General features: G+C 66.8%; 56 protein-coding genes and 1 pseudogene (1 of these 57 running past the window's edge). 30 read left to right on the top strand and 27 right to left on the bottom strand.

Going from position 1 to position 56555, the window contains the following annotated elements:
- Positions 1-292, bottom strand: the start of a protein-coding gene (locus tag KO490_RS15605) for an alpha/beta fold hydrolase (RefSeq protein WP_216020346.1). 446 nt of this gene lie to the left of the window's left edge; 292 of the gene's 738 nt are visible here — the first part of the coding sequence; the start codon lies at positions 290-292; its stop codon lies beyond the left edge, outside the window.
- Between the two features lie 169 nt (positions 293-461).
- Here KO490_RS15605 and thrS point away from each other — a divergent pair, with 169 nt between their 5' ends.
- The 4 genes from thrS to KO490_RS15585 all read left to right on the top strand — a co-directional run bounded on the left by thrS (position 462) and on the right by KO490_RS15585 (position 4865).
- On the top strand, positions 462-2408 hold the full coding sequence (gene thrS / locus KO490_RS15600) for a threonine--tRNA ligase (protein WP_216020345.1): 1947 nt from the start codon (positions 462-464) through the stop codon (positions 2406-2408).
- A gap of 203 nt (positions 2409-2611) precedes the next feature.
- Positions 2612-2818: a cold-shock protein gene (locus KO490_RS15595; RefSeq protein ID WP_216020344.1), complete on the top strand. Its 207-nt coding sequence runs from the start codon at positions 2612-2614 to the stop codon at positions 2816-2818.
- A gap of 145 nt (positions 2819-2963) precedes the next feature.
- Complete coding sequence (locus tag KO490_RS15590) at positions 2964-3584, top strand: DsbA family protein (protein ID WP_216020343.1); 621 nt, start codon at positions 2964-2966, stop codon at positions 3582-3584.
- A gap of 60 nt (positions 3585-3644) precedes the next feature.
- The gene (locus KO490_RS15585) at positions 3645-4865 is read left to right on the top strand and encodes a multidrug effflux MFS transporter (RefSeq protein ID WP_252727232.1); all 1221 of its coding nucleotides are present in this window, start codon (positions 3645-3647) and stop codon (positions 4863-4865) included.
- A gap of 38 nt (positions 4866-4903) precedes the next feature.
- On the opposite strand, the gene KO490_RS15580 is transcribed toward KO490_RS15585, so the two are convergent.
- From KO490_RS15580 to KO490_RS15570, 3 genes are all read right to left on the bottom strand, one after another.
- Complete coding sequence (locus KO490_RS15580; RefSeq protein ID WP_216020342.1) at positions 4904-5677, bottom strand: ATP-binding cassette domain-containing protein; 774 nt, start codon at positions 5675-5677, stop codon at positions 4904-4906.
- Positions 5674-6729, bottom strand: coding sequence for an ABC transporter permease (locus tag KO490_RS15575; RefSeq protein WP_216020341.1), 1056 nt, complete (start codon positions 6727-6729; stop codon positions 5674-5676). The genes KO490_RS15580 and KO490_RS15575 overlap by 4 nt, the downstream gene beginning before the upstream one ends.
- Before the next feature lie 74 nt (positions 6730-6803).
- Positions 6804-7832, bottom strand: coding sequence for a sugar ABC transporter substrate-binding protein (locus KO490_RS15570; RefSeq protein WP_216020340.1), 1029 nt, complete (start codon positions 7830-7832; stop codon positions 6804-6806).
- A 116-nt stretch (positions 7833-7948) separates the two neighbouring features.
- On the opposite strand from KO490_RS15570, the gene KO490_RS15565 reads away from it, so the two are divergent.
- From KO490_RS15565 to KO490_RS15530, 8 genes are all read left to right on the top strand, one after another.
- A complete protein-coding gene (locus tag KO490_RS15565; RefSeq protein ID WP_216020339.1) occupies positions 7949-9076 on the top strand; it encodes an ROK family transcriptional regulator in 1128 nt (375 codons plus the stop codon).
- A gap of 133 nt (positions 9077-9209) precedes the next feature.
- A complete protein-coding gene (gene rpsD / locus KO490_RS15560; RefSeq protein ID WP_216020338.1) occupies positions 9210-9830 on the top strand; it encodes a 30S ribosomal protein S4 in 621 nt (206 codons plus the stop codon).
- A 146-nt stretch (positions 9831-9976) separates the two neighbouring features.
- The gene (locus KO490_RS15555) at positions 9977-10843 is read left to right on the top strand and encodes a calcium-binding protein (RefSeq protein ID WP_252727231.1); all 867 of its coding nucleotides are present in this window, start codon (positions 9977-9979) and stop codon (positions 10841-10843) included.
- A 95-nt stretch (positions 10844-10938) separates the two neighbouring features.
- Positions 10939-12027: a histidinol-phosphate transaminase gene (gene hisC / locus KO490_RS15550; RefSeq protein WP_216020337.1), complete on the top strand. Its 1089-nt coding sequence runs from the start codon at positions 10939-10941 to the stop codon at positions 12025-12027.
- A complete protein-coding gene (locus KO490_RS15545; RefSeq protein WP_216020336.1) occupies positions 12024-12947 on the top strand; it encodes a prephenate/arogenate dehydrogenase family protein in 924 nt (307 codons plus the stop codon). The genes hisC and KO490_RS15545 overlap by 4 nt, the downstream gene beginning before the upstream one ends.
- A gap of 410 nt (positions 12948-13357) precedes the next feature.
- Positions 13358-13909 (top strand): gamma-glutamylcyclotransferase, encoded by a 552-nt coding sequence (locus KO490_RS15540; protein WP_371822368.1) that lies wholly within the window; start codon positions 13358-13360, stop codon positions 13907-13909.
- Positions 13910-13993: 84 nt separating this feature from the next.
- Positions 13994-15295 (top strand): biopolymer transporter ExbB, encoded by a 1302-nt coding sequence (locus tag KO490_RS15535; RefSeq protein WP_368500165.1) that lies wholly within the window; start codon positions 13994-13996, stop codon positions 15293-15295.
- A 3-nt stretch (positions 15296-15298) separates the two neighbouring features.
- The gene (locus KO490_RS15530) at positions 15299-16945 is read left to right on the top strand and encodes a peptidoglycan -binding protein (RefSeq protein ID WP_216020334.1); all 1647 of its coding nucleotides are present in this window, start codon (positions 15299-15301) and stop codon (positions 16943-16945) included.
- Here the strand turns inward: KO490_RS15530 and KO490_RS15525 are convergent.
- The 3 genes from KO490_RS15525 to KO490_RS15515 are packed head-to-tail and all read right to left on the bottom strand — an operon-like array spanning position 16942 to position 18923.
- The gene (locus tag KO490_RS15525; protein ID WP_371822370.1) at positions 16942-17271 is read right to left on the bottom strand and encodes an SMR family transporter; all 330 of its coding nucleotides are present in this window, start codon (positions 17269-17271) and stop codon (positions 16942-16944) included. The genes KO490_RS15530 and KO490_RS15525 overlap by 4 nt on opposite strands.
- A gap of 2 nt (positions 17272-17273) precedes the next feature.
- Positions 17274-18299, bottom strand: a complete 1026-nt coding sequence (locus KO490_RS15520; protein WP_216020332.1) for a YihY/virulence factor BrkB family protein — start codon at positions 18297-18299, stop codon at positions 17274-17276.
- 9 nt (positions 18300-18308) lie between these two features.
- Positions 18309-18923, bottom strand: coding sequence for a hypothetical protein (locus tag KO490_RS15515; RefSeq protein ID WP_216020331.1), 615 nt, complete (start codon positions 18921-18923; stop codon positions 18309-18311).
- Between the two features lie 146 nt (positions 18924-19069).
- Between KO490_RS15515 and purB the strand changes: the two genes are divergently transcribed.
- The 4 genes from purB to gap all read left to right on the top strand — a co-directional run bounded on the left by purB (position 19070) and on the right by gap (position 22749).
- The gene (purB, locus tag KO490_RS15510; RefSeq protein ID WP_216020330.1) at positions 19070-20383 is read left to right on the top strand and encodes an adenylosuccinate lyase; all 1314 of its coding nucleotides are present in this window, start codon (positions 19070-19072) and stop codon (positions 20381-20383) included.
- 75 nt (positions 20384-20458) lie between these two features.
- Complete coding sequence (locus KO490_RS15505) at positions 20459-21463, top strand: FliG C-terminal domain-containing protein (protein ID WP_216020329.1); 1005 nt, start codon at positions 20459-20461, stop codon at positions 21461-21463.
- A 64-nt stretch (positions 21464-21527) separates the two neighbouring features.
- On the top strand, positions 21528-21671 hold the full coding sequence (locus tag KO490_RS15500) for a hypothetical protein (RefSeq protein WP_216020328.1): 144 nt from the start codon (positions 21528-21530) through the stop codon (positions 21669-21671).
- 76 nt (positions 21672-21747) lie between these two features.
- Positions 21748-22749: a type I glyceraldehyde-3-phosphate dehydrogenase gene (gene gap, locus KO490_RS15495; protein ID WP_216020327.1), complete on the top strand. Its 1002-nt coding sequence runs from the start codon at positions 21748-21750 to the stop codon at positions 22747-22749.
- A 42-nt stretch (positions 22750-22791) separates the two neighbouring features.
- Here the strand turns inward: gap and KO490_RS15490 are convergent, their stop codons facing one another.
- Together KO490_RS15490 and KO490_RS15485 are read right to left on the bottom strand one after the other, a co-directional pair.
- Positions 22792-23541: an SDR family oxidoreductase gene (locus tag KO490_RS15490; protein WP_216020326.1), complete on the bottom strand. Its 750-nt coding sequence runs from the start codon at positions 23539-23541 to the stop codon at positions 22792-22794.
- A gap of 58 nt (positions 23542-23599) precedes the next feature.
- On the bottom strand, positions 23600-24052 hold the full coding sequence (locus KO490_RS15485; RefSeq protein WP_252727230.1) for a hypothetical protein: 453 nt from the start codon (positions 24050-24052) through the stop codon (positions 23600-23602).
- A 15-nt stretch (positions 24053-24067) separates the two neighbouring features.
- Here KO490_RS15485 and pyrC point away from each other — a divergent pair, with 15 nt between their 5' ends.
- The 7 genes from pyrC to KO490_RS15450 all read left to right on the top strand — a co-directional run bounded on the left by pyrC (position 24068) and on the right by KO490_RS15450 (position 32099).
- Positions 24068-25111, top strand: coding sequence for a dihydroorotase (gene pyrC, locus KO490_RS15480; RefSeq protein ID WP_216020325.1), 1044 nt, complete (start codon positions 24068-24070; stop codon positions 25109-25111).
- Positions 25108-25779 (top strand): orotate phosphoribosyltransferase, encoded by a 672-nt coding sequence (locus KO490_RS15475; RefSeq protein WP_216020324.1) that lies wholly within the window; start codon positions 25108-25110, stop codon positions 25777-25779. Before pyrC ends, KO490_RS15475 begins: the two co-directional genes overlap by 4 nt.
- A gap of 139 nt (positions 25780-25918) precedes the next feature.
- Entirely contained in the window at positions 25919-27403 is a 1485-nt protein-coding gene (locus KO490_RS15470; RefSeq protein ID WP_216020323.1) for a replicative DNA helicase, read from the top strand.
- 68 nt (positions 27404-27471) lie between these two features.
- Positions 27472-28671, top strand: a complete 1200-nt coding sequence (locus KO490_RS15465) for a multidrug effflux MFS transporter (protein ID WP_216020322.1) — start codon at positions 27472-27474, stop codon at positions 28669-28671.
- 57 nt (positions 28672-28728) lie between these two features.
- A complete protein-coding gene (locus KO490_RS15460; RefSeq protein WP_216020321.1) occupies positions 28729-30126 on the top strand; it encodes a short-chain fatty acyl-CoA regulator family protein in 1398 nt (465 codons plus the stop codon).
- A 196-nt stretch (positions 30127-30322) separates the two neighbouring features.
- Positions 30323-31606, top strand: coding sequence for a M23 family metallopeptidase (locus KO490_RS15455; protein ID WP_252727229.1), 1284 nt, complete (start codon positions 30323-30325; stop codon positions 31604-31606).
- Positions 31596-32099, top strand: a complete 504-nt coding sequence (locus KO490_RS15450) for a polymer-forming cytoskeletal protein (protein WP_216020319.1) — start codon at positions 31596-31598, stop codon at positions 32097-32099. Before KO490_RS15455 ends, KO490_RS15450 begins: the two co-directional genes overlap by 11 nt.
- A gap of 57 nt (positions 32100-32156) precedes the next feature.
- Here the strand turns inward: KO490_RS15450 and coaD are convergent, their stop codons facing one another.
- From coaD to KO490_RS15435, 3 genes are all read right to left on the bottom strand, one after another.
- On the bottom strand, positions 32157-32648 hold the full coding sequence (coaD, locus tag KO490_RS15445) for a pantetheine-phosphate adenylyltransferase (RefSeq protein WP_216020318.1): 492 nt from the start codon (positions 32646-32648) through the stop codon (positions 32157-32159).
- Positions 32649-32735: 87 nt separating this feature from the next.
- Complete coding sequence (locus tag KO490_RS15440) at positions 32736-33197, bottom strand: CBS domain-containing protein (protein WP_216020317.1); 462 nt, start codon at positions 33195-33197, stop codon at positions 32736-32738.
- 55 nt (positions 33198-33252) lie between these two features.
- Entirely contained in the window at positions 33253-34164 is a 912-nt protein-coding gene (locus KO490_RS15435; protein ID WP_216020316.1) for a LysR family transcriptional regulator, read from the bottom strand.
- A gap of 100 nt (positions 34165-34264) precedes the next feature.
- Here KO490_RS15435 and KO490_RS15430 point away from each other — a divergent pair, with 100 nt between their 5' ends.
- The 7 genes from KO490_RS15430 to KO490_RS15400 all read left to right on the top strand — a co-directional run bounded on the left by KO490_RS15430 (position 34265) and on the right by KO490_RS15400 (position 40874).
- Entirely contained in the window at positions 34265-35764 is a 1500-nt protein-coding gene (locus KO490_RS15430; protein WP_216020315.1) for a CoA-acylating methylmalonate-semialdehyde dehydrogenase, read from the top strand.
- An 80-nt stretch (positions 35765-35844) separates the two neighbouring features.
- A complete protein-coding gene (locus KO490_RS15425) occupies positions 35845-36978 on the top strand; it encodes a carboxylate-amine ligase (RefSeq protein ID WP_216020314.1) in 1134 nt (377 codons plus the stop codon).
- A gap of 72 nt (positions 36979-37050) precedes the next feature.
- Positions 37051-38196 carry an acyl-CoA dehydrogenase family protein gene (locus tag KO490_RS15420; RefSeq protein WP_216020313.1) on the top strand — a complete coding sequence of 382 codons (1146 nt, stop codon included), beginning with the start codon at positions 37051-37053 and terminating at the stop codon, positions 38194-38196.
- Between the two features lie 4 nt (positions 38197-38200).
- Positions 38201-39205: an enoyl-CoA hydratase/isomerase family protein gene (locus KO490_RS15415; RefSeq protein WP_216020312.1), complete on the top strand. Its 1005-nt coding sequence runs from the start codon at positions 38201-38203 to the stop codon at positions 39203-39205.
- Positions 39202-40071, top strand: coding sequence for a 3-hydroxyisobutyrate dehydrogenase (mmsB, locus tag KO490_RS15410; RefSeq protein WP_216020311.1), 870 nt, complete (start codon positions 39202-39204; stop codon positions 40069-40071). Before KO490_RS15415 ends, mmsB begins: the two co-directional genes overlap by 4 nt.
- Positions 40072-40173: 102 nt before the next feature.
- Complete coding sequence (locus KO490_RS15405) at positions 40174-40479, top strand: hypothetical protein (protein WP_216020310.1); 306 nt, start codon at positions 40174-40176, stop codon at positions 40477-40479.
- Between the two features lie 86 nt (positions 40480-40565).
- Complete coding sequence (locus KO490_RS15400) at positions 40566-40874, top strand: hypothetical protein (protein ID WP_216020309.1); 309 nt, start codon at positions 40566-40568, stop codon at positions 40872-40874.
- On the opposite strand, the gene recN is transcribed toward KO490_RS15400, so the two are convergent.
- From recN to KO490_RS16505, 15 genes and pseudogenes are all read right to left on the bottom strand, one after another.
- A complete protein-coding gene (gene recN, locus KO490_RS15395) occupies positions 40871-42517 on the bottom strand; it encodes a DNA repair protein RecN (RefSeq protein WP_216020308.1) in 1647 nt (548 codons plus the stop codon). The two genes, KO490_RS15400 and recN, sit on opposite strands and share 4 nt — an antisense overlap.
- A gap of 34 nt (positions 42518-42551) precedes the next feature.
- Positions 42552-43400 (bottom strand): outer membrane protein assembly factor BamD, encoded by an 849-nt coding sequence (locus KO490_RS15390; protein WP_216020307.1) that lies wholly within the window; start codon positions 43398-43400, stop codon positions 42552-42554.
- A 172-nt stretch (positions 43401-43572) separates the two neighbouring features.
- Positions 43573-44517, bottom strand: coding sequence for a UDP-3-O-acyl-N-acetylglucosamine deacetylase (lpxC, locus tag KO490_RS15385; protein ID WP_216020306.1), 945 nt, complete (start codon positions 44515-44517; stop codon positions 43573-43575).
- 250 nt (positions 44518-44767) lie between these two features.
- Positions 44768-46363: a cell division protein FtsZ gene (gene ftsZ, locus KO490_RS15380; RefSeq protein ID WP_216020305.1), complete on the bottom strand. Its 1596-nt coding sequence runs from the start codon at positions 46361-46363 to the stop codon at positions 44768-44770.
- A 223-nt stretch (positions 46364-46586) separates the two neighbouring features.
- Positions 46587-47921: a cell division protein FtsA gene (ftsA, locus tag KO490_RS15375; protein WP_216020304.1), complete on the bottom strand. Its 1335-nt coding sequence runs from the start codon at positions 47919-47921 to the stop codon at positions 46587-46589.
- 21 nt (positions 47922-47942) lie between these two features.
- Complete coding sequence (locus KO490_RS15370; RefSeq protein WP_303463004.1) at positions 47943-48884, bottom strand: cell division protein FtsQ/DivIB; 942 nt, start codon at positions 48882-48884, stop codon at positions 47943-47945.
- Positions 48872-49762 carry a D-alanine--D-alanine ligase gene (locus KO490_RS15365; protein WP_252727240.1) on the bottom strand — a complete coding sequence of 297 codons (891 nt, stop codon included), beginning with the start codon at positions 49760-49762 and terminating at the stop codon, positions 48872-48874. Before KO490_RS15365 ends, KO490_RS15370 begins: the two co-directional genes overlap by 13 nt.
- A gap of 205 nt (positions 49763-49967) precedes the next feature.
- Positions 49968-50903 carry a UDP-N-acetylmuramate dehydrogenase gene (murB, locus tag KO490_RS15360; protein WP_216020302.1) on the bottom strand — a complete coding sequence of 312 codons (936 nt, stop codon included), beginning with the start codon at positions 50901-50903 and terminating at the stop codon, positions 49968-49970.
- Positions 50904-50952: 49 nt separating this feature from the next.
- Complete coding sequence (locus KO490_RS15355; protein ID WP_216020301.1) at positions 50953-51297, bottom strand: hypothetical protein; 345 nt, start codon at positions 51295-51297, stop codon at positions 50953-50955.
- Positions 51298-51305: 8 nt separating this feature from the next.
- Entirely contained in the window at positions 51306-51584 is a 279-nt protein-coding gene (locus KO490_RS15350) for a DUF2484 family protein (protein WP_216020300.1), read from the bottom strand.
- Complete coding sequence (gene murC / locus KO490_RS15345; RefSeq protein WP_216020299.1) at positions 51581-53002, bottom strand: UDP-N-acetylmuramate--L-alanine ligase; 1422 nt, start codon at positions 53000-53002, stop codon at positions 51581-51583. The genes KO490_RS15350 and murC overlap by 4 nt, the downstream gene beginning before the upstream one ends.
- Positions 52999-54084, bottom strand: coding sequence for a UDP-N-acetylglucosamine--N-acetylmuramyl-(pentapeptide) pyrophosphoryl-undecaprenol N-acetylglucosamine transferase (locus tag KO490_RS15340; protein WP_216020298.1), 1086 nt, complete (start codon positions 54082-54084; stop codon positions 52999-53001). Before KO490_RS15340 ends, murC begins: the two co-directional genes overlap by 4 nt.
- A 1-nt stretch (position 54085) precedes the next feature.
- On the bottom strand, positions 54086-55249 hold the full coding sequence (gene ftsW / locus KO490_RS15335; protein ID WP_216020297.1) for a putative lipid II flippase FtsW: 1164 nt from the start codon (positions 55247-55249) through the stop codon (positions 54086-54088).
- A gap of 134 nt (positions 55250-55383) precedes the next feature.
- A complete protein-coding gene (locus KO490_RS15330; RefSeq protein ID WP_216020296.1) occupies positions 55384-56127 on the bottom strand; it encodes a cytochrome c biogenesis CcdA family protein in 744 nt (247 codons plus the stop codon).
- Positions 56128-56270: 143 nt separating this feature from the next.
- Positions 56271-56555, bottom strand: a pseudogene (locus KO490_RS16505) (hypothetical protein); the annotation flags it as partial.

Below are 56555 nucleotides of genomic sequence, written 5' to 3'. Positions count from 1 at the left end.
ATCCGACCAGCACCTGCGGCCCGTCGGTCAGCGTCTCGATCACGGCGCGGGCATCCTCGGCCCAGTCGCCGATGCAGCCATCCTCGAACATCCCGCCGCTGTCGCCGTGACCGCTGTAATCGAAGCGCAGGAAGGCGCGCCCCGTGCGTTCGGCCCATTGCTGCAGATGCAGCGCCTTGGTCCCGCCCATGTCGGACATGAACCCGCCCAGGAACACGACGCCCGGCCCCGTCCCCCCGGTCTGGTGATAGGCGATGCGGCGTCCGGTGGCGGTCTCGATGCTGCGGCTCATGGCGGGCCCTTCCTGTCGGATCGGTTGCGTTTACATGGTGATAGGGCATCGTCGATGGGCTGGGAACCGCCCTTCGACTTGACAGCCCGGCGGTCGCGCGCCATGGCTTGCGCCCGACATAACCCGCAACCGGGCGTTCCGTGGGCGCCAAACCGACGAGGAGGACGCAATGTCCCAGATCTCCCTCACCTTTCCCGATGGCAATTCGCGCGACTACGACGCAGGCGTGACCGCCGCGCAGGTGGCCGAAAGCATCGCCCCCAGCCTGGCCAAGCGCGCGATCAGCGCCAGCCTCGATGGCAAGCATATCGACCTGGCCTGGCCGATCACCGCAAGCGGCGCGATCGCGATCCACACCCTCAAGGACGAAGAACAGGCGCTGGAACTGATCCGCCACGATTTCGCCCATGTCATGGCCCGCGCCGTGCAGGAGATCTGGCCGGACGTGAAGGTCACCATCGGGCCGGTCCGCGACCATGGCTGGTTCTACGATTTCGACCGGGCCGAACCCTTCACCCCCGAGGATCTGGGCCAGATCGAGGCGAAGATGAAGCAGATCATCGCCGCCCGCGAACCCGTCCGCACCGAGGTCTGGGACCGTGCCCGCGCCGTCGCCCATTACAAGGCCGCGAACGAGCCCTTCAAGATCGAGCTGATCGACCGCATTCCCGAGGATCAGGACCTGCGGATGTATTGGCATGGCGACTGGCAGGACCTGTGCCGCGGCCCGCATCTGCAGAACACCGGCCAACTGCCCGCCGACGCCTTCAAGCTGACCCATATCGCCGGCGCCTACTGGCTGGGCGATGCGACGCGCCCGATGCTGCAGCGCATCTATGGCGTGGCCTTCCGCAACAAGGACGACCTCAAGGCGCATCTTCACATGCTGGAGGAGGCCGCCAAGCGCGACCACCGCAAGCTGGGCCGCGAGATGGACCTGTTCCACATGCAGGAAGAGGCCCCGGGCCAGATCTTCTGGCACCCGAACGGCTGGAACATCTATACCACGCTGCAGGATTACATGCGCCGCAAGCAGCGCGCCGACGGCTATGTCGAGGTGAACACCCCCCAGGTCGTCAGCCGCAAGCTGTGGGAGGAATCCGGCCACTGGGAGAATTACCAGGAGAACATGTTCATCGTCGAGGTCGACGAGGATCACGCGCGGACCAAGACGGTCAACGCGCTCAAGCCGATGAACTGCCCCTGCCACGTGCAGATCTTCAACCACGGCCTGAAATCCTATCGCGACCTGCCGCTGCGCATGGCCGAATTCGGGTCCTGCAACCGCTACGAACCCTCGGGCGCGCTGCACGGGATCATGCGGGTGCGCGGCTTCACGCAGGACGACGCGCATATCTTCTGCACCGAGGATCAGATCGAGGCCGAGACCAAGAAGTTCATCGAATTCCTGGCCGGGATCTATGCCGATCTGGGCTTCACGGGCTGGCGGATCAAGCTGTCCACGCGCCCCGAGAAGCGCATCGGTACGGATGAAAGCTGGGACCGGGTCGAGGCCGCATTGGGCAATGCCTGCCAGGCCGCGGGCTACGACTTCACGATCTTCCCCGGCGAAGGCGCCTTCTACGGGCCCAAGCTGGAATTCGTACTGACCGACGCCATCGGCCGCGACTGGCAATGCGGGACGCTGCAGGTCGATCCGAACCTGCCCGAACGTCTGGACGCGGAATATGTAGGCCAGGACGGGCACAAGCATCGCCCGATCATGCTGCACCGCGCGGTTCTGGGCAGCTTCGAGCGTTTCATCGGCATCCTGATCGAGAACAGCGCCGGCAAGCTGCCCTTCTGGCTGGCCCCGCGCCAGGTCGTCGTCGCCTCGATCGTGTCGGATGCCGACGATTACGTCCACGAGGTGGTGGCCGCCCTGCAGGCCCGCGGCATCCGCGCCGAGGCCGATACCCGGAACGAGAAGATCAACTACAAGGTCCGTGAACATTCCGTCGCCAAGGTGCCCGCAATTCTGGCAATCGGCATGAAGGAGGTCGAGACGCGCAGCGTGTCGATCCGCCGCCTGGACCAGCAGGGCAGCCGCACGCTGAGCCTGGACGAGGTGCTGGAACAGCTGGAATCCGAGGCCACCGCACCCGATCTGCGGTGATCCCGGAGACGGGGCGACAGCTATGTGACACCCCTGCGCAAGCGTGCCAAAACCCGCTTGCGTTTTCATCTGATTCGGTCATTCTCGCAGTTGCGTGAGCGAAGACTTTCTACCGCCTCCCTTCTTGGGCAGCCGGAAGACCGAAAGCGGGCTGCACGGCCTGGGGCAATCCTGCGCCGGGATGACTTGAAGGAGATACGGTTATGGCGACCGGAACGGTTAAGTGGTTCAACGCCACCAAAGGTTATGGTTTCATTGCACCCGACGAGGGTGGCAAGGACGTGTTCGTCCACATCTCGGCCGTGGAACGCGCCGGGCTGACGGGCCTGCAGGACAACCAGAAGATCGGCTACGAGCTGCAGTCGGGCCGCGACGGCCGTGACTCGGCTTCGGATCTGCGCCTCCTCTAAGGGGTTCGGATCGACACCTGAACGGCCCGTTTGCGCGGGCCGTTTTTCTTTGGCAGAAGGGGTGCTTCGAAATCGCCACCGCTTCCGCCGCGCGGCCCCGGCAGGGGCGGCATGTCGGCAGAGCCGCCCATCGCAAGGACCCGCCATGACCCGTCTCGACATCTTCGCGGACCCGGTCTGCCCCTGGAGCCTGATCGCCAAGCTGGAACTGGATCGCGCGCTGGAAAGCCGCCCCGACCATCCCTTCGCGGTCACCTGGCACCCCTTTCGCCTCAACCCCCAGATCGCGCCCGAGGGCGTCGACCGCATCGCGCATCTGAAGGCCACGATGGGCGCCGACGGGGCCGAGGCCATGCGCCTGCTGGTCGAACAATCCGCCGCCATGGGGCTGACCCTGAACCCGGCGCCGCGCGAACCCAATACGATGGATGCGCATCGCCTGATGCATTGGGCGGGACTGGAACAGGCGCAGTCGCGCGTGATGTCGGGCCTGATGCGCGCCCATTGGCAAGAAGCCCGCGACATCGCCGATCACGACCAGCTTGCCGATATCGCGGCGGCGGCAGGCATGGACCGCGACGTGACCCTGCGTCTTCTGGCAAGCGATGCCGATCGCGACGAGATCACCACCCGCGAACTGCATGCACGGGAACGCGGCATCACCGTCTGCCCGACCTTCATCGTGGCCGATGCCCATGCCGTGACCGGCGCCCAGCCCGCGAAGCTGTGGCAGGACGTCATCGACGAGATCGCGGCCAAGGGCTGAATCTCTTGCAGACTGTGCAATAACGGCCTATCTGGACGGGGTAACCGACAGGTGGATCCCATGACAGACATCGCCGCTCCGGGCGTGGTGCCGCAACGGCGGCTGCCCTTGCCCGAATTCATCGCGATGCTGGCCTTTCTCTTTGCCAGCATCGCCTTTTCAATCGATGCGATGCTGCCCGCCCTGCCGGACATCGCGGCCCAGCTGACCCCCGACAACGTCAACCGCGCCCAGCTGATCCTGACATCCTTCATGGCGGGGATGGGGTCGGGCACGCTGTTCGCGGGGCCGATCTCGGATGCGCTCGGGCGCAAGCGGACCATCACGATCGGCTTCGCGATCTATTCCGTGGGGGCCATCGCGGCGCTTTATGCCAATTCGCTGGAACTGCTGCTGGCTGCACGTTTCGTGCAGGGGGTCGGGGCCTCGGGGCCGCGCATCGTGGGGCTGGCGCTGGTGCGCGATCTCTATGACGGTCGAGAGATGGCGCGGATCACCAGCTTCGTGATGATGATCTTCATCATGATCCCGGCCATCGCACCGACGCTTGGCGCGGCGATCATCGCGGTCGCGGGCTGGAAGGGCGTGTTCCTTGCCTTCCTGGGCTTCGCAGGCATTGGTGCGACCTGGCTGAACCTGCGCCAGGCCGAGACGCTGCCCCCCGAACGCCGCCGTCCCCTGCGCATGACCACGCTTGCCGCCGCCGCCCGAGAGGTCCTGTCGAACCGCCAGGTGATGCTGGCGACCGTGGTGCTGACGCTTGGCTTCGCGCAGATGTTCGGGCTTCTGTCATCCGCGCAGCAGCTGTTCGGGCAGACCTATGGCAAGGGCGAACATTTCCACCTGTGGTTCGCCGCCATGGCGCTGCTGTCCGGGTCGGGGACGGTGCTGAACGCGACCTTCGTGATCCGCTTCGGCATGCGGCGCATCGCGAAATGGGCCTATATCATGCAGACGGTCGTGTCCTCGGTCACGCTGATCCTGATGCTGACGGGCGTGCTGCCGCAGGCGCTGGCCTTTCCGGTGTTCTTCTTTTGGGCGGTCAGCGTGTTCTTCATGGCGGGCGTGACGTTCGGGAACCTGAACGCGTTGGCATTGCAGCATATGGGGCATATCGCGGGGATGGCCGCGTCGATCATCGCGGCGATCTCGACCCTGGCGGCGGTCGTGATCGCGATCCCGGTCGGGCTGCTCTATGACGGGACGGCGGTGCCGGCGATCACCTCGACGCTGATCTGTTCCGGCCTTGCCTGGTTCCTGATGCGCAAGCTGCAGGACTGACGGGACAAAGGGGGGCCGCGAACGGCCCCCTTCGCGTTTCAGGCGGCCACGCCGTCCGGCACCCGCGCGCCGGTCATGTAGGCCACGGCATCCGACATCGAATGTTCCTTGGGGTCGATGGTGCACAGCCTGCGGCCCAGCCGGTGGATATGGATGCGATCCGCCACCTCGAAGACATGGGGCATGTTGTGGCTGATCAGCACGATCGGGATCCCGCGCGACCGCACGTCCTGGATCATGTCCAGCACGCGCCGGCTCTCTTTCACGCCAAGCGCGGCGGTGGGTTCGTCAAGGATGATCACCCGGCTGCCGAAGGCCGCGGCGCGGGCCACGGCCACGCCCTGACGCTGGCCGCCCGACAGCGTTTCCACCGGCTGGCCGATGTTCTGGATGGTCATCAACCCCAGCTCGGACAGTTTCCTGCGGGCGAAATCGTCCATCGCCTGCTTGTCCAGCATCCTGAACCATTTGCCCATGACGCCCGGCTTGCGGATTTCGCGGCCCATGAACATGTTGTCGGAAATCGACAGCGCGGGCGACAGCGCCAGCGTCTGATAGACGGTCTCGATCCCGGCATTGCGCGCGTCCAGGGGGCTCGAGAAGTTGATCTTCTTGCCGCCCAGCCGGATCTCGCCTTCATCGGGGCGGACCGCGCCCGACAGCGCCTTGATCAGGCTGGACTTGCCCGCCCCGTTGTCGCCGATCACGGCCAGGATCTCTCCGGGGAAAAGGTCGAAATCGGCGCCGTCCATGGCGGTGACCCGGCCATAGCGTTTCACGAGGCCCCGTGCGGACAGGATGGGATCGGTCATGACGACACCTTTCTGATCCATTGGTCGATGGCGACGGCAAGGATGATCAGCCAGCCGGTCGCAAACAGCTGCCACAGGACATCCACGCCCGCCAGCCGCAGCCCGGAATTGAAGACGCCCACGATCAGCGCCCCGATCAGCGGCCCCAGGATCGACCCCCGCCCGCCGAACAGAGAGATCCCGCCGATCACCACGGCGGTGATGGATTCGAGGTTCGCCTCGAAGAACGAGGTCGGACTGATCGAGCCCACGCGCCCGATGGACGACCAGGCCGCCAGCGCGCAGATCACGCCCGCCACGACATAGATCGACATCAGCACCTGCCGCGTCTGGATGCCCGCAAGCGCCGCGGATTCGGGATCGTCGCCCACCGCGTAGACCCGCCTGCCCCATGCCGTGCGATAGAGCGCGTAGTAGAGGACGGCGAAGACGACCAGCATCAGGATCACGCCATAGGTCAGCACCGCGCCGCCCACGGTGAAGCGTTCGCCGAAGAACTTCAGCAGCGGGGCATCGGCGTCCAGCGTCTGGCTTCGGATCGTCTCGCGCCCCGAGATGTAGTAGTTCAGGGCCAGGAAGATGTTCCAGGTCCCCAGCGTGGTGATGAAGGGCGGCAGCTTCAGCCGGGTGACCAGCAGGCCGTTCAGCCCGCCCGTGGCCGCGCCGCAGATCAGGCCCGCCAGGATCGCCAGCGGCACCGGAACGCCGAAATTGACGGCCAGCTGCCCCATCACGACCGAGATCAGCACCATGACGGCACCCACCGACAGGTCGATCCCGGCGGTCAGGATGACCAGCGATTGCGCGGCGGCAAGCGTGCCCACGACGGCCACCTGCTGCAGGATCAGCGACAGGTTGAAGGCCGAGAAGAAATTGGGAGAGATCAGCCCGAAGGCGATCAGCGACAGCACCAGCACGATGATCGGGACCATCGTCGGATATTGATGCAGGAAATGCTGCATCCGGTCCAGCGGGCTGCGGTGGCGGCGGTCGAAGGTCGCGACGCTGTCGTTGGCGTTGCTCTCGACCACGGGATCGGGGGTGTCGGACATCGACGTCTCCGTGGAACTTGCGGGGGATGGCGGGGTCGTCGCCGCCATCCCGGTTCAGGACATGGGCCGCGGGATCAGCCCCAGCAGCGGTCGAGACCTTCCTCGACGCCGATCGATTCCACGCCCTCGACGGGTTGGTCCGTCACGAGGTTCACGCCGGTATTGGTGAAGTTCAGCCCCTCCGAGGTCTCGGGCATGGTGCCGTCCTCGGCGAAGGCCGCGATGGCCTCGACGCCCATCGACGCCATCAGCAGCGGGTATTGCTGCGCCGTGGCCCCGATCACGCCTTCCTGCACGTTCTGGACGCCCGGACAGCCGCCATCGATCGACACGATCATCACGTCGCCTTCCTTGCCGAAGGATTTCAGCGCCTCGTAGGCACCGGCAGCGGCGGGTTCGTTGATGGTATAGACGAGGTTGATGCCCGGATCGCGCTGCATCAGCGCCTCCATCGCCTGACGGCCGCCTTCCTCGTTGCCCGAAGTGATCTCATTGCCCACGATGCGCTCGTCGGTTTCATCGCCGATGACGTTCTCGTCCGCGACATCGATGCCGAAGCCCTCGAGGAAACCCTGATCGCGCAGCACATCGACCGATGCGCCGCGTTCCGACAGGTCCAGCATCGCGATCCGGGCATCGGCGGCGGCATCGCCCATCTGGCCCGCGGCCCATGCGCCGATCAGGCGTCCGGCTTCGCGGTTGTCGGTGGCGAAGGTTGCGTCGGCGGCCTCGATCGGGTCCAGCGGGGTATCCAGCGCGATGACCAGCATCCCCGCCTCGCGCGCCTGGCCCAGGCTGTCGGTGATGGCCTTGGTATCGGATGCGGTGATCAGGATGCCCTTGGCGCCGGCCGCCATGCAGCTTTCCACGGCCTGCTGCTGGGTTTCGTGATCGCCGTCGATCTTGCCCGCGAAGGTCATCAGCTCGATGCCCAGCTCCTGGGCCTTGGCGGTCGCGCCCTCCTTCATCTTGACGAAGAACGGATTGATGTCGGTCTTGGTGATCAGGCAGGCTTTGGTCGTATCCTGGGCCTGGGCAAGGCCCGCCGACAGGACAAGCGCGGACAGCGCGGCGGATGCGCGCAGAATGGTTTTCTGGGTCACGTTATCTCTCCTCCAAAGGCGGTTCCTCGGCCGCCTTCCCTGAAGGAAGCACCATCGAAAAGTGCTTGTCAATAAATCAAGCCTATTGATTAATAGCCGGGGGAAGAGGAGCCCGCATGCCAGTCAAGTCCGAGGAAACCGGCGGGCTCAGCCGGAACGAGAGGCATATCCTGCTGCTGATCCGCCGCCACGGGCCGCTGCCCCGCGCGCGCCTGGCGCAGATGATGGGCGTCTCGGCGCAGGCGGTGGGGAACCTGTCGCGCAAACTGGTCCATGCGGGCTACCTGACCGAGAACGAGGTCGTGCGCGGCAAGGTGGGCCAACCATCTACGCCCCTGTCGCTGGCGGACAATGCGGCGTTTTTCCTGGGGTTCAAGATCGGGCGCAGGCTGGCCGAACTGGCATTGGTCGATTTCGCGGGCAATGTGCGGATGCACCGCCAGATGGTCCATACCCATCCCGAACCGCGCCGGCTGATCGGCTTTGCCCGCGACGGGCTGGCGACGCTGTGCAATTCGCTGAATGCCGCGCAGCGGGCGCGGATCAGCGGCGTGGGCATCGCCACCCCCTATCGCCTGTGGGACTGGGGCGAGGAGATGCGCGGTTGGCTGCAATTCGATCTGGCCGGCGAATTGCAGGTCGATCTGCCCTTTCCGGTGATGCTGGAGAACGACGCCACGACCGCCTGCGGGGCCGAGCTGATCTTCGGCGCGCATGATCTGCCGCGCGACTTCCTGCACCTCTATGTCGCGCATTTCGCGGGCGGTGGACTGGTGCTGGACGGCGCACTGCGTCACGGACCCACGCGGAACGCGGGCGCCATCGGATCCATGCCCATGCCCGGCGGCGGGCAGGTGCTGGACCATGCCTCGGTCTCGACCCTGGAACGGATGATCGGCGGCCCCCTGCCCCCGGACGATACCGGCTGGAACATCCCCCCCGAGATCGAGCGTGAATGGGCGGCGGATGCCGGTCGGGCGCTGGCCCATGCGGCCATGTCCACCGTAGCCGTCGCCGATCTGGGGCTGGTCGTGCTGGACGGGGCCGTGCCACCCGCCACGCGCAGCCTGCTGGCACGGTCCATGCGCGAGGCGCTGGCGCGCATTCCCGGCGCGGGCATCGACCGCCCCAGGGTGATCGAAGGCAGCCTCGGGCGCTCGGCGCGCATCCTGGGCGCGGCGGGCCTGCCCCTGGCGCGGAACTTTCTGCCGGGCGGGGTGCCCGGCCCCGGGGAATGCGCTTGACGCACGCCCCCCGTGGCTGTAAGCGGCCCGTTCATTGGTGTTGGTGGACCCCGCGAGGGGAACCCTGTCAGGCCCCGGTTCCGATCGTGGCCAGAGGACAACGCCCTTCGAAACCTGAAGAAGGAGATCAGCCGTGACCAAACGCACGTCTGCCAAGTACAAGATCGACCGCCGCATGGGCGAAAACATCTGGGGCCGCGCCAAGTCGCCGGTCAACCGTCGCGAATACGGCCCGGGCCAGCACGGTCAGCGCCGCAAGAACAAGCTGTCGGACTTCGGTACCCAGCTGCGCGCCAAGCAGAAGCTGAAGGGTCACTACGGCGACCTGACCGAGAAGCAGTTCCGCCGCATCTATGCGGAAGCCGAACGCATCAAGGGCGACACCAGCGAAAACCTGATCGGCCTGCTCGAGCGTCGCCTGGACGCCGTCGTCTACCGCGCCAAGTTCGTCGCGACCATCTTCGCCGCACGCCAGTTCGTGAACCACGGCCATGTCGAGGTGAACGGCCAGCGCGTCAACATCCCGTCCTACCGCGTGAAGGAAGGCGACGTCATCACCGTTCGCGAGCGCTCGCGCCAGCTGGCCTTCGTGCTGGAAGCCGTCGCCCTGCCCGAGCGTGACGTCCCGGACTATATCGAAGTGGACCACAACAAGATGACCGCGACCTTCGTTCGCACCCCGGCCCTGGGCGACGTGCCCTACGCGGTGCAGATGGAACCGAACCTGGTCGTCGAATTCTACGCGAAGAACTGATCTTCGCCGGATATCCCGACAATGAAGGGCCGTCCCGTTGGGGGCGGCCCTTTCCATTTGCATCTATTTGTCCGCATTACGGACATGGTGCGATCCGGCCATCTGTCTAACCTGCACGGCATGCAACAGCGGGGATGCGCAGGATCATGGCCAGAATCAACTTGTTCCAGTCGTTCGACATGACGGCTGCCACGGATTTCGACGACATTCGGTGGGGCCCGGGCGAGGAATACCTGTCGCTCGGGGACGGATACCGCATCGAGTTCGACAGTCCGGGCTATGACCGGCTGTCGGGCTTCTCGATGGGACGCGACGGCGACCCGATCTTCGATATCGACGATTTCAACATCTGGACCGGGGCCTTCCCGGCGGAACTGCGCGACGACGCCTTCATCGAGACCGGCAATTTCGAGCCCTTCTGGCGTTTCATCATGTCGGGTGCCGATCGCATCACCGGCGCGCGCGGGGCGGACCGCGTGAACGGATATGGCGGCAACGACGTGATGGACGGCTTCGGCGGAAACGACCGCCTGTCGGGCGGCCGTGGCGCGGATGTGGTCCGCGGCGGCACGGGGGCCGACATCCTCTGGGGCAATCAGGGCAATGACAGGCTGTTCGGCGGAATGGGCCGGGACACGCTTGCGGGTGGCAACGGCGCCGATCGTCTGCATGGCGGGATCGGGAACGACCGTCTGGCGGGTGGCGGGGGCAATGACATCCTGAACGGCAACCAGGGTGCGGACGTTCTGATCGGCGGAACCGGGCGCGACATCCTGGCGGGCGGAATGGGCCCGGACGTCTTCGTCTTCGGGCGCGGCTCGGGGCATGACCGGATCACGGATTTCACCGATGGTTCGGACCGTATCCGGCTGACCGGACCCTTCGACGACATGGACGACATCCGCATGACCATGCAGGGCGACGACACGGTGATCCGCTTCGGCGCGAACAGCGTGACGCTGACGGGCATCGGGATCGACGCGCTGGACGGGTCCGACTTCCAGTTCGTCTGACCAGGCTTGCGACGTCTCGGGGGCTGCGGCCCCCGAACTGCCCCCTTTCCATGCCGCGCCGCGATGACTAAACGGGCGGACAAAGGAAGGTAGCAATGACCCAGATCGCACCCAAGCCCGGCATCATGGATATCGCTCTCTATGTCAGCGGCGAAAGCAGGCTGGCGGGGCATGAGGATGTCCTGAAGCTGTCCTCGAACGAGAACCCGCTCGGCTGCAGCCCCGCGGCGCAAGAGGCGTTCCGCGCCGCATCGGGCGATCTGCACCGCTATCCGGCGACCGACCACGCCCCCCTGCGCCGGGCCATCGCCGAGGTTCACGGCCTTGATCCCGACCGCATCATCTGCGGCGTGGGCTCTGACGAGGTGCTGCAATTCGTCACCCATGCCTTCGCGGGCCATGGCGACCAGATCATCACGACCGAGCACGGCTTTTCGATGTATCCGATCCTGGCGCGCATGGTCGGCGCGACGCCCGTGACCGTGCCGGAAAATGACCGCCGCATCGACGTGGACGCGATCCTGGCCGCCGTCACCGAACGCACCCGGATCGTCTTCGTGGCGAATCCCGCCAATCCCACCGGCACGATGCTGAGTGCGGACGAACTGGATCGCCTGGCATCCGGCCTGCCCCCGCATGTCGTCTTCGTCCATGACGGGGCCTATACCGAATTCGCGGGCGGCTTCGACGGAGGCGCATCTCTTGTGGACCGTTTCCCGAACGTGGTCATGACGCGCACCTTCTCGAAGATCCACGGGCTGGGCGGGCTGCGCATCGGCTGGGGCTATGCCGCGCGCGAGATCATCGACGTGCTGAACCGCCTGCGTCAGCCGTTCAACCTGTCCCAGCCCCAGATGGCCGCAGCCGAGGCTGCGATCCGCGACACGGCCTTCACCGCGCATTGCGCCGATCTGAACGACCGGATGCGCGACCGGATGCGCCAGTCGCTGGTCCAGATGGGCATCGCCTGCGACGAAAGCTTCGCGAATTTCGTGCTGGCACGCTTTGCGGACCCGGCCGAAGCCGAGGCCGCCGATGCCGCCCTGCGCGATGCGGGCATCCTGGTCCGCCGCGTCGGCGGCTATGGCCTGCCCGACGCGCTGCGCATCACCGTGGGCGACGAGGACGGCGTGACCCGCGTGCTGGACGTGCTGGGCAGCTTCATCCAAGGTCGCCGGACATGAGCGTGATCTACGACCGCGTGGCCCTGATCGGGCTGGGGCTGATCGCAGGCTCCATGTCGCTGGCCCTGCGCGAGGCGGGCCTTGCCGCCGAGGTGACGGGCTATGCCCGCAGCGCCGAAACCCGCGACACCGCCCGAGAGATCGGCCTGTGCGACCGCATCTGCGACAGCGCAGTCGAGGCGGTTGCGGGCGCCGACCTCGTGGTGCTCTGCGTGCCGGTCGGTGCGATGGGCCCCGTCATGGCCGAGATCGGGCCCCATCTGGCGCCGGGGGCGACCGTCACCGATGTGGGTTCGGTCAAGCAATCCGTGATCGACGCCGTGCAGCCGCACTTGCCCGAGGGGACGCATTTCATCCCCGGCCACCCCCTGGCCGGGACCGAGCATTCGGGCCCCCGCGCGGGCTTTGCGACGCTGTTCCAGAACCGCTGGTGGCTGCTGACCCCCCTGCCCGACACGGATGCGGATGCGCTGGATCGGCTGAACCGCTGCCTGGCCGGGATCGGTGCCAAGACCGACGTGATGGAACCGGGTCACCACGACCTCGTGTTGGCCGTGACCAGCCATGCACCGCACTTGATCGCCTATACGATGGTGGGCGTCGCCGATCACCTGCAGCGCGTTTCGGGCGAGGAGGTGATCCAGTATTCCGCCGCCGGCTTCCGCGACTTCACCCGGATCGCCGCCAGCGACCCGACGATGTGGCGCGACGTGTTCCTGCACAACAAGGAAGCCACGCTCGACATCCTGGGCCGCTTCACCGAGGAGCTGTTCGTCCTGCAACGCGCGATCCGCATGGGCGACGGGCAGCAGCTGTTCGATTATTTTAGCCGCACCCGCGCGATCCGTCGCGGCATCATCGAGGCCGGACAGGACACCGCCGCCCCCGATTTCGGGCGCGGAACCGGCCCCCGGACCTAACGCAGCACCGGGGCCGAGGGGCACGCCGCCGAGGGTGGCGCGCCCCTCGGCAAAGCCCAGCGGCACGCGGATCTGGTCGCCCCGTGCATCGGGAAAATCGCCGCCCGCGATACTGCGCAACCCCGCCGACAGAAGCATCCGCACCGTGCCGCCGGTCAGACCCAGCGCCGCAGCCTGATCCAGTAACGCATCCGCATCGGCGGTGTGGATCGCGGCCAGCCCACCATCTGCATCGACGGCCATCAGTCGCGCCTGCGCATCGCCCATCCGCAACTCAGGCCCCGCGCTGCGCAGGCCGGTCGGGCGTGCCGCCCAGCAGGACGATCGCGGCCAGACCCGTCCACATGTTCGCCATCCCTTTCATCCGGTCGCGACCTGACCTAGTTTCATACGCCATGGACGAGAGAATTTTGCAAAGGATCGAGTGGGTCTTCGGATACGGCTCGCTCATCTGGAATCCGGGCTTCACGCCCGCGGAAACCGTGCGCGCCCGCCTGACGGGGTTCGCGCGGCGCTTCTGCCTGCGATCGGTCGAACATCGCGGGACCGAGGATCGCCCCGGGCTGGTGCTGGGCCTCGACCCGGACGACCGGGCGACCGTGTCCGGCGTGGCGCTGCGGGTCGCGCCTGCGGATCACGACGCCGTGCTGGCCGATCTGCGCGCGCGCGAGCTGGTCACCGACGCCTATCACGAGACGCTGCTGCCGCTGACGCTGGAAGACGGTCGCCGGGTCGAGGCGCTGGCCTATGTGATGAAGCGCGATCACTGGCAATACGCGGGTGGCCTGACTTCCGAGGAACAGGCCCGGATCATCGCCGCCGCCCATGGCGGCCGCGGCCCGAATGCCGATTACCTGTTCAACACCGCGGCGCATCTGACCCAGATCGGCCTGCCGGACCCGCATCTGGACGAATTGTCCGATGCCGTGCGCCTGATCCGCGAACGCGCAGGGGGCGGCTGAACGGGTCGCCCGACCACGGCGCTTGGCAAGGAACCCCCCGCGCCCTAGACTTGGTGCAAACAAGCGCAGGGACAGGGATTTCCAGTGAGCGATCCGACCAACGATCCGCGCGCCGAGGCGCAATCCGCACCGACGCGACAGACGCTGTCGGCCCGCAGGCTGTCGGCCACGCGCGATCAGGCCGTGATGGCCGGCGCCGTGCAGCCGCGCTTTTCCCAGCCGGTCCGCCAGATCCTGCTGATGCTGTCGGTTCTGGCGCTGGTGCTGGCGGGCGCATGGCTGGCCTATGGCCGCATCCTGCCCATCTTCATGGCGAATCGCTGGCTGAACGGCGTGATCGTCGTGGTCTTCGCGACCGGCGTGCTGGCCTGCTTCTGGCAGTTGGCGCAGCTGACCCGTTCCGTCAGCTGGATCGAGGGTTTCGCCGCCAAGCGCAGCGGCGGTCAGGTCGAACCCGTGGGCCAGGCCCCGCGCCTTCTGGCACCGCTTGCGGCGCTTCTGGGCACGCGCGGTCCGGTCGGCGACGCGATCTCGACCGGGTCGGCACGTTCGATCCTGGATTCCGTGGCAACTCGCATCGACGAGCTGCGCGACATCACGCGATACCTGTCGAACCTGCTGATCTTCCTCGGGCTTCTGGGGACGTTCTACGGGCTTGCTACGACCGTGCCCGCAGTGGTCGATACGATCCGCGCGCTGGCCCCGCAGGATGGCGAATCCGGGATCGAGGTCTTCGACAAGCTGATGACCGGCCTCGAGGCGCAGCTGGGCGGGATGGCGACGGCATTCTCGTCCTCGCTTCTGGGCCTTGCGGGATCGCTGGTCGTGGGGCTGCTGGAACTGTTCGTCACGCATGGGCAGAACCGCTTCTACCGAGAGCTGGAAGAGTGGATGTCCAGCTTCACGCGCATCGGTCAGGGCGATGCCGCGGACGAGGCCGCGATCGGCGGGCTGCTGGACCAGATGTCGCGCCAGATGGACCGGCTGCAGGGCTGGCAATCCGAACGCGACCAGATCCGCGACGAGACCGCGCTGATGGCCGACGAACGCGTTGTCGTCATGGCGCAGGCGATCGAGCAGCTGATCGAGCGCAAGGACGGCATGGATGGCGACCGGCTGGCACAGGCGCTGGAACGCATCGCCACCGGACAGGACGCCCTGCTGGCCGAGGCACGCGCCCCGAAGCCCGCGACCGACTGGGACCGGATCGAGACCGGCATCCAGCGCCTGGTGGACGAGATGAACGAGGGCCGCGACGAGGTCGTGGCGGAACTGCGATCGGACATCCTGGTGCTGACCCGCGCGGTCAGGGCCGCCCGCTTCGGCGATCCGTTCCGCGACGACCTGCTGCCCGCCGATCCGCTGACCGCGCAGGATCGGGGCTGAGCCATGCGCCCGACACGCGGTTCCTCGGCGCAGCGCTTCTCGGCCTCGATCTGGCCGGGCTTCGTGGATGCGATGACGGCGCTTCTGATGGTGCTGATGTTCGTGCTGACGATCTTCATGGTCGTGCAGTCGGTCCTGCGCGAACAGATCGACACGCAGGGCAGCCAGTTGGCCGACCAGGAACAGCAGCTGGCCGAACTGGGCGACCGGGTCAGCGCGCTCGGGGCCGCGCTCGGGGCGTCCGAGGAACGAGAGGCCGAGTTGGACGACCAGCTGCGGACCGCCCGGTCCCGCGCCGAAGAGGCCGAGGCCGAGGCCCGCGCCCGCGCCGCCCGCATCACGCGGCTGAACAACCAGCTGAGTGCCGACCGCGAGAAGTTGGCCGAGGCTGAGAGCCGCCTGACCGATTTCGAGGCCGAGGTCGCGACGCTGCTGGCATCGCGCCTGCAGGATCAGGGCCGGATCGACCGATTGTCGGGCCAGCTGGAACAGGCGCAGGACCGCGCCTCTGCCGCCGAGCTGGCCATCGCCGCCGCCCGCGCCGAAACAGATGCCGAGACCGAGGCCGCGCGACTGGCCGCGGCCCGCACCGACGCCCTGCGCGCCCTGGTCGAGGATCTGCGCAGCCAGGTCGGCGCCCGCGAGGCCGCGCTTGCGCAGACCGAGGAACAGCTGTCCGATGCCGAGGCGCAGCGGCTGGCCGAAGCCGAGGCCGCCCGCCTTCTGCGCGAGCGGTTGGAGCAGTCCGATGCCGAGCTGACCGCCATGACCCTGGCACTGGAGGAACGCCGCGCCGAGGCCGAGGAGACGCTGACCCTGCTGGCCGCCGCCCGCGCCGCCCGGGACGAGGCGCAGCAGGCTGCCGCCGAAAACCTGTCCGAGGCCGAACGCCAGGCGGCACTTCTGGCCACCGCCCGCAGCGCCCTGTCCGAACAGGAGGGGCTGGCCGAGGACAGCCAGCGCCGCGTCGCGCTGCTGAACGAACAGGTCTCTCAGTTGACGGCGCAACTGGGATCGCTTCAGGCGCTTCTGGAAACCGCCGCCCAGGATCAGGACGAGGCCGAGCTGCGGGTCGAGGATCTGGGCCAGCAACTGAACGCCGCGCTGGTTCGCGCCGCCGAGGAAACGCGCCGTCGCCTTGCGCTGGAGGAAGAGGCCCGCGCCGCCGCCGAGGAAGAGGCCGCCGATCTGGCCCGCTATCGGTCCGAATTCTTCGGTCGGCTGTCCCAGATCCTGTCGGGCCGCGACGAGGTCAAGGTCGTGGGCGACCGCTTCGTCTTCCAGTCCGAGGTGCTGTTCGGCACGGGCGAGGCCACTCTGTCCGCCGCAGGACGCGACCAGATCGCGGGCGTGGCCGACCTGCTGAACGAGATTTCGGACGACATCCCCCCCGAGATCGACTGGATCATCCGGGTCGACGGTCATACCGACAGCCGCCCCTTGTCGGGCAGCGGGCGTTATCGCGACAACTGGGAATTGAGCCAGGCGCGCGCCCTGGCCGTCGTGCGCTTCCTGACCGACGATCTGGGCTTTCCGGCGAACCGGTTGGCCGCCACCGGCTTTGCCGATACCCGCCCCGTCGCGCCCGATGACAGCCCCGAGAACCGCGCGCTCAACCGCAGGATCGAGCTGAAGCTGACCGAGCGTTAATGCCCGACGGTCTTCGAGAAGAGGTTGATCACGATCACCCCCGCGACGATCAGGCCCAAGCCTAGGATCGCGGGCAGATCCAGGCGTTGCCCGAAGACCAGCAGCCCGATCATCGCGACCAGCGCCACGCCAAGCGCGCTCCAGATGGCATAGGCCACGCCCAGGGGCAGCACCTTCAGGCTGACCGACAGCAAGTAGAAGCTGATCAGATAGCAGACGGCCATTCCCATTGTCGGCAGGATGCGGCTGAACTGCTCGGATTTCTGCAGAAGCGAGGTTCCGATCACCTCCAGGACGATGGCCGCGCCAAGCGCGAGATAGGGCAGGCTCATTCGTCCTTCCTTTTCCGGACGGGGCGGTTGGCAGGGATGCCGGCCTTGCGCTTCAGATGGCGTTCCACCTCGGCGTTCAGTTCGGCGCCCACCAGCACGATCGTCGCATTCAGCCACAGCCAGATCATCAGCGCAATCACCGCCCCGAGCGATCCGTAGGTCTCGTTGTAGTTCGCGAAATTGGCGGCATACCAGCTGAACAGCATCGAGATGACCACCAGCCCCACCGCCGCCATGATCGCGCCGGGCGAAATCCAGCGCCAGCGGCTGTCGGGAACCGCCGGACCCCAGCGATAGATCGCGGCCAGACCCATGATCAGCACCGCGAACATGATGGGCCAACGGCTGTAGGTGATCAGCGTCTCGGCGCCCCAGCCGACCGGCAGCAATTGCAGCGCCGCCGGAACGACGGCGATCACGACCAGCATCAGCGCGATCATCAGCAGCCCGCCCAGGGTGAAGGTCATCGCCACCAGGTTCAGGCGGACGAAGCCGCGCGTCTCGCCCTGCATGACGGCGACGTTCAGCGCCGACAGAAGCGCCTTCATCCCGCCATTCGCGGACCAGAAGGCGATCAGCAGCGCCAGAAGGCCCGCGACCGACAGCGCACTGGTGGGGGCCGAGGCGATGGCCACGACCTGGCCCCGGATGATTTCCAGCGCGCTGGCGGGCAGCAGATCGTCCAGCAGGTCCATCTGACCCTCGATGCCCGCTGGATCGGACAACAGCCCATAGAGCGACACGAATGCGGTGATGGCGGGGAACAACGACAGCAGGCCGAAGAAGGTGACGCCCCCCGCGACCGAGCTGACGCGGTCCTCGCCGATCGAGGCCACCGTCGCGCGGATAATGCTCCACAGATCGCCGGGGCCCAGATCGCGCATCCTTGCGGGACGGCCCGCGGGGGCGCTGCTCTCGATCGGTCTGGACGTGTCGAGGCCGTAATTGCGACGGGTGTCGTCGTCCAAGGGGCCCAGAAGGGCCGCGACTATGCCGGGATTTTTGTTTTCGGTTCCGCTCATGCGTCCGTATTACAGCCGGCGCGTGTCGCGGTCATCCGGGTTTTGACCCGCCTGGGCGTTGGGGCTGCCGTTCAGCATGCTGCGAAGCTGATCGGCCGCGGCCACGAATTCCCCCATGATCCCCGGCGCTTCGCCCGAAACGCTGCGAAACGCCTTGGATGCGGCGGCGACGGCGGTCGCGACGCCCGTCAGGCTGGCGGTCAGCTCGGTCGCGGTCTTGGTCAGATCCTTGGCGGTATTGGATTTGCGGCGCTTGTTCCGCTTGGCGCTGGCCTCGACCCGTTCGCGGGCGGCGGCGGCGTAATCCTCGCGCGCCTGTTCGCGCACGCGCTGGCGGATGGCCTCGCGTTCCTCGGCGGTCAGTTCGGCGAAACCGGGCGCCAGCACCGGTTCGGACGGGGTGGTGTCGTGGCGCGTTGGTGTATCCGCCCGCGTTTCGGGGCGTTCGGTCAGGCGGCGGACCGACATGATCGTGGCCGCCGTCAGCCCAGCCACGCCCAATGCGACGCCGCCCCAGACTGCGGCCTGGCCGCCGCGAAAGGCGCGTTCGTCGCGGATGCCGGGAATCGGCCCCGCCGGTTTTCCGGAACGCCCCGTCGGGATGTCGCGTGGGTATTGGGCCATGATCACTCTCCGCTTCGTCATGCTTGCTTGGGGGGCAAACCCGCCAGATCGCCCGAATGTTCCGCCATCGCACAGGAGGAGTTCAAGGAAACTTGCCCCCGAGGCCCTGCCCCGCTATGCCCCGCACCAAGCGAAAGGAGCCCGCCATGATCCCGCGTTACGCCCGCCCCGAAATGGTCGCCATCTGGTCCCCCGAGACCAAGTTCCGCATCTGGTACGAGATCGAGGCCCATGCCTGCGACGCCCAGGCGGATCTGGGCGTTATCCCGCGCGAGAACGCGGATGCCGTGTGGAAGGCCAAGGATGTCGAATTCGACGTCGCCCGCATCGACGAGATCGAGGCCGTCACCAAGCATGACGTGATCGCCTTCCTGACGCATCTGGCCGAACATGTCGGCAGCGATCAGGCCCGCTTCGTCCACCAGGGCATGACCAGCAGCGACGTGCTGGACACCACGCTGAACGTCCAGCTGGTCCGCGCCGCCGACATCCTGCTGGCTGACATGGACCGCGTTCTGGCCGCGCTGAAGAAACGCGCCTACGAACACAAGGACACCGTCCGCATCGGTCGCAGCCACGGCATCCATGCCGAACCGACCACGATGGGCCTGACCTTCGCCCGCTTCTATGCCGAGATGGCGCGCGGCAAGGCGCGCCTGGAACGCGCCCGCGACGAGGTCGCGACCGGCGCGATCAGCGGCGCCGTCGGCACCTTTGCCAATATCGACCCCGCGGTCGAGGATCATGTCTGCGCCAAGCTGGGCCTGCGCCCCGAACCGATCAGCACGCAGGTCATCCCGCGCGACCGCCACGCGATGTTCTTCGCCACGCTCGGCGTGATCGCCAGCAGCATCGAGAACGTCGCGACCGAGATCCGCCACATGCAGCGCACCGAGGTTCTCGAGGCCGAGGAGTTCTTCAGCCCCGGCCAGAAGGGTTCCAGCGCGATGCCGCACAAGCGCAACCCCGTCCTGACCGAGAACCTGACCGGCCTGGCGCGCCTGGTGCGCATGGCCGTGATCCCCGCGATGGAGAACGTCACCCTGTGGCATGAACGCGACATCAGCCATTCCAGCGTCGAACGCGGCATCGCGCCCGATGCGACCATCACGCTGGATTTCGCGCTGAACCGCCTTGCGGGCGTCGTGGAAAAGCTGGTCGTCTATCCCGAGACGATGCTGGCCAACATGAACAAGTTCAAGGGCCTGGTCATGTCGCAGCGCGTGCTGCTGGCGCTGACGCAGGCCGGCGTCTCGCGCGAGGATGCGTATCGCCTGGTGCAGCGCAACGCGATGAAGGTCTGGGAACAGGGCAAGGACTTCAAGGAAGAGCTGCTGGCCGACGGCGAAGTGACCGCCGCCCTGTCCCCCGCGGAGATCGAGGAGAAGTTCGATCTCGGCTATCACACCAAGCATGTGGACACGATCTTCGCCCGCGTGTTCGAGAACGACCCCCTCTGATCGCTTTCGCGTAAGGGTTTCGTCAACCATATGCTGCGATGCTGCCCCCGACAGATTGCTTGCGGGGGCAGCGACATGCAGATGGGATTGACGCAGCGCCAGAAGGCGGCCGTGATCGTGCGGCTGCTTCTGGACGACGACCAGGCGGCGGGGCTGGACCGGTTGAACACCGACGCCCAGACCCTGCTGGCCGAGGAGATGGCCGGGATGGAGGTGATCGACCGCCCCACCCGCGATGCCGTCATCCAGGAATTCTGCGATCGGCTGGAAGCGGTGGGGCTGACCTTTCCGGGCGATCTGGACGGCACGCTTGCCATTTTCGGTGAACGCATATCGGCCGACAGCAGCGACAGGCTGCGTCGGAACGCGGCGATATCGGGCCGGGGCGACCCCTGGGCCCGCATCGCGACCCTGCCCGCCGAACAGCTGTGCAGGATCGCCTCGGGCGAATCGGTCGAACTGATCGCGCTGATGCTGTCCAAGCTGCCCGTGCCCCGCGCATCCGAGGTGTTCGCCAGCCTGTCGCGCGACCGGGCGCATTCCGTGGCCCAGGCCATGGCGCTGACGGGCGAGGTGACGCCCGATGCGCTGCGCCGCGTGGGCCTCGTGCTGCTGCGCGCGGTCGAGGATCTGCCCCGTCCCGCGATCCCCACGCCCGCGGCGGACCGGATGGGCGCGATCCTGAACTTCGCCACCTCGGATCTGCGCGACGACGTGCTGGACGGGCTGGACCAGCGCGATGCCGATTTCGCCGAAGGGGTGCGCAAGGCGATCTTCATCTTCGGTCATGTTCCCGAACGGCTGGAACCCCGCGACGTCGCCCGCCTGACCCGAGAGGTCGATCAGGCTGCCCTGCTGCGAGCCATGGCATCCACCGCGCCAGACGACGCGGCAGCCGCCGACTTCATCCTGTCGAACCTGTCGCAACGCATGGCCGACAACCTGCGCGAGGAGCGCGACGCCCTGCCGAAACTGCGCCCCAAGGATATCGAGGATGCCAAGCTGGAGGTGGTCGCCGCCATCCGCAGGTTGGAGGAACGCGCCGAGATCACGCTGAAATTACCCGAGGCGGATGCCTGACCGCCGCGCCTTGCCCCGCCCCGCCGCCCGCGCGATAACACGGCGTCCAAGTATCGGGGTCCGGATGACGAACAAGATCGCCATCGCACTTGTCCTGCTGATCATCGCCGGCTTCGCGGTCGATGCGATCTGGTTCGGCGGCACCCTGCCCCTGGCCGCCGCCCGGACGCTGGATCGCTTCATCGAATATCTCAGCTTCTGGCGTTAGGGCCCTCGGGGCATTTGCATCGCCCCAGCCGCCACGCTAGAGGAAGGCAACCGTCATCTGCTCAGGAGGGGTACCCATGGCAGTCAAGGTCGCCATCAACGGTTTCGGCCGCATCGGACGCAACGTCCTGCGCGGCATCATCGAGTCGGGTCGCACCGACATCGAAGTCGTCGCGATCAACGATCTCGGCCCGGTCGAGACGAACGCGCATCTGCTGCGCTACGATTCGGTTCACGGTCGCTTCCCCGCCGAAGTGAAGGTCGAGGGCGACTCGATCGACGTGGGCCGCGGCCCGATCAAGGTCACCGCAATCCGCAATCCCGCCGAACTGCCCTGGGGCGATATCGACGTGATCATGGAATGCACCGGCATCTTCACCTCGAAGGAAAAGGTGCAGCCGCACCTGTCGACCGGCGCCAAGCGCGTGCTGATCTCGGCCCCCGGCCAGGATGCCGACAAGACCATCGTCTACGGCGTCAACCACGACACGCTGACCTCGGACGACCTGGTCGTCTCGAACGCCAGCTGCACGACGAACTGCCTGTCGCCCGTCGCCAAGATCCTGAACGACGAGATCGGCATCACCCGCGGTTTCATGACCACGATCCACAGCTATACCGGCGACCAGCCGACGCTGGACACGATGCACAAGGATCTGTATCGCGCCCGTGCCGCCGGACTGTCGATGATCCCGACCTCGACCGGTGCGGCCAAGGCCGTGGGCCTGGTGCTGCCGGAACTGAAGGGCAAGCTGGACGGCGTCGCGATCCGCGTGCCGACCCCGAACGTGTCGGTCGTGGACCTGACCTTCGAAGCCGCGCGCGACACCACGGCCGAGGAGATCAACGCCGCGATCCGCGCAGCCGCCGACGGTTCGCTGAAGGGCGTGCTGGCCTATACCGACGAGCCGCTGGTGTCGTCGGACTTCAACCATGATCCGCACAGCTCGATCTTCCACATGGATCAGACCAAGGTTCTGGAGGGCCGCATGTGCCGCATCCTGACCTGGTACGACAACGAATGGGGCTTCTCGAACCGCATGGCGGATACCGCCGTCGCGATGGGCAAGCTCATCTGACACGAAGAAGGCCCCCGCCATCGCGGGGGCCTTCTTCATTGCCTATTCGGCATAGATCATCTTGGTCGTCATGCCGCCATCCACCGTGAAATGCTGGCCCGTCACGAAGCCCGCATCATCGGATGCCAGCCACGCCACCAATCCCGAGATGTCCTCGACCCGGCCCACGCGGCCGACCGGATGCTGCGCCTTGTCGCGCTGGCTGTGATGGGCGTCCTCGCGCCGTTCGGTCTTCTGCCAGGGCCCCGTCTCGATCCAGCCGGGCAGGATGCAGTTCGCCCGGATGTCCGGTCCCAGACTGATCGCAAGCGCGTGGCTCATCGACAGAAGCGCACCCTTGGCCGCGGCATAGGCCTCGCAATCGGGTTCGGATTGCAGCGCGCGCGTCGACGACATGGTGACGATTGAGCCCTGCCCTTTGCGCAGCAGCGGCACGCAGCCCCGGATCATCAGGAAGGCGCCCGTCACATGACTGTCCTGCCAGGCGCGCCAATCGGCCAGCGACAGACGCTCGATCGGGCCGCTGACCGGATTGGCGATCCCGGCATTCGACACGAGAAGGTTCAGCCCCGACCCGGCAAGCCAGTCGATGACGCGCTGCAAGGCGTGGCCCACGGCCTCTTCGTCGCCCACGTCGCATTCGACGCGCAGCAGATGCGGATCGTCGGGCAGCTCGGACAGGGCCTCGGGATCCAGGTCTAGGGCGGCGACGCGCCAGCCGTCGGTGCGCAGGCGATCCACGATCCCACGCCCGATACCCTGCGCCGCCCCCGTCACGATGGCGGTTTGCATGACAGCCCCCTATTCATTGCACATAAGCAAATGCAGCGTCGCGCGCAGGGGTTCCTGCCTATTTCCGGGTGGCCTTCTTTGCAGTCAGACGACGCGAATTCGCACGCGTGACACGGCCATAGGGACGCAGCCCTGCCGCGACCATGTTCTCGGGGCTGGCGCCGCGGAAACCGGCCTGGGCCATGGCAAGCATCGATTCCTGCGCAGCAGCCTGTTTTTCGGCCACCATGCGGAAGGGTTCTCCGGGGGCCTGGGCCACCATGCCCATCATTCCGGCCATGCGCATGCCGATCACGATCTGCGAATCGACGGCAATGCGCGTGACCTGCTGGGCCAGTCGCATCTGCGTCGCGGGAAACCACATGGGAAACATAGACATCGTCCTTATGAAAGGGGCAGGCCCGGTGCCGCCGTATCGGATGGTGCGTGCAGCAGGCCACATTGACAACCGGCGCATCGGGATATGGTTGCCGAAATTCGACGATGCGCCTTCACAACAACGTTCCGCCATGTATAGAGGCAGCCTATGACCGACAGCCTGATCCTCCGCCGCCCCGACGACTGGCACCTGCATCTGCGCGACGGCGCGATGCTGAACGCCGTTGCCCGCCACTCCGCCGGTTTCGGCCGCGCGATCATCATGCCGAACCTGGTGCCCCCGGTGGTCACCGGCGATCAGGCCGCGGCCTATCGCGATCGGATCATGGCCGCGCTGCCCGAAGGCGCGGCGCTGCAGCCGCAGATGACGCTGTACCTGACCGACACGACCGAGGCCGCCGATGTCGTCGCCGCCTTCCGGGCGGGCATCATCCGCGCGGTCAAGCTGTACCCGGCCGGCGCCACCACTAACAGCGCATCGGGCGTGACCGATTTCGACCGCGTCCAGCCGGTGCTGGATGCCATGGCCGAAGCGGGCATCACGCTGTGCGTCCATGGCGAGGTGACCGATCCGCAGGTGGACATCTTCGACCGCGAGGCCGTCTTCATCGACCGCGTGCTGGATCCGCTGCGCCGCCGCACGCCGGGGCTGCGGGTCGTCATGGAACATATCACCACCTCGGACGGGGTGGCCTATGCGCGTTCGGGGGGCGACACCCTCGGGGCCACGATCACCACGCACCACCTGGTGATCAACCGCAACGCCATCCTGGCGGGCGGCATCCGCCCGCATTACTACTGCCTGCCCGTCGCCAAGCGCGAATCCCACCGCCTGGCCCTGCGCGAGGCCGCGACCAGCGGCGAGGCGCGCTTCTTCCTGGGCACCGACAGCGCCCCCCATCCCGACAGCGCCAAGCTGCAGCCCTGCGGCTGCGCGGGCTGCTTCACGGCCCCGAACACCATGTCGATCCTGGCACATGTCTTCGAACAGGACGGCGCGCTGGACCGGCTGGAGGCCTTCGCCAGCCTCAACGGCGCGGCCTTCTACGGCCTGCCCCCGTCCGAGGACCGCATCCGCCTGACGAAGCGCGACACCCCCGCCGAATACCCGACGCAGATCGAGGCCGGCGACGAGGTCGTGACCGTCTTCGACCCCGGTTTCCCCATCCATTGGCATCTGGAGGACGCATGAGCCTGACCTTTCCCGCGCGCGACGAGATCGCCCGCCTGACCGCCCGCGCCCTGCTGGAGATCAAGGCCGTCGATTTCAACGCCGCGCAGCCCTTCACCTATGCCTCGGGCCTCAAGGGTCCGACCTATGTGGATTGCCGCCGCATCATCAGCTTCCCGCGCGTGCGCCAGACGCTGATGGACTTCATGGCCGCGACGGTCATGCGCGACGCGGGCTTCGAGGCGTTCGACAACGTCGCGGGCGGCGAGACCGCGGGCATCCCCTTCGCCGCCATGGTGGCCGAGCGTCTGGGCCTGCCCATGACCTATGTGCGCAAGAAGCCCAAGGGTTACGGCCGCAACGCCCGGATCGAAGGCGCGATGACCGAAGGCCAGCGCGTCCTGCTGGTCGAGGATCTGACCACGGACGGGGGCAGCAAGCTGTCCTTCGTGGACGCCATCCGCGATACCGGCGCGACCTGCGCGCATACGGCTGTCATCTTCTATTACGGCATCTTCCCGGAAACGACCGAACGGCTGGGCGAACATGGCGTGACGCTGCATCACCTGTGCACCTGGTGGGACGTGCTGGCCGAAGCACGCGAGCAGGAGATCTTCGACAAGGACACCCTGGACGAGGTCGAAAGCTTCCTGATGAACCCGCGCGCCTGGCAGAAGGCGAACGCCTGACACTTGTCCACAGGCTTTCCACCGGAAAACACGGGCGGGCCGATTTCATGGCCCGCCCTTTTGGTTTAGACAGGACGCTGGTCCAGATCGGACCTTGGCCCGGTTCGGGCCATCACGGATCGCAAGAGGCAGGATCGTCATGAGCGGAGTGCGCGCAATCGTTCCCGGACAAACGGAAGAGACCGAGAAATCGGCCATCCCCTTCTCGCTCGAGGCCGAGCAGCAGCTGCTGGGCGCGCTTCTGACGAATAACGACGTCTTCGACCGCGTCAGCCAGATCATCAAGCCCGAGCATTTCTATCACCCCGTCCATTCGCGCATCTACGAGATCTGCGCCGAACGCATCCGCAAGAACGCGCTGGCCAGCCCGGTCACCATCAAGGCGTTCCTGGAAAACGACGAGGGGCTGAAGGAGCTGGGCGGCCCGGCCTATCTGGCGCGCATCGCGGCGGCGGCGATCAGCGCCTATGCCGCGCGCGACTATGCCCAGATGATCCGCGAATTCGCGCTGCGCCGCGAACTGATGCAGCTGGGCCAGAACATCGCCGCCCGCGCATCCACGGTCGAGGTGGACGACGACGCCGAGGAACAGATCAAGGCGGCCGAGCAGGTGCTCTACAAGCTGGGCGAACAGGGTGTGGCCGAACGCGGCTTCCAGAGCTTCCTCAAGGCGGTGACGGGCGCGGTCCATGCGGCCAATGCCGCCTATCAGCGCGACGGCAAGCTGTCGGGCATCTCGACCGGGCTGATCGACCTGGATGCAAAGATGGGCGGGTTGAACAATTCGGATCTGGTCATCCTGGCGGGGCGCCCCTCGATGGGGAAGACCTCGCTTGCGACGAACATCGCCTTCAACATCGCCAAGTCGCACCAGGTCGGAGAGAAGCCCGACGGCACGCATGGCACGGTCGAGGGCGGCGTGGTGGGCTTCTTCAGCCTGGAGATGTCGGCCGAGCAGCTGGCCGCGCGGATCCTGTCCGAGGCGGCCGAAGTGCCGTCCGAACGCATCCGCTCGGGCAACATGGACGAGGCCGAGTTCCGCCGCTTCGTCGAGGCCGCGCACGCGCTGCAGAACTGCCCGCTCTATATCGATGACACGCCCGCCCTGCCGATCAACCAGCTGGCCGCCCGCGCGCGCAAGTTGAAGCGGACGCATGGGCTGGACGTGCTGATGGTCGACTATCTTCAGCTGCTGAAGGCCGCGACCGCCAAGGACAGCCGCGTGAACGAGGTGTCCGAGATCACCCAAGGCCTGAAGGCCGTGGCCAAGGAACTGAACATCCCCGTCATCGCCCTGTCCCAGCTGTCGCGCCAGGTCGAGAGCCGCGAGGACAAGCGCCCGCAGCTGAGCGATCTTCGCGAATCCGGCTCGATCGAACAGGACGCCGACATCGTGATGTTCGTCTTCCGCGAGGAATACTACAAGGAACGCGAGAAGCCGTCGGACAGCGATCTGGACGCGATGGCCAAGTGGCAGCAGGTGATGGAACAGGTCCATGGCAAGGCCGAGGTGATCCTGGGCAAGCAGCGCCACGGTCCCATCGGCACCGTCGAGCTGGCCTTCGAGGGGCAGTTCACCCGCTTCGGCAACCTTGCCAAGGATCGCCAGACCCAGTGGGAATGAGCAGGCTGGCGCTTGCACGTCATGCAGCTTAGACAGATCCCCGGTGCCCTTCGCGCCGGGGATCTTCCATGTCACGAGCCGCCACCCGCACGCCGCCGCATCTTCTGACGCTTGTCGCGCTTTCGGGCGTCTCGGCCTTGTCGATGAACGTGTTCCTGCCCTCGCTGCCCGGAATGGCGGTGGATTTCGGGGTGGATTACGCGGTGATGCAGCTGTCGGTCTCGGCCTATATCGGGGCCAGCGCGGTGCTGCAGCTTCTGGGCGGGCCGATCAGCGACCGCTTCGGGCGCAGACCGGTGGTGATCTGGGGGCTGGTGCTGTTCCTGCTGACCACGATCGGCACGCTGATGGCACGCGATGCGGGCACCTTCCTGGCCTTCCGGCTGGCGCAGGCCACGATCACCGTCTGCATGCTGGTGCCCCGCGCGGTGATCCGCGACCTGTTCGACGGCGACAAGGCCGGGTCGATGCTGGGCTATGTCACGATGGGGATGGCCGTGGTGCCGATGATGGCCCCCGTCTTCGGCGGCATCCTGGACGAGCTGTTCGGCTGGCGCGCGAATTTCACCGTGATGGGTCTTCTGGGCATCGCGGTGCTGATCCTGGCATTCGCCGACATGGGCGAGACGGTGCGCGGCGGCGGCCTGCCCCTGCGCGCGCAGATCGCGAATTACCCGGCGCTGGCGCGGTCGCAGCGGTTCTGGGGATATTGCGCGGCGGCCACGCTGTCTTCGGGGGCGTTCTTCGCCTATCTGGGCGGGGCGCCCTTCGTGGGTGCGCAGGTCTTCGGACTGACCCCCGCGCAGGTCGGATACTGGTTCGCGGCACCCTCGATCGGCTATGTCACGGGCAACTTCCTGTCGGGGCGGTATTCGCGCATCCTGGGGCTGAACCGGATGATCCTGATCGGCGCGGTGATCTGCCTGATCGCCCTGTCGGCTTCGATGCTGGCCACGCTGGCAGGGATCGTGCAGCCCATCGTCTTCTTCGGCGCGATCGCCTGCATGGGGCTGGGCAACGGCATGGTCCTGCCCAACGCGAATGCCGGCATGATGAGCGTGCGCCCCGAACTGGCAGGCACCGCATCTGGCCTGGGCGGGGCGCTGGCCGTCGCGGGCGGCGCGGTCCTGTCCGCCCTGGCGGGCGCGCTGCTGCAACCGGGCAGCGGACCCGAGCCGCTTCTGGCGATCATGGTCGCATCCGCCGCCGGTTCCCTTCTGGCGATCCTGTGGGTGCTGCGCCGCGAAAGGCAGCTTGCGCTGATCTGATCCCTTGCCGCGCGACCTTTGCAAACGCTATTACGGGGATTGCAAAGGGGGACGGGGATGGCCACGCAGAAAATCTATGCCGGGACCGCGTTGCGCGAGACGCGGGCGCGCGCAGGGCTGACGCAGAAGCGTTTCGCCGAAACGCTCGGGGTGTCGCTGCCTTACCTGTCGCAGATGGAGAACAACCACCGCCCCATTTCCGCAGGCGCGCTGCTGCGGCTGGCGCAGGAATTCGGGATCGACCTGACCACGCTGGCCGCCGGCGACGCGGAACGCATGGTCATCGACATGCAGGAGGCGCTGGCCGATCCGCTGTTCGATGCCGCGCCGCCTTTGGCCGATCTGCGGCTGGCCGCGACCAATGCACCGGTGCTGGCGCGCGCCTTCCTCGACCTCTATCGCGCCCACCGTGAAGGCCAGGAACGGCTGGCCGCGCTGGACCAGGCGATCGGCGCGGCGGGCCAGAACGCGCTGACCACCCCTTGGGAGGAGGTGCGCGACTTCTTCCATTACTGCGACAATTACATCGACGCGGTGGATCGCGCGGCGGAACGGTTCGCCTGCCCCGACGGCCAGCGCCGCGACCCCTGGGTCCTGGCGGTCGAGGCCCTGGCCCGATGCGGGATCGAGGTCCAACTGACCGAAATGCCCGCCAATTCCGTCTTTCGCCGCGATGGCGCGACGCTGCTAGTCAATGCCGCGGCCGAGCCCTCGACCCGGATCTTCCAGCTGCTGCACCTCGTCGCGCTGGAACGTCAGTCCGACCTGCTTGAGGCGACGCTGGATCTTGCGCGCTTCCGCAGCCAGACCGCGCGGGAAATCGCGCGCGTGGGGATGGCCAACTATTTCGCGGGGGCGGCGCTCATGCCCTATCGTGCGTTCCTGTCGGCCGCGCGGGCCGAACGCCACGATCTGGAACGGCTGGCGCATCTGTTCGGCGCATCGCTGGAACAGGTGGCACATCGGCTGTCCACCCTGCAGCGTCCGTGCGCCAAGGGCGTGCCGTTCTTCTTCGTCCGCGTCGATCAGGCGGGCACCATCACCAAGCGCCATTCCGCGACGCGCCTGCAATTCGCGCGCTTCGGCGGCGCATGCCCGCTGTGGAACGTCCACCAGGCCTTCGAACAGCCCGGCCGGTTCCTGCGACAGCTGGCCGAGACGCCGGACGGCATGCGCTATCTTCTGCTGGCGCGCGACGTGTCGAAACACGCCGGGGCCTTCAACGCGCCCGTCCGCCGCTTTGCCATCGGGCTGGGCGTCGAGGTCGCCGAGGCCGAGGGCATGGTCTATGCCGACGGGCTGGATCTGACCCGACCCCGCGCGTTCGAGCCCATCGGGATATCCTGCCGGATCTGCCCACGGCCCGATTGCCATCAGCGATCCGTACCACCCATGGATCGTCCCCTGCGGATTCCACAAGATCGTGATGGTCCCCTGCCCTATGCATTGGCCTGACGGCCTAAGATGCGCACGTATTTCGGCAGGTTCCCGCCGATGCCGGCGATGTTTCGCGTAGTGCAACTTCCGGCTGTCCCTCGGGTGTTGCCTTGAAGGCACAGAACCTGTTTACCCATCCGCAAATGGAACCAAAGCGACCGATCGATCAGGCAAAAGGCCGCGAACCGGGGGACAGTGTCTGAACATGAGCGTCATGGACCGATTGAATTCCAAGCTGGAAAAGTGGCTTCCCGAACAGCGTCTTTTCCTCCGGTCCGATGATACGACGCGCTTCGTTCGTCTTCGCCCCCTGACCCAGATCGCCGGCATCGGCGGCGTCACCGTCGTCTTCGGCTGGACGCTGGTCGCAAGTTCCTTCCTCGTCATCGATGCCGTCAGTTCGGGCAATTCGCGCGACCAGATCGTGCGCAGCCAGGTCGCGTTCGAGGAACGCCTGAACCAGCTGCAATCCGAACGCGACGCCCGCGCCGCCGAGGCACTGGCCGCGCAGAACCGCTTCTCGGTCGCGCTGGACCAGGTGTCCCAGATGCAATCGCAGCTGCTGGCCAGCGAGGAACGCCGCCGCGAGCTGGAAGGCGGTCTGGATGCGGTCCGCACCAGCCTGCGCGACACCATCGCCGAACGCGACGATGCCCTGCGCCTGGCCGAGGCCCAGACCGACGAGACCGCGACCGACCGCACGACCGAGGTCTCGACCGCGCTGGACATCCTGACGGGCGAGCTGCGCAGCGCCAGCGTCGAACGCCAGGAGGCCGTGAAGGCCGCCGAGGAGGCCCAGCTGGCCGCCGAGGAACTGCGCGTCGAACGTGCCGAGATCATTGCCCGCAACGACGAGATCCTGACCCAGCTCGAGGATGCGGTGACCGTCTCGGTCGCGCCGCTGGACGATGTCTTCCGTTCGGTCGGCATGAACCCCGACAGCGTGCTGCGCACCATCCGTGCAGGCTACAGCGGTCAGGGCGGCCCCCTGACGCCGATGTCCTATTCGACCCGCGGTAATGCCGCGCTGAGCGAGGGCGAGACGAAGGCCCGCCAGATCGTCGTCACGCTGGATCAGATGAACACCTACCGCATCGCAATCGAGAAGCTTCCGCTGGCGATGCCGATCTTCCAGAGCTTCCGCTACACCTCGCCCTTCGGTCGCCGTTGGGGCCGCATGCACGAGGGCGTGGACATGGCAGGTCCCGTCGGCACGCCGATCCATGCCACCGGCGACGGCGTGGTCACCCATGCCGGCCGTTCGGGCGCCTATGGCAACCTGATCAAGATCGAACACGAACTGGGGACCGAAACCCGTTACGCCCATCTCAGCCGCATCAATGTCAAGGTCGGCCAAAGGGTGTCGCAAGGCGACACGATCGGTGCTATGGGGAATACCGGACGCTCGACCGGGTCGCATCTGCATTACGAGGTGCGCATGAACGGTCGGGCCGTGGACCCGATGAGCTTCATCAAGGCAGCAGAAAATGTTCAGTAAGACCCGCGTGACCGAGAACCGCCCCCAGCAATCGAATGCACCCCAGGGTGCCGCCCCCGAAGCCGCGGCCCCCGCGCCCGAGCAGCGCAAGCCCGACGCCGCACCGCAGCCCGCGCCCGCCGCTCCGCGCGCCCGTGCCGTGCCCTCGGTCCTGTCCTCGGACCTGATCGTCACCGGCAACATCAAGACGCAGGGCGACATCCAGATCGAAGGCACTGTCGAGGGCGACATCCGCGCCCACCAGCTGACCATCGGCGAATCCGCGACCATCAAGGGCGAGATCGTCGGCGACGACGTCGTGGTGAACGGTCGTGTCGTGGGTCGTGTCCGCGGCCTGAAGGTCCGCCTGTCGGCCAGCGCCCGCGTCGAAGGCGACATCATCCACAAGACGATCGCGATCGAATCCGGTGCGCATTTCGAAGGTTCGGTGCAGCGTCAGGAAGATCCGCTGAACAATGGCGGCACCAAGAAGCTGGCCCCCCCGGCCGAATGATCGCCCCCGGGACCGCCTGACGAAAAGCCCGCGAATTTCGCGGGCTTTCTCATGTCCTCAGGCGAAGCGTCGGACCAGGGCCTCGGCCACGGGGGCGCTGACGAATTTGGACACGTCGCCATGCAGGCGCGCGATCTCCTTGACCAGCTTCGATGCGATGGCCTGACGGCGGGCATCGGCCATCAGGAAGACGGTCTCGACCTCGTTGTCCAGCGCGCGGTTCATGCCGACCATCTGGAACTCGTATTCGAAATCGGCCACCGCGCGCAGCCCGCGCACGATCATGCTGGCGCCCACGTCGCGGGCACAGTCGATCAGCAGGTTCTCGAAGGGGTGGACCAGGATCTCGCCCCCGGTCCGGGCGGCGATCTTGTCGCATTCGGCCTGAACCATCGCGACCCGTTCCTCCAGGTCGAAGAGCGGGCCCTTGTCACGGTTGATCGCCACGCCGATCACCAGCCTGTCCACCAGGACCATCGCCCGCTGGATGATGTCGATATGACCCAAGGTGATGGGGTCGAAGGTGCCTGGATAGAGGCCGATGCGCATGGTGATGCGTCCTTGTCTGGATCTCGGCCCCAAGGCAAAGCTCATTTGGGCACTGATTGCAAGAATACCAGGTCGGGCGACCTGGCGTCAGTTCCCCATGATCATGCCGGTCAGGGCGTCCTTCTCGGCCGCGAGTTCCTTCAGGCGACCGCTGACCGCATCCCCGATCGACACGACACCCAGCATGAACCCGTCATCGTCGATCACCGGCATGTGGCGAAAGCGCCCTTCGGTCATGCGTTCCAGAACCGTCATCGCATCGTCGCCGGGTGCGCAGGTCTGGACGCTGCGGGTCATCACCTCGCTGATGGGCTGTTCAAGGACCTGGATGCCGTTATTGCCCAATTGGCGCACGACATCGCGTTCGGACAGGATGCCGACCGGGGTGCGACCATCCTCGGACACGACGGCCGCGCCGATCCGCTTCTCGGCCAGAAGCTTCGCGGCCTCTGCCAGCGTGACCTCGGGCCTGATCGTGACGATGGTGCCTGCCTCGATCCAGGGCTTGGCCGCATCATGCTTCATCGACAGCAATTGTTTGACCAGCATCTCGTCTCCTCCTCGAACTGCATCATGTTCATCTTTCGCGCGGTCGCGCCCTGCGTCAAGCCATGGCGGCCTCATCGGCCGAAACCCGTGCCTCCAGCCGCGCGACCTCGGCGCGGACGCCCTGCGCCACGGCATCTGCCAGCAGGCTGAGCCTGCGCGACGCGCGGTCGTCGGCATGACGGATCAGCCAGAAGCTGCGTTTCAGCGACACCCGGTCGGTCAGAACGCGCCGCACCCCCGGCGCGAAAGGCAGCGCGAAATCATGCACGATGCCCAGACCCGCCCCGCAGCGCACCGCCTGCATCTGCACCGCGACCGAGTTCGAGGTGATCTGCGCCGCCCCCATCCCGGTGGCCGACAGGTAATCCAGCTCGCGGTCGAAGATCATGTCGGGGATATAGCTGATCATCCGGTGCCCCTTCAGATCGCCCAGATCGCGGATCGGGGGGCGGCGCGACAGGTAATCGTCATGGGCCGCCAGATGCAGCCGGTAATCCGCCAGCCGCTGCACCGTCAGCCGACCCGTGTCGGGCGGCGACACGGCGATGGCCATGTCGGCCTCTCGCCGCGTCAGGTTGACGACGCGCGGCAGGGCCACGATCTGGATCTCCAACCCCGGATGCAGGCGGGATATCTGCATGGCCACCTGCGGCAGCAGGTAATTCGCGCAGCCGTCGGGCGCACCGATCCGCAGCTGACCGGTGATGCCCGCCTCGCGGTTCACGGCCTCGGCCGCGGCCTGGGCGGCCTGTTCGGCAGCCTCGGCCGGGGCGACGAGGCGCGCGCCCTCGTTCGTCAGCTGGTATCCCTGCGGCGTCTTGAGGAACAGCGCCGCCCCGGTCGCCGCCTCCAGCCGCATCACGCGCCGCCCCACGGTGGATGCGTCCATACCCAGCCGCCGCCCCGCGCCCGACAGGCTTTCGGTGCGGGCCACCGCCAGGAAGATGCGCAGATCGTCCCAATCCATCGCCGTCCCTTGCAAATTCGCAAAACGCTTTTGCCATCATGCCCCTTCATCCGGCATTTCCGCAAGGATACTCTGGCCCCCAAACGAACAGGAGAGCGCGATGAAAGAGATTCATCACTGGATCGACGGCAAGGAATACAAAGGCACCTCGGGCCGCTTCGCCGATGTCTTCAACCCCGCCACGGGCGAGGTGCAGGCACGCGTATCCCTGGCCACCAAGGCCGAGCTGGACGACGCCATCGCCCGCGCCGCCAAGGCGCAGGTCGAATGGGGCGCCACCAACCCGCAGCGCCGCGCCCGCGTGATGATGGAGTTCGTGCGCCTCATCAACCGCGACATGGACAAGATGGCCGAGGCGCTGTCGGCCGAACACGGCAAGACCTTCCCCGATGCCAAGGGCGACATCCAGCGCGGGCTCGAGGTGATCGAGTTCTGCATCGGTGCGCCGCATCTGCTGAAGGGCGAATTCACCGACAGCGCAGGTCCGGGCATCGACATGTATTCGCTGCGCCAACCGCTTGGGGTGGTTGCGGGCATCACGCCCTTCAACTTCCCGGCCATGATCCCGCTGTGGAAGATCGGCCCGGCGCTGGCATCGGGCAACGCGATGATCCTGAAACCGTCCGAGCGCGACCCCTCGGTCCCGCTGATGCTGGCGGAACTGCTGAAGGAGGCGGGCCTGCCCGACGGCGTCCTGCAGGTCGTCAACGGCGACAAGGACAGCGTGGACGCGATCCTCGACAGCGAGGTGATCCAGGCGGTGGGCTTTGTCGGCTCGACCCCGATCGCGCAATACATCTATGAACGCGCCGCCGCGACCGGCAAGCGCGCGCAATGCTTCGGCGGCGCCAAGAACCACATGATCATCATGCCGGATGCCGATCTGGACAAGGCCGCCGATGCGCTGATCGGCGCGGGCTATGGCGCGGCCGGCGAACGCTGCATGGCGATCTCGGTCGCCGTGCCGGTGGGCGAGAAGACCGCCGATGCGCTGATCGAGAAGCTGGTCCCCCGGATCGAGAAGCTGAAGGTCGGTCCCTGGACCGCGGGCGACGACGTGGATTACGGCCCGGTCGTGACCAAGGCCGCCAAGGAGAACGTCCTGCGCCTGGTGCAGTCGGGCGTCGATCAGGGCGCCGAGCTGGTCGTCGACGGTCGCGACTTCAGCCTGCAGGGCTACGAGGACGGCTTCTTCGTGGGTCCGCACCTGTTCGACCGCGTGACCCCCGAGATGGACATCTACAAGACCGAGATCTTCGGCCCGGTCCTGTCCACCGTCCGCGCCGACAGCTACGAGGATGCGCTGAAGCTGGCGATGGACCACGAATACGGCAACGGCACCGCGATCTTCACCCGCGACGGCGACACGGCGCGCGATTTCGCGAACCGCATCAATATCGGCATGGTCGGCATCAACGTGCCCATCCCGGTTCCGCTGGCCTATCACACCTTCGGCGGCTGGAAGAAATCGGGCTTCGGCGACCTGAACCAGCACGGCCCGGACGCGTTCCGCTTCTATACGCGCACCAAGACCGTGACCGCGCGCTGGCCGTCGGGCATCAAGGAAGGCGGAGAGTTCAACTTCAAGGCCATGGACTGATCCCGAAAGACAGCAGGCCCGGGGGGTGAATTCCCCGGGCCGCACCCGAGGTTCGCGGCGATGTCGAGGATGATACCCGAATGAGCAAAGAGCCCGAATTCACCCTTGGCATCGAAGAGGAGTATCTCCTTGTCGATACCGACACGATGGAGCTGGCCGCCGCACCCGATGCGCTGATGGCGTCCCTGTCCGACGATCTGGGCGATACCGTCAGCCCGGAATTCCTGCGCTGCCAGGTCGAGATCGGCACCCCCGTCTGTCCCGATATCCGCAGCGCGCGCGATCATCTGCAGCGCCTGCGCGCCGCCGTGGCCGACCGCGCCGCGGAACACGGGCTGGCCCCGATATCGGCGGGTTGCCATCCGATGGCCGACTGGCGCAGCCAGGACCATACCGACAAGGACCGCTACAACCAGCTGGCGCGCGATCTGGGCGGCGTCGCGCACCGGATGCTGATCTGCGGGATGCATGTCCATGTGGGCATCCCCGACCCGGCGCAGCGCATCGACCTGATGAACCAGCTGACCTATTTCCTGCCGCATCTGCTGGCGCTGTCGGCATCCTCTCCCTTCTGGCTGGGCGAGGATACGCGCCTTGCCTCGTATCGCACGACGGTCTTCGGGGACATGCCGCGCACCGGGCTGCCCCCGCAGATGAAGGGCTGGGACGAATTCGAACGTTCGGTCGCGGCGCTGACGGATGTGGGCGTGATCGAGGATTCCTCGAAGATCTGGTGGGATCTGCGGCCATCGTCGAAATACCCGACGCTGGAGACGCGGATCTGCGACGCCTGCCCCCGGATCGACGATGCCGTGACGCTGGCCGCCCTGATCCAGGCAACGCTGCGCATGCTGTGGCGCCTGTCGCGCCGCAATATCCGCTGGCGGCAATACGAACCCTTCCTGATATCCGAGAACCGCTGGCGCGCGCTGCGCTATGGCACGACCGAGGGGCTGATCGATTTCGGCGCGGGCAGCATCATCCCCTTCGACCGCATCGCCGAGGATTGGCTGGCCCTGATCGCCGAGGACGCGGACGCGCTGGACAGCCAGCCCTTCGTCGCCCGCCTTCGCAAGATGGTAGCTCAGGGCAGCGCGTCGGAAAGACAGCGCCGCGTGTATTCCGATGCGATGGCGGATGGCGCCGATCCGCAGGCCGCCCTGCAATCCGTCACCCGGCATCTTGTCGCCGAATTCCGCGAGGCCCCTGAATAGGCTTGCAACATTCTGGAAACAACTGACAACTAAACACGCGTTCAATTCAAGCGGATCTGGGGAGGGAGACGCATGGACTTCGCATTGACCGAAGAACAATCGGCCATATTCGACATGGCCCGCGATTTCGGACAGGACCGGATCGCCCCCCATGCCCATGCATGGGAACAGGACGGCACGATCCCGAAGGATCTCTGGCCCGATGTCGCGGCGCTCGGTCTGGGGGGGATCTTCGTCTCCGAGGATCATGGCGGATCGGGCCTGGGGCGCCTGGACGGCACCCTGATCTTCGAGGCGCTGTCCATGGCCTGCCCCTCGGTCGCGTCCTTTCTGTCGATCCACAACATGTGCGGCGGGATGATCCAGAAATTCGGCAGCGATGCCGCCCGCGACCGCTGGCTGCCGCAGCTGGCGCGGATGGAGGTGATCTTCAGCTATTGCCTGACCGAACCCGGATCGGGGTCCGATGCCGCCGCACTTCGCAGCCGGGCCGAACGCGAAGGCGAGGGATGGCTGCTGAACGGGACCAAGGCCTTCATCTCGGGCGGGGGGTATTCCGACGCTTACCTGGCGATGGTGCGCACGGGCGAGGATGGCCCCCGCGGCATCAGCGCGGTGATCGTTCAGGACGGCACGCCCGGCCTGTCCTTCGGCGCCCCCGAGGACAAGATGGGCTGGCGGTCCCAACCGACCGCGCAGGTGCAGTTCGACGATTGCCGCATTCCTGCCGACAACCTGCTGGGCGAAGAAGGCCGCGGCTTTTCCTATGCGATGGCGGGGCTGGATGGCGGGCGGCTGAACATCGCGGCATCCGCGCTTGGCGGCGCGCAGGCGGCCCTGGATCGGACCATCGCCTACATGTCCGAACGCCGCGCCTTCGGCAAATCGCTGGACCAGTTCCAGGCCCTGCAGTTCCGCCTGGCCGAGATGGAGACCGCGCTGCAATCCAGCCGCATCTTCCTGCGCCAGGCCGCATGGATGCTGGACCAGGGCGCACCCGACGCCACCAAGTTCTGCGCCATGGCCAAGCTGCATGTGACCGATCGCGCCTTCGAGGTCGCGAACCAGTGCCTGCAGCTGCATGGTGGCTATGGCTACCTGGCCGATTACGGGATCGAGAAGATCGTGCGCGACCTGCGCGTGCACCAGATCCTGGAAGGCACGAACGAGATCATGCGGCTGATTATCGGCCGCTCGATGCTGGCAGGCAGGGGGTGACGACGTGAACGATCTGAGCATCCGCAGATCCGGCCGCGCGGGCCGCATCACCTTCACGCGGCCCAAGGCCCTGAACGCGCTGAGCCACCAGATGGCGCTTGCGATCCACCGCGCGCTGGACGACTGGCGCGACGATGCGGATGTGGACCTGGTCATCATTGACGCCGAGGGCGACCGCGCCTTCTGCGCGGGGGGCGACATCGCCGCGGTCTATCATGCCGGCAAGGCGGGCGATCATGCGGTGGGCGCGGATTTCTTCCGCGACGAATACCGCATGAACGCAGCCATCGCGGATTATCCCAAGCCCATCGTGGCCTTCATGCAGGGCTTCGTCATGGGCGGGGGCGTCGGCGTCGGCGGCCATGCCGGGCACCGGATCGTGGGCGACACGACGCGCATCGCCATGCCCGAAAGCGGCATCGGCCTGATCCCCGATGTGGGCGGCACATGGCTGCTGGCACGGGCGCCGGGAAGGATCGGGGAATACCTTGCGCTGACCGGCGCGCGGATGGGACCGGGCGATGCGATCCATGCACGTTTCGCCGACAGCTATCTGCCCGAGAGTGAATGGCCTGAGCTGATCGCGACGCTGGAACGCACGGGCGATGCGACGCTGATCCGCGGCGCGACCCCGCCAGACGCGCCGCTGGCCACGCGCGATCTTTCGGCATTCGGCGGGCAGGACATGGAACAGATCCGCGCAAGGCTGCAGGCCCAAGGTGATGCCGACAGCCTGAAGGCACTGGACCGCAACTCTCCGCTGTCCATGGCAGCGGGATTGGAGATGGTGCGTGCAGCGCGGGGCGACGATCGGATGCAGCAATCGCTGTCGCGCGAATTCCGCTTCACCGCGCGCGCCACGCAGGCCACGGATTTTCTGGAGGGCGTGCGGGCGCAGATCATCGACAAGGATCGCCAGCCTGACTGGCAGGCCGAGGCCACATCTGCAGCGGTCGCGGCATTGCTGTCACCGCTGGACGACGAATTGGAATGGGAGGAACTGGAATGAAGATCGGCTTTATCGGCCTTGGGAACATGGGCGCGCCGATGGCGACGAACCTGGCCGCCGCGGGCCACGAGGTCGCGGGTTTCGACACCGCCGCGCCGATGCCCGAAGGCGTGACCGCCGCCGCCAGCGCGGCCGAGGCCGCGACCGGTGCGGATGTCGTGATCACCATGCTGCCCAACGGCCAGATCCTGCGTTCCGTCGCGGCGGGCGTGATCCCCGCGATGCGCAAGGGCGCGATCCTCTGCGATTGCTCGACCGTGGATGTGGACAGCGCCCGCGCCGTGGCATCCGAGGCGACCGCGGCGGGACTGGGCGCGCTGGACGCGCCGGTCTCGGGCGGGATCGGCGGGGCGCAGGGGGGCACGCTGACCTTCATGGTCGGCGGATCCGATGCCGATTTCAAGGCGGTCCGCCCCCTGTTCGACATCATGGGCCAGAAGGCCGTGCATTGCGGCGATCCCGGCGCCGGGCAATCGGCCAAGATCTGCAACAACATGATCCTCGGCGTCACGATGATCGCCACCTGCGAGGCCTTCGCCCTGGCCGACAAGCTGGGCCTCGACCGGCAGAAGATGTTCGACGTGGTCTCGACCAGTTCGGGCTACAGCTGGTCGATGAACGCCTATTGCCCGGCACCCGGCGTCGGTCCGAAATCGCCCGCGGACAACGACTACAGACCAGGTTTTGCAGCCGAACTGATGCTGAAGGATCTGAACCTTGCGCATATGGCGGCCGGATCGGCCCAGGCGGATACGCCCATGGGCCAGCTTGCGCGACAGCTGTACGAGGATTTCGTCGAACGCGAAGATGGGCTGGGCCGTGACTTTTCGGCAATGCTGCCCAGATTTGTTGCGCGGAACCGCTAGGTCATCATCTTGTGTCTTCCGCCTTAAGGAACCCTCAATCATAGGCATGGTTGATTTCCGATAGAGGAATCGTTCCAAGGGCTCCACCTAATGTCGCGAAACATGCGTATCGTCGTCGTCCTGGTGCTGGCCGCCATCCTGGCGGTCGGCATCGGCCAGCGGCATTTCTCGCGCCCGGCGGTTGCGCAGGTGACGACCCCCCAGACGCAGCTTCCGCATGTCGGCGATACGCCCTCGGCAGACCAGTTGACGATCATCACCGATCCTGGCCGCTACGGAGTGGCGACTGCACCACGCAACAGCCACTATGCCGTGCATATGGGTCACCTGGTCCGTCTGAACGACGCGGGCAAGATCATCTCGATCCTTCGCCCCCTGCCCAAGGCCCCCGTTTCCGGTCGCCGGTAATGCATGGCTGCCTTGCGGCAATGGCACGGAACCCGGCGCGGGCGACGCCGTTGCCTGTCACCTGACAAAAGGAAAGGTTCGGAACCATGCTGCCGCGTACCCTCATCGCTGCGGCGGGGGTCGTGATCGCAGTCGCAACCCTTGCCCCCATTCAGACAACCTTCGGCCATGCGCTTGGCATCCAGCCCCAGCCCCGGTCGGAAACCGTTCTTCTGGTCGGTGATATCGCACCGCCCGATGTCACCCATATCGTGACGCGACCGGGGCTCTATGGGCTTTCGAACCCGCCCGCTGGCAATGTCTATGCCGTGGTGTCGGATCAGCTGGTCCGGCTGGACGCCGATACCGGAAAGATCCTGTCCCGGCTGCGCATGGTCGAGGCGGTGATCGATTAACCGTCCAGCAGGCTGATCGCGGCCTCGGTCGCGGCACCCGTCACCCGGTCGCCCGCCAACATGCGCGCGATCTCGGCCACCCGGTCGGGGCGATCCAGCGCCGTCACGGTTGAGGTGGTCATCCCGTCGGCCACGGCCTTGGCCACGCGGAAATGGTTCTGCCCCAAGGCCGCGACCTGCGGCGAATGGGTGATGACAAGCACCTGCGCGTCCTGCGCCAGCACCTGCAGCCTGCGCCCTACGGCATCGGCGGTCGCACCGCCCACGCCGCGGTCGATCTCGTCGAAGATCATGACCAGCGCATCGTTCCCGCGTGCAAGACAGACCTTCAGCGCCAGCAGAAAGCGCGACAGTTCCCCGCCCGAGGCGATCTTGTCCAGGGGGCCGGACGGCGCGCCCGGGTTCGTCGCGACCGTGAAGGCCACCGCATCACGCCCCTCGGGTCCGGGTTCGCCCGCCGTGACCAATGTGGTGAAGACCGCGCGTTCCATCTTCAGCGGGGCCAGTTCGGCCATGACCGCCGTATCCAGCTGCCCCGCCGCATTCACGCGCAGATCCGTCAACGCATCGGCCGCCTGATCATAGGCCGCATCGGCCTCGGCCGCGATGCGGCGCAGATCGGCGATCCGGCTCTCGCCCGCGTCGATCCGGGTCAGCCGTTCGCGCAGTTCGTCGGCCAGAGCGGCAAGATCGTCGGCCAGCACGTCATGCTTGCGCGCAAGTGCACGCAGGGCGAACAGGCGCTCTTCGGTCGCCTCCAGCGAATGGGGGTCGAAATCCATGGCGCTCAGCGCGTTCTCGACACCCTGCGTCGCCTCGCCCAGTTCGATCAGGGCGCGCGACAGCGCCGAAAGCGGTTCGTCCAATCGCCCCTCGGCGCGTTCAGCGGCACCTTCCAGCCAGCGTGCCGCATCGACCATCGCGCCTTCGGCACCGTCCCCGCCCAGCATCTGCAGCGCACGGGCGACATCCTCGCGGATGCGTTCGGCGCCCTGCATGCTGCGACGGGCGACGTCCAGCCGTTCCTCTTCGCCGGGTTCGGGCGCCAGCTTGTCCAGTTCCTCGACCGCGTGGCGAAGGAACTCTTCCTCGGCGCGGGCAGCTTCCAGCGCGGCCTCGGCCTCGGCCAATTGCGCATGCGCGGTGCGACGCGCAGCCCATGCCGTGCGGGCCGCGCGGGTATCGACGTCGGCGAAGGCGTCCAGCAGCCCGCGATGGCCGCGCGGGTTCAGCAATCCCCGATCGTCATGCTGGCCATACAGCTCGACCAGCACTTCGGACAGACGGCGCAGCACCTCGCCCGAGACGCGGCGGTCGTTGACCCAGCCGGTCTTGCGCCCATCCGATGCGTTGACGCGGCGCAGGATCAGCTCGTCATCCTCGACCGCGATCCCGGCTTCTGCCAGCACATCGCGTGCGGGATGCCCGAGGGGCAGATCGAACACGGCCTGAACCTCGCCCTGATCGGCACCCTTGCGGACCTGGTCCGCCCTGCCCCGCCAGCCCAGCACGAAGCCCAGGCAGTCCAGCAGGATCGACTTGCCCGCCCCGGTTTCACCGGTCAGCACGTTCAGTCCGGGCCCGAAGCTCAGCTCCAGCCGGTCGATCAGCAGCATGTCGCGAATGTCGAGCGTTCTCAGCATGGGCCCGCCCCGAACCGGCCTGATCCGGATCGGATCAGAGCCATCTTCCCTGAATGGTCTGACGATAGACATTGCCCAGCCAGCTGTCGCCACGCGCCTCGGGCGACAGGCCACGACCGCGAAGCTGGCGATACGCATCCTGGTAGAAGGGCGAGGACTGGAAGTTGTGACCCAGGATCGCGCCCGCGGTCTGGGCCTCGTCGTTCAGGCCAAGCGCCAGATAGGCCTCGACCAGACGCAGCAGCGCCTCGGGGGTCTGGGTCGTCGTCTGGAATTCCTCGACCACGACGCGGAAACGGCTGATCGCCGCCGAATAATGCCCGCGCTTGAGATAGTAGCGACCGATCTCCATCTCTTTCGCGGCAAGATGATCGAAGGCCAGGTCGAATTTCAGGATCGCGCTGCGGGCATATTCGCTGTCGGGATATTGCTCGATCACCGTGCGCAGCCCCTGCAACGCCTGGAAGGTCAGCCCCTGATCGCGGCCCACATCGTCGATCTGGTCGTAATAGGACAGCGCCAGCAGATATTGCGCATAGGCCGCTTCCTCGTCCCCCGGATAGACGTCGAGGAACCGTTGCGCCGCGCTGCGGGCCTCTTCGTAGTTCTGGGCCTTGTGATTGCCATAGGCCTGCATGATCAGCGCCCGGCGCGCCCATTCGCTGTAGGGATAGAGACGCTCGATCTCGGAGAAGTAGTAGACGGCATCCTCGGGATCGCCGCTGTTCTCCAGTTCGTATTCCCCGCGCTGATAGATCTCGGCGGCGGTGAACTGGTCGAGGTTCTGGCGCAGTGCAGCCTCACGATTGGCCGCGCAACCCGTCAGAACCATTCCGGCCAGCACCGCAGCCACCATCGAAGCCGAGATATTCCTGCCAGCCATCTTCACCCTGCCCAAGCTTCTGTTCCGCCCCGGCCCGAAGGGCCGACGCCGCCGCGACGTCCTAGCACAGAACAACAGGGGGCGCAAAATGGCAATGTATTGATTTCGGCGGGCCTTTCACGTCGGCGGCAAGGCCCGATGGGGGCGGCGCAGAATCACTGCGCCGCGTTCCTCATTCCGCCGCGATGGGCATGGGATGCGCAAGCCCGGCCAGCTGGCCATAGTCCGCGACACCCGCACCAGGCAGACGCGCCTCGAGGTCGGTATCCACCTCGGCCCAAGTCCAGGCGGTGGGGTCGGCGAACAGTGCGCGCAGCAGGCGGTTCGTCATCGCGTGCCCCGCACGGTGCCCGGTATAGCGGGCCAGAAGCGGCGCCCCCGCCAATGCCAGATCGCCCATCGCGTCCAGCATCTTGTGGCGCACGGCCTCGTCCCGGTGGCGCAGACCGCCCGGCGACAGCACGTCCGCACCATCGACGACGACCGCGTTCATGTAGGTCCCGCCCAGGGCCAGTCCGTTCTGGCGCATCACCTCGATATCCGAGGCGCGGCAGAAGGTGCGGCTGTCGGCCAATTCGCGCAGAAACGCGCCGTTGGCCATGTCCAGCACCTTTTCCTGGTGACCGATGGCGGCATCGGCAAAATCGATCTGGAAGTCGATCTCCAGGTGATCGGCCGGCGTCAGGCGGGCAAAGGCATCGCCATGGCGAACCTCGACCGGGCGCAGGACACGGATCGCGCGCAGCTTGGCGTTCTGCTGACGCAGACCGACGGCAAGGATCTCGGCGACGAAAGGCGCGGCAGATCCGTCGAGGATCGGAACCTCGGGGCCGTCGACGGTGACGACGGCATTGTTCACGCCCGTTCCGGCCAGCGCCGCCATGACATGTTCGACGGTGGACAGGGTCACGCCCCGGCCATTGTCCATCAGCGTGCAAAGCGGCGAGAGCGTGACGTTGTTCCACATGGCCGCAATCTCGACCACGGGATCCAGATCCACGCGCTGGAAGACGATCCCATGCCCTGCGGGGGCGGGATGAATCTCGAGGCGTGCGGGTGCGCCCGAGTGAAGGCCCACACCGTCGAATGCCACTTTGTCTTTCAGCGTCGTCTGCATGGTCTGCCCGTCTTCGCTATGCTTCCAGTTCGTCATCATTCAGCAAGACAACGCATGCGCCCTCTTGCAGGGTTTCAGCTATGCCCCGGGGCATGGAGGTTCAATTAACGTTTTGTGACGGGGTGAAACATTCAAAGGCCTGCGCCCTGCGTCCCCAAGGGGGATTGGCCTAGCCGCTTGCAATACAACGGAAAAAGGGCCGCGTTCTGCGGCCCTTCTTCGAAACATGATGCTGTTATTCGTGAACGCGTCAGTTCGCCTGACGACGAAGGAACGCCGGGATTTCGACATTGTCGCCGCTGTTGTCAGGGCTTGCCAGATCGTCGAAATCGCTTTCCTGCTGGCGCGCACGGACGGCCACACGCTCGTTCACACGTTCGGCGATTGAGGATGCGGCGGGCTTGGACTGCTCTCCGTGACCGGCCATCCGTTCCAGCATGCGGCCAAGGCCGCTCATGCGGTTCTGCGCACGGGGATCGGGCTGCTGAGGCTGCGCCTGGGCGGCGGCATTCTGCTGGCTGCGGTTGTCCACGGCGCGGCGCAGGCGGTCCATCACCTCGGGGGCGGGCTGACCGGCACGGGCCTGGGGCGCACGGGGTGCAACGAAGGCCGAGGCGTCGTCGTCGATCCGAACCGAGTTCTGGCGCGGCGCTTCCTTCGGCTGATAGGCCGGCTTCGGCATGTCGTCTTCGGTCCGCGCGGTGGCCTGCTGGGGTGCGGGCGTCGGGGTCTGCGCGGCGGGCGCGGGCTGCGATGCGGCTGCCTGCTGGCTGCGGACGGTCGCGCGATCCTCGACGACCGGGGCATCCGCGATCGAGGGGTTCTGCGTCAGGGGCGCGGCCATGCCGCGACGCGGGGTCGGCATTTCGGCCGGTGCGGAATCCGCGTCGATGCCGGTCGCCACGACCGAAACGCGGATGGTGCCGTCCATGTCCGGGTCCAGGGTCGAACCGACGATGATGTTGGCGTCGCTGTCCACCTTGTCGCGGATGACGTTCGCGGCCTCGTCCAGCTCGAACAGGGTCATGTCGTAACCGCCGGTGATGTTGATCAGCACGCCCTTGGCGCCGTTCAGGCTGATCTCGTCCAGCAGCGGGTTGGCGATCGCGCGCTCGGCGGCTTCCTGCGCGCGGTTGTCGCCCGCAGCCTCGCCGGTGCCCATCATGGCCTTGCCCATCTCGTCCATGACCGCACGAACGTCGGCAAAGTCGAGGTTGATGAGACCCGGACGGACCATCAGGTCGGTCACGCCCTTCACGCCCTGATAGAGCACGTCGTCGGCCATCGCGAAGGCCTCGGTGAAGGTGGTCTTCTCGTTCGCAAGGCGGAACAGGTTCTGGTTCGGAATGATGATCAGCGTGTCCACGACCTTCTGGAGCGCCTCGACGCCCTCTTCGGCCTGGCGCATCCGCTTGGTGCCCTCGAACTGGAAGGGCTTGGTCACGACGCCGACGGTCAGAATGCCCATCTCGCGCGCGGCCTGCGCGATGATCGGGGCCGCGCCGGTGCCGGTGCCGCCGCCCATGCCCGCGGTGATGAAGCACATATGCGCGCCCATCAGGTGATCGACGATATCCTCGATCGTCTCCTCGGCGGCCTTGGCACCGATGGTGGGCTTCGCGCCCGCGCCCAGGCCCTCAGTGACCTTCGGACCCATCTGGATGCGGCTGGTGGCGCTGTTCTGCTGCAGCGCCTGCGCATCGGTGTTGGCAACCACGAACTCGACGCCTTCCAGCATCTTCTCGATCATGTTGTTGACGGCGTTGCCACCCGCGCCGCCGACGCCGAAGACGGTGATGCGGGGCTTCAACTCTTCTTCGTCGTTCATCATCAGATTGAGGTTCATGGTTCCGCCTGTTTTTTGCTGCTTCGCATTCGGGCGCGGGCTGCCCGCTCGAATCCCGTGAATTATTCTTGATCGTAGCGATTCTGCCACGCTGCGTCATCCCAAAAAGCCGGAAGCTCCGCAAAATCTGGCGATGAAAGCCCGCAAAACAAGCGGTATCTTGCCAAAGGCGCAGGATATGGTGCAGAGCCCTGCACCAATCGCTAACGAATGGTTTTCGCGCTTACCAGTTGCTCTTGAACCAGCGATATGCGCGCTTGAAACTGCGTGCCGGATAGGCGTCGGCGGGGGTCTCGAAATCCCACCATTCGTCCTGCGGATGGGCCGCGAACAGCGCCAGCCCGACGGCCGAGGAGAAGCTGGGATCGGTCAGCTGATGGGACAGCCCGTCGATCCGCAGGGGCCGCCCGCAGCGGATGTTCGGCCCCAGGATGCGCGATGCCAGCCCGTCCAGCCCGGGGATCTGGCTGCCGCCGCCCGTCAGCACCATCTGCTGGCTGGGCATGTAGTCGAAGCCTGCCGCGTCCAGGATCTCGCGCACGCCTTCCAGGATCTCCTCGACCCTCGGGCGCATGATCGCGATGACATCGGCACGGCTGACCTGACGGCGGTCGGCCTCCCAGTCGCCCGTGTCGCCGCCGATGTCGATCATGTCGCGATCGTCGCGTCCCGTCGCCTCGACCCCGCCGCTGAGCGTCTTGAGCCGTTCCGCCACGGGCAGGCTGACCCGCAGCCCCTGCGCGATGTCCTGCGTGATCAGGTTGCCGCCGATCGGCACGTGGTCCGAGAAGATCATGTGCTTGCGCACGAAGATCGACACGCCGGTCCCGCCACCGCCGAAATCGATGCAGGCCGCGCCCAGCTCCTGCTCATCCTCGACAAGGCTGGCGCGGGCCGAGGCATAGGGGGCCGAGGCGATCCCCGCCAGTTCCAGGTCGCAGCGGCGGATGCAGTGGACCAGGTTGCCGATGACATCGCCGTCCACGGTCAGCACATGCATGTCGCAGAACAGCTTGTTGCCCAGGTGTTCGCGCGGATCGGCCAGGCCCGAACGGTTGTCCACGGCAAAGTTCACGGGCTGCGCATGCAGAACCTCTCGGCCGCGCCCGAAATCGGGAACGTCGCAGGCGGCCAGCACCTTGGCCACGTCGTGATCGTCCACCTTGCCCTGGGCCAGCGGCGTCTCGCCCGCCAGACCGTAAGAGGCCGGACGCCCGCCCGACAGGCAGGCGATGACATGGTCGATCCGCACGCCCGCCAGCTTCTGCGCGGCGGCGACGACGGTGCGGATCGCGCGCTCGGTCTCGGCCATGGTCTCGATCTCGCCGCGGCGCATGCCGCGCGAACGGGTCGAGGCCGCGCCGATGACGCGGAAATTCACCTGCCCCGCCATGGGACCGACGCCGTCCGTTTCGCGGAAGGTGCCGGTGCCGTCGAAGCGCAGCACCAGGCAGGCGATTTTCGACGTGCCGATATCCAGGATGCCGATGACGCCCCGCTGAAGCGCGGCGCGGCGCATGTTCCGCATCGCCCGCTGTGTCTGGTACAGTTCCGCCATGATCCGACCCCTCCCCTCGCCTCAGCTTTCGTTGTCTTGCAGGATGCGCCCGTCGGGCCCCAGGGGGGGCTGACCACGGGCGGTCCTGATCGTGTTTCGCGCATCGATTCCCAGCCGCAGCACGGGCCGCTTCGGATCGCGCAGATCGACGACCGTGATGTCGCGGCTCAGCAGATCCTCGGACCGGTGCATGGCGATCGCGGCCTCGAGCGCGACAAGCGCGCCCTGCGCGGGCAGCATGATCCGCTGATCATGGTCCAGCACCAGATCCCAACGGCGTTCCCCCACCCGGACAAGGCCACGGACGCGCGGCAGGATCGGACCCGCCGCATCGAACAGCTGCAGCGCCTCGGCGGTGGCCTGTTCGGCCCCGTCGCCCGAAACCAGCGGCAGATCGGGGCGCACCTCCCGCGAGGTGACGCCCGCGACGCGGTGCCCGCCATCGTCCAGCATCTCGATTCCGCGGGCGTGCCGCCACAGCAGCGCGGGCTGGCGTTCGGTCACCACGGCCGACAGGATGCCGCCCGGCTTCACGCGCAGGTCGATCGTGTCCACGGCGTCCAGCTGCATCACCTGCAGGCGCAGCGCGGCCAGATCGATATCGAAGCTGGAGGCCGGCAGATCGACCGGCAACATCGCCTTGAGCGCGCGCGCGACCACCGGGGACGCGCCTTCGACCTGCATCTCGCGCACTTGGAATTCGTCGCGGTTCTGAACGCTGTCCACGGCACGGGCGATGTTGTCGGTCAACGCGGTCCGCCGCGTCTCGTCCGCCAGCCACAGACCGCCGATCAGGGCTGCCAGAAAGGCCGGCAGCCCGATCCGTGCAATCCGACGCCACAGCGGGCGCAGCCACATGCGCTGCAGACGGTATTTCAGGCGTGACGGTGCGGGGTCGCGTCGCGGGCGCGACGTATCATGGGTCTGCTGCTTTCCGGGGCGGTGATCGATCACGACCGGCACAGCGCATCCTCCACCATCCAGCGCATCAGCGCGGGGAAATCGATCCCCTGATGCGCGGCCTGTTCGGGCGCAAGCGATGTCGGCGTCATGCCGGGCTGGGTATTCACCTCGAGGATGATGAGCCCGTCCACGCCCCGCGCCTCGTCCCACCGGAAATCGGTGCGCGACAGCCCGCGACAACCAAGCGCCTGATGCGCACGCAGCGCCATCTGCAGGCAGGCCTCGCGGATCTCGGCGGGAATCTCGGCGGGGATCACGTGGCGCGATCCGCCGACGGTATATTTCGCGGCGTAGTCGTACCAGCCGTCGACCTGGATCTCGGTCACGTCCAGGGCGCGGTCGCCCATGACCGTGGTCGTCAGTTCGCGGCCCGGGGCATAGGTCTCGACCATCACGCGGGCCGGCATGTCGGACGACAGCTGCGGGGGTTCGTTCGCGCCGTCATGCACGATATAGACCCCGACCGAGCTTCCCTCGTCATTCGGCTTCACGACATAGGGCGGCGCGATGACGTGACGGGCGCGAACGTCGTCCGCATCGGCGATCACGCTTTCGACGACAGGCAGACCGGCGGCGCGGAAGGTGGCCTTGGCGCGCGTCTTGTCCATCGCCAGCGCGGATGCCAGCACGCCCGAATGCGTATAGGGCAGCCCCATCCATTCCAGAACGCCCTGGACGCAGCCATCCTCGCCCCAACGGCCATGCAGTGCGTTGAAGACGACGTCGGGGGCGACCTCGGTCAGGCGGCGGACAAGCTCGTCGCCGCGCGAATCGCCCAACGCGATCTCGATGACTTCATATCCTGCCACCCGCAGTGCAGCCGCGCATTCGCGGCCCGACGACAACGAGACCTCGCGCTCGGCCGAAGGTCCGCCCATCAGAACGGCCACTGTGGGGGCTGTCCTGCTCGACCTGCCCGTCACGTTTTGCCTTTCATCCCCGTTTTGGCCGGGGTTCATGAAGAAGGTGCCGGGATGCTTCGCCCCCGTGCATGCGCAAGGATACAGCCAAAGCCGCCCGCGCAAAAGCGCAATTTTCCGTTGTCAAATAGAATGTTGCGAGGTTTCGCCGGTTAACCCGATCTTAATCTTCCTCGGGGGTGGGTTCGCCGATGCGAACGACCTCCCATTGCAGCTCGTGGCCGCTCTCCTCCAGCACGCGCCTGCGGACCAGTTCGCCAAGCGCCTCGAGATCCGCCGCCGTCGCGCCGCCGGTATTGATTAGGAAGTTCGGGTGCTTCTGCGACATCTGCGCGCCGCCCCAGCTGTGTCCCCGCAGACCCGCCTGATCGATCAGCGCCCATGCCTTCAGTTCGTGCGTGTCGTCGGCCTGCCCGGTCGAGCTGTATCCGGCGGGATTGCGGAAGGTCGAACCGGCGCTGCGCTCCTTGGTGGGCTGGGTCGCATCGCGCCGGTCCAGCTGCTCGGCCATGCGGGCATGCAGCGCATCCGGGTCACCCTTGGGCGCGCGCATCGTGACGCTGGTGATGACGCTGCCCTCGGGCAGGTCGGAATGGCGATAGCCGAAGTTCAGATCGCCCGCACTCAGCGTGATCTTGCGACCCTCGCGCGTCACGACCCGCCCCTCGATCAGGTGATCGGCCATATAGGTGCCATAGCAGCCCGCGTTCATGCGAACCGCGCCCCCGATGCTGCCGGGGATCGTGCGCAGGAAGGTCAGATCCAGCCCCGCATCGGCCGCCCGCCGTGCGACCTGCGCATCCAGCGATGCCGCGCCGACCGTCAGGACATCGCCATCCACCTCGACCCCGTTGAAGGCGCGACCCAAGCGGACCACCACGCCCCGGATCCCACCATCGCGCACGATCAGGTTGCTGCCGACGCCCATCGCGAAGACCGGAACGGCAGGATCGAGTGCGGCCAGAAACTCGGCCAGGTCATCCTCGTCCGCGGGTTGGAACAGCCATTCGGCAGGGCCGCCCACGCGCAGCCAGGTCAGGCTGTCCAGCGAACGGTTGGCAATGAGGCTGCCGCGGGGGGTCGGAATGTCGGTGCTCATGCAGGTCTGGTAGCCACGGGGGGCGCAGCCGTCAACAGCGCGCCCGGGGTTACAGGATGAAGGTGGTCGCCGCGGACACAGTTGCCGTCAAGAGCGCCAGCAAGGTCAGCCCACCGGCACGGCTGCGCCAGCGCAGGCGGTGCCGAAAGGCGAAGGCCAGCCCCAGGCCTGTCGCCACACCCAGAAGCGCAGGGGACAGGGTGAAGGCCTGCGCGGTCACCGCGGCCAGGTCGTGAAATCCGTCCCGCCCCTGCGCGGCCAGGCGCAGTTGCAGCGCGATGGCTGCCAGCAGCAGCGACAGGATCAGCAGCGGCCAGATCATGCGCAGCCGGGCCGAGCCCCAGGCGATGAAGCCCGCGCCCAGCAGGCAGCATGCCGCGATGATCCAGGGCATCTCGATGGTCACTGGCTTGCGCCCGGCGGCATGGCGGGCGGATGGCCGCCGGACCGCGGACAGGCGCAAAGCGCAAGCGCCCCCACCGCGAAACCCGCGACCCCCAGCCCCGGCCCCCAGAGAAGCGTCAGCCAGCCAAGCGCCGGAACGCCGCCCAGCACGACCAGCCAGGACAGGCGACGGCGCATCCGCCCCTCGGTCCAGGGCAGCGCGATCGCGACGGCAAGGAACAGCCCCGCCGCCATCAGCGCCAGTCCCGGCGCCGAGAGATGTTGGACCAGCGTCACGCGGCCTTGCCTTGCAGCCTGCCCGGAAGCGCGTTCGCCCAGGCCGAGATGGTCCCCGCACCCAGGCAGACGACCATGTCGCCCGGACGGGCCTGTTCGCGGACCAGCCGTTCCAGGTCATCCTCGGACAGGATGGCGCGCGCATGGCGATGGCCGTGGGCGATCAGCCCCGCCACCAGATCGTCGCGGCCCGCACCGGGGATCGGGTCCTCTCCGGCGGCATAGACATCGCCGATGGCCACGACATCGGCCTCGTTGAAGCAGGTGCAGAAATCGTCGAACAGGCTGGACAGCCGCGAGAAGCGGTGCGGCTGATGGACCGCGATCACGCGCCCCTTGGTCGCCTGACGGGCGGCCTTCAGCACCGCCGCGATCTCGACCGGGTGATGGCCGTAATCGTCAATGATGGTCACGCCATCGACCTCGCCCACGCGGGTGAAGCGGCGCCCGACACCGCCGAACTTGGCCAGCGCGTCGCGGATCTCGGATTTCTTGATCCCCAGATGCCGCGCCACGGCGACGGCCGCCAGGCAGTTCGACACGTTGTGATCGCCCGGCATCGGCAGGGTGCAGCCCTCGATCAGGGGGATGTCGTCGCCCGTCGCCTCGCCCTGCAGCGCGATGTCGAAATGCGCGATGCCGTTCTCATAGGTCAGGTTCAGCGCGCGCACATCGGCCTGCGCGTTGAAGCCGAAGGTCACCACGCGCCGGTCGGTCAGGCGCCCGACAAGGGCCTGCACCTCGGGGTGGTCGGTGCAGCAGACGGCCAGACCGTAGAAGGGAATGCCCGATGCGAAATTGTAGAAGCCCTGCCGCAGCGCGTCGAAGCTGCCCCAATGCTCCATATGCTCGGGGTCGATATTGGTGACGATGGCGATATCGGCGGGCAGGCGGTTGAAGCTGCCATCGCTCTCGTCGGCCTCGACCACCATCCATTCGCCGGCCCCTGCCCGCGCGTTAGATCCATAGGCGTGGATCACGCCGCCATTGATGACGGTGGGATCGACGCCGCCCGCATCCAGCAGCGTGGCGACCATGGTCGTGGTCGTCGTCTTGCCATGGGTGCCCGCGATGGCGATGTTCGACTTCATGCGCATCAGCTCGGCCAGCATCTCGGCGCGGCGGACGATGGGCAGGCCGCGACGGCGCGCCTCCTCAAGCTCGGGGTTGCCCTTCTTGATCGCGGTCGAGATGACGATGACGCCCGCACCCTCGACGTTTTCCGCGCGCTGGCCCTCGAACACGGTCGCGCCCAACGTCTCCAGCCTGTCGGTGATCTTCGACCGCTTCAGATCGCTGCCCTGCACGCGATAGCCCAAGGTCAGCAGCACTTCGGCGATGCCCGACATGCCGATGCCGCCAATGCCCACGAAATGGATCGGGCCCAGTTCTCCGGGCAGTTTTGTCGCCGCGTTCATCGCAGAATCTCCGTCACGAGGTCGTAGAGGCGCCGTGCCGCGTCGGGCCGGGCCAGGGACAGCGCGGCATCGGCCATGGCCTGTGCCTGCGCAGGGTCGGTAAGGATCGCGCGGATGTCGCGCGTGAGGCCTTCGGCGTCAAGCACCGACTCGGGGTGGATCAGCGCGGCCCCGGCCTCGGCAAGGGATTGCGCATTGGCCGTCTGGTGATCCCCCGCCGCCGCGGCGAAGGGGATCAGGATCGAGGGTCGTCCGATGACCGTGATGTCGGCCAATGACGATGCGCCCGATCTGCTGACGACCAGCTGCGCCGCCGCGATCCGTTCGGGAACATCCGCGAAGAAGGGCTGCACCTCGGCGCGGATGCCCGCCCGATCATAGGCGGCTGCCACCCGCTCGGCATCCTCGGCCCGCGCCTGGTGGCTGACGTTCAGGCGATGGCGGATATCTTCGGGCAACGCCGCCACGGCTGCGGGGACCACATCCGACAGGACGCGTGCGCCTTGGCTGCCGCCGATCACCAGAAGGTTCAGCGCCCCCTGCCCCGGCGCGGCATAAGGTGCCGCCGCATGATCCAGGACCGATTCGCGCACCGGGTTGCCGACATGTTCGCCCGCGACGCCATCGGGCAGATCCGTGGGCCATGTCCCGCAGGCCACGCGCTGGACGCGGCCCGCGAAGATGCGGTTCACGCGGCCCATGATGCCGTTCTGTTCATGGATCATGCGGGGCACGCCCATGGTCAGCGCCGCCGACATGGCCGGGATGGTGGGATAGCCGCCAAACCCCACGACCACGTCGGGCCGGTCGGCGCGGAACCCGCGCCGCGCGGCCATGACGCCCGACAGGATGCGGAAGGGCGCGGACAGCTTGCCCATGGCCCCGCCGCGTGCGGTGGTGGCCGAACTGACGACCTGCCGCTCGACCGCTTCGGGGAAATTGCCGGCATAGCGGGCGCCGCGCGTGTCGGTCGACAGCTTCACGCGCCAGCCCTCGGCCAGCATCAGTTCGGCCAGCGACTGCGCGGGAAACATGTGGCCGCCGGTCCCCCCGGCAGCGATGAGTGCGAGCTTGCCTGTCATCTCAGTGCCTCCGACGGAGGATTTCGGCGAATTCGCCCTGCGGACGGGTGCGCGTCAGCGCCAGCAGCATGCCCATCGCGATCCCCGATGCGATGACCGATGAACCGCCATAGCTGACGAAGGGCAGCGTCATGCCCTTGGCGGGCAGCAGGCGCACGGCCACGCCCATGTTGATCAGCGCCTGCACGCCAAAGGCGCAGGCCAGGCCCGTTCCCGCGATCCGCGCGAAGGGGTCGCGTTCCTTGATCATCCGCAGCAGCGAACGCGTGACGATGATGGTATAGAGCGTGATGATCGCCATCACCATGATGAAGCCGTATTCCTCGGCCGCGACGGCGATGATGAAGTCGGTATGCGCATCGGGCAGCGACCATTTCACCGACCCCTCGCCCACGCCGACGCCGAAGAACCCACCCTCCTGGATGGCATTCGTCGCGTATCCGATCTGCGTGCGGGGATCGACATCGGGCTGCAGGAAGCCGTTGATGCGGCGCGCGAAATGTTCGGACGCGCCATAGGCGAAGACCCCGCCCATCATGGCCATGCCCGCAACGCTCAGCAGCAGGATCATCGGTGCCCCCGCCACGAAATACATCACCAGCCAGGAAAACAGCACCAGCGAGGCCTGCCCGAAATCGGGCTGCGATGCCAGGAACAGCACCACCGCGACAAGCGTCCCGAAACTGTAGAGCTTGCCCGGCGGGCCGCCGACATCCTGGCTGGCGGCCATGAACCAGGCGCAGATGGCGACGAAGCCGGGCTTGAGGAATTCGGACGGCTGGATCGACACGAACCCGAGCGACAGCCAGCGCGTGGCACCCTTGCCGAAATCGGTGCCAATGAAGGGCAACGCCACGATCAGCAGGAAGGACACCGCGAAGCCCAGCACCCCGATCCTGCGGATCTGGCGCGGCGACATCATGGATATGACCAGCATCACCACGACCGCCAACCCGCCGAAGATCATCTGGCGCTGAACATAGTAGAAACGCGGAAGATTGTTCTTTTCCGCCAGGGGCACGGATGCCGCCAGGCCCAGAAGAAGGCCCATCGCGAACAGCCCGATCACGCAGGCCAGGGCCCACTTGTCGAGCGTCCGCCACCAGCGTGGAAGAATGGGATCGCCCGCCCGCGCGGGCGTGGCGCCAAAGACCATCTCGGTCATGGGAATACCGCCGTCACTGCCTCTGTCCTGCCCGGTTGATCCGGGTCTGCCGCAGATGATAGCGCGATTGTGCCCCCGCCGCTACAGTCGATTGAAAAAATGAAGGATGCGCCGCATTTTTTCGAAACTGGTCCTCAGCCCAGCATGGCAAGGCCGGGGAAGGTCTCGAGCAGCCAGAAGCTGATCGCCGACAGCGCCCCCGTCAGCAGCATGATGCCGACGACGATCAGCAGCGCGCCCATCACCCGCTCGATCACCTTCAGCCAGGGCTTGATGCGATTCATCAGGCCGATGGCGCGGTTGATGAAGATGGCGGCCAGCAGGAAGGGAATCCCCAGCCCAAGCGCGTAGATCGCCAGAAGGGCGGTGCCGCGCGACAGTTCTCCGCCGGATGCGGCAAGGGACAGGATCATCCCCAGCTGCGGCCCGATGCAGGGGGTCCAGCCGAATGCGAAGGCAAGACCCAGCACATAGGCCCCGAGCGCGCCGCCCTGCCCTGCGCCCGTCTGCATCCGGGCCTCCTGATCCAGCAGCGGGATGCGGATCACATGCAGGAAATGCAGGCCCATGATGATCACCATCACGCCCGCACCGCGCGCCAGCCAGTCCTGATAGGACAGGAATGCCCGCCCGAAGGCCGAAGCTGCAAAGCCCATCACCAGGAACACGGTGGACAGTCCCAGCACGAAAAACAGCGCCGGCAGCACCGCGCTGCGTTCCCGCGTCTTCAGGCCGTTCACCCCCACCCCGGTCATGTAGGCCAGATAGGGCGGCACAATCGGCAGCACGCAGGGCGACAGGAAGGACAGCACACCGGCCAGAAGCGCGACGAAGGCTGCGGGGATGAAGGCGGCGGTGGCGAGTTCGATTCCAAGCATGTCCGCAACTTAGCGGCCCGGTCGGGGAAAGATAGCCGTCACCCTGTCACGGCTTCGTGGGATGAAACGGCATCCCGACCATGAAGAAGGGGGCGCAGGTTTCCCCGCGCCCCCTTCCGTATCGATTTTCGGCCCCTGCCGCCTTACCGGGCCCACCAGCCGCGACGGCGCGGCTTGGCCTCGACCGCAGCCTCGGGCTGGTTCGCAGCTGCAGGCGTTTCGGGCTTGGCGGGCACGGATTTCGGTGCTTCGGCCTGCGGTGCTTCGACCTCTGGCACATCGGCTTCCGATGCCTCGGGCGCGGCCTTTTCCTGCACGGCCAGCTCTCCGTCTTCCGTGGTCATCGCATCGGAAGGCAGCACCTCGGCGGCGATGGCCGCAGGGGCCGCAACCTCGGTCACGGCGGGCGCGGGCGCCGCATCGGCGGG

The sequence above is a fragment of the Paracoccus sp. C2R09 genome (genome assembly GCF_018860625.1).
Taxonomy (GTDB): domain Bacteria; phylum Pseudomonadota; class Alphaproteobacteria; order Rhodobacterales; family Rhodobacteraceae; genus Paracoccus.
Note: the sequence above shows the minus strand (reverse complement) of the source record. Positions and strands in the feature narration are given on the sequence as shown.

Excerpts from the sequence above, each read along its gene's own strand:
- thrS (WP_216020345.1), top strand. The coding sequence starts at position 462 with ATGTCCCAGATCTCCCTCACCTTTCCCGATGGCAATTCGCGCGACTAC.
- KO490_RS15595 (WP_216020344.1), top strand. The coding sequence starts at position 2,612 with ATGGCGACCGGAACGGTTAAGTGGTTCAACGCCACCAAAGGTTATGGT.
- KO490_RS15590 (WP_216020343.1), top strand. The coding sequence starts at position 2,964 with ATGACCCGTCTCGACATCTTCGCGGACCCGGTCTGCCCCTGGAGCCTG.
- KO490_RS15585 (WP_252727232.1), top strand. The coding sequence starts at position 3,645 with ATGACAGACATCGCCGCTCCGGGCGTGGTGCCGCAACGGCGGCTGCCC.
- KO490_RS15580 (WP_216020342.1), bottom strand. The coding sequence starts at position 5,677 with ATGACCGATCCCATCCTGTCCGCACGGGGCCTCGTGAAACGCTATGGC.
- KO490_RS15575 (WP_216020341.1), bottom strand. The coding sequence starts at position 6,729 with ATGTCCGACACCCCCGATCCCGTGGTCGAGAGCAACGCCAACGACAGC.
- KO490_RS15565 (WP_216020339.1), top strand. The coding sequence starts at position 7,949 with ATGCCAGTCAAGTCCGAGGAAACCGGCGGGCTCAGCCGGAACGAGAGG.
- KO490_RS15555 (WP_252727231.1), top strand. The coding sequence starts at position 9,977 with ATGGCCAGAATCAACTTGTTCCAGTCGTTCGACATGACGGCTGCCACG.
- hisC (WP_216020337.1), top strand. The coding sequence starts at position 10,939 with ATGACCCAGATCGCACCCAAGCCCGGCATCATGGATATCGCTCTCTAT.
- KO490_RS15545 (WP_216020336.1), top strand. The coding sequence starts at position 12,024 with ATGAGCGTGATCTACGACCGCGTGGCCCTGATCGGGCTGGGGCTGATC.
- KO490_RS15530 (WP_216020334.1), top strand. The coding sequence starts at position 15,299 with ATGCGCCCGACACGCGGTTCCTCGGCGCAGCGCTTCTCGGCCTCGATC.
- KO490_RS15520 (WP_216020332.1), bottom strand. The coding sequence starts at position 18,299 with ATGAGCGGAACCGAAAACAAAAATCCCGGCATAGTCGCGGCCCTTCTG.
- KO490_RS15515 (WP_216020331.1), bottom strand. The coding sequence starts at position 18,923 with ATGGCCCAATACCCACGCGACATCCCGACGGGGCGTTCCGGAAAACCG.
- purB (WP_216020330.1), top strand. The coding sequence starts at position 19,070 with ATGATCCCGCGTTACGCCCGCCCCGAAATGGTCGCCATCTGGTCCCCC.
- KO490_RS15505 (WP_216020329.1), top strand. The coding sequence starts at position 20,459 with ATGCAGATGGGATTGACGCAGCGCCAGAAGGCGGCCGTGATCGTGCGG.
- KO490_RS15500 (WP_216020328.1), top strand. The coding sequence starts at position 21,528 with ATGACGAACAAGATCGCCATCGCACTTGTCCTGCTGATCATCGCCGGC.
- gap (WP_216020327.1), top strand. The coding sequence starts at position 21,748 with ATGGCAGTCAAGGTCGCCATCAACGGTTTCGGCCGCATCGGACGCAAC.
- KO490_RS15490 (WP_216020326.1), bottom strand. The coding sequence starts at position 23,541 with ATGCAAACCGCCATCGTGACGGGGGCGGCGCAGGGTATCGGGCGTGGG.
- KO490_RS15485 (WP_252727230.1), bottom strand. The coding sequence starts at position 24,052 with ATGGCGGAACGTTGTTGTGAAGGCGCATCGTCGAATTTCGGCAACCAT.
- pyrC (WP_216020325.1), top strand. The coding sequence starts at position 24,068 with ATGACCGACAGCCTGATCCTCCGCCGCCCCGACGACTGGCACCTGCAT.
- KO490_RS15475 (WP_216020324.1), top strand. The coding sequence starts at position 25,108 with ATGAGCCTGACCTTTCCCGCGCGCGACGAGATCGCCCGCCTGACCGCC.
- KO490_RS15470 (WP_216020323.1), top strand. The coding sequence starts at position 25,919 with ATGAGCGGAGTGCGCGCAATCGTTCCCGGACAAACGGAAGAGACCGAG.
- KO490_RS15465 (WP_216020322.1), top strand. The coding sequence starts at position 27,472 with ATGTCACGAGCCGCCACCCGCACGCCGCCGCATCTTCTGACGCTTGTC.
- KO490_RS15460 (WP_216020321.1), top strand. The coding sequence starts at position 28,729 with ATGGCCACGCAGAAAATCTATGCCGGGACCGCGTTGCGCGAGACGCGG.
- KO490_RS15455 (WP_252727229.1), top strand. The coding sequence starts at position 30,323 with ATGGACCGATTGAATTCCAAGCTGGAAAAGTGGCTTCCCGAACAGCGT.
- KO490_RS15450 (WP_216020319.1), top strand. The coding sequence starts at position 31,596 with ATGTTCAGTAAGACCCGCGTGACCGAGAACCGCCCCCAGCAATCGAAT.
- coaD (WP_216020318.1), bottom strand. The coding sequence starts at position 32,648 with ATGCGCATCGGCCTCTATCCAGGCACCTTCGACCCCATCACCTTGGGT.
- KO490_RS15440 (WP_216020317.1), bottom strand. The coding sequence starts at position 33,197 with ATGCTGGTCAAACAATTGCTGTCGATGAAGCATGATGCGGCCAAGCCC.
- KO490_RS15435 (WP_216020316.1), bottom strand. The coding sequence starts at position 34,164 with ATGGATTGGGACGATCTGCGCATCTTCCTGGCGGTGGCCCGCACCGAA.
- KO490_RS15430 (WP_216020315.1), top strand. The coding sequence starts at position 34,265 with ATGAAAGAGATTCATCACTGGATCGACGGCAAGGAATACAAAGGCACC.
- KO490_RS15425 (WP_216020314.1), top strand. The coding sequence starts at position 35,845 with ATGAGCAAAGAGCCCGAATTCACCCTTGGCATCGAAGAGGAGTATCTC.
- KO490_RS15420 (WP_216020313.1), top strand. The coding sequence starts at position 37,051 with ATGGACTTCGCATTGACCGAAGAACAATCGGCCATATTCGACATGGCC.
- mmsB (WP_216020311.1), top strand. The coding sequence starts at position 39,202 with ATGAAGATCGGCTTTATCGGCCTTGGGAACATGGGCGCGCCGATGGCG.
- KO490_RS15405 (WP_216020310.1), top strand. The coding sequence starts at position 40,174 with ATGCGTATCGTCGTCGTCCTGGTGCTGGCCGCCATCCTGGCGGTCGGC.
- KO490_RS15400 (WP_216020309.1), top strand. The coding sequence starts at position 40,566 with ATGCTGCCGCGTACCCTCATCGCTGCGGCGGGGGTCGTGATCGCAGTC.
- recN (WP_216020308.1), bottom strand. The coding sequence starts at position 42,517 with ATGCTGAGAACGCTCGACATTCGCGACATGCTGCTGATCGACCGGCTG.
- KO490_RS15390 (WP_216020307.1), bottom strand. The coding sequence starts at position 43,400 with ATGGCTGGCAGGAATATCTCGGCTTCGATGGTGGCTGCGGTGCTGGCC.
- lpxC (WP_216020306.1), bottom strand. The coding sequence starts at position 44,517 with ATGCAGACGACGCTGAAAGACAAAGTGGCATTCGACGGTGTGGGCCTT.
- ftsZ (WP_216020305.1), bottom strand. The coding sequence starts at position 46,363 with ATGAACCTCAATCTGATGATGAACGACGAAGAAGAGTTGAAGCCCCGC.
- ftsA (WP_216020304.1), bottom strand. The coding sequence starts at position 47,921 with ATGGCGGAACTGTACCAGACACAGCGGGCGATGCGGAACATGCGCCGC.
- KO490_RS15365 (WP_252727240.1), bottom strand. The coding sequence starts at position 49,762 with ATGGGCGGACCTTCGGCCGAGCGCGAGGTCTCGTTGTCGTCGGGCCGC.
- murB (WP_216020302.1), bottom strand. The coding sequence starts at position 50,903 with ATGAGCACCGACATTCCGACCCCCCGCGGCAGCCTCATTGCCAACCGT.
- KO490_RS15355 (WP_216020301.1), bottom strand. The coding sequence starts at position 51,297 with ATGCCCTGGATCATCGCGGCATGCTGCCTGCTGGGCGCGGGCTTCATC.
- murC (WP_216020299.1), bottom strand. The coding sequence starts at position 53,002 with ATGAACGCGGCGACAAAACTGCCCGGAGAACTGGGCCCGATCCATTTC.
- KO490_RS15340 (WP_216020298.1), bottom strand. The coding sequence starts at position 54,084 with ATGACAGGCAAGCTCGCACTCATCGCTGCCGGGGGGACCGGCGGCCAC.
- ftsW (WP_216020297.1), bottom strand. The coding sequence starts at position 55,249 with ATGACCGAGATGGTCTTTGGCGCCACGCCCGCGCGGGCGGGCGATCCC.
- KO490_RS15330 (WP_216020296.1), bottom strand. The coding sequence starts at position 56,127 with ATGCTTGGAATCGAACTCGCCACCGCCGCCTTCATCCCCGCAGCCTTC.